Here is a 57,671-nt window from a genome sequence, read left to right as displayed (position 1 = left end):
CGGTGACCGGTGGCGTGTTGTACAAAGGCTTTTTACTGGAAGTGCCCGAAACCCCCGGTATTGGCGCAGATGCTGATGAAGCATTTTTGCAAAGCCTCGAAAAAGTCACTGTTTAAATGGCAATTAAACATTTCAACCATCTAACAATCGTTTGTATATCTTTGCGCAAAAAACAGCATGGACCAGTTTACGAAAACAGCCAAAGAATCATCGGTCACCATGACCGAATTGGTATTACCCAATGATACCAATATGTTTGGCAATTTGATGGGTGGACGGTTAATGTACTGGATGGATATTGCAGCCGCCCTGGCTGCCATGAAACATTGCGGCACGCCGGTAGTAACTGCATCAGTGGATAATATCTCTTTCGAAAATCCTATAAAGCTGGGCAATGCAGTACATATACATGCCAGGGTTTCCCGGGCGTTTACTACTTCCATGGAGATCCATATGAGTGTCTGGGGTGAAGACGCCCTGCACCAGTATAAATACAAAAGCAACGAAGCCTATTTTACTTTTGTTTCGCTTGACCCCAATGGTAAGCCGCGCAAAGTACCTGCGCTTGTACCCGAAACAGAAGAAGAAACAAAACTTTTTGAAGGCGCCTTGCGCAGAAGACAGGTCCGTCTGATCCTGGGTGGAAAAATGCAGCCGGATGATGCGAAAGAACTGAAAGCGTTATTTATGAAATAACTAACATTAATACGATCCCGCTTCATGCGGGATTTTTTTTTGCCCATTCGCAAACGGCAGACGGAAAACGGAAAACGGCAGACGGCAAACGTGAAACAACAAACCACAAACCACAAACAACAAACAACAAACGCTCATACTTAATAACAGGTTTCGACTTTAATGGGAATCATCACATTATCGAATCATCAAATTATCAAATTGAACTCTTCCTGTGATGCGGACCTTTTAACATGTAGGATTTGCTTTGTTCAATAGCATCCATAACCTGTTGCAGGATCTCTTCTGTAGGCGCCTCATAATTTATTTGCAGGGGCTCTTTAAAGGTTACTGAAAGCAATGTTCCTGTTTTTTTAAACTTCAGTCCCTTCTTATTGAACGCCCGCCAGAACCCATTGATCACAACCGGTACTACAATAGGTTTGGTGAGTTTTATAATATGCGCAGTTCCCTTACGTCCCGGAGCAAAAGGCGTTGTTGTTCCCTGTGGAAACGTGATCACCCAGTTGTTATCCAGCGCCCGGGTAATTTTGCGCGTATCTGAAGGATCGAGTCCTTTACGTACTTCGGTGCCGGCCGAACGCCAGGTTCTTTTAACTGTGAGCGCGCCGCCCAGGGTGAACAACCGGCTGATCCAACTGCCACGCATGGTTTCTTCAGCAGCTACATAATATACATTGGTAAACGGATTCAATAAATAATAAGGAATGCCCAGCTTGTTCTTTTTACCCCATTTCACAGCGCAGAAAATATGCAGGAAAGTAATGACATCAGCAAAATAGGTTTGATGATTACTGACGAACAACACATTTTTCCTTGGCAGTTTGGCAATATGCTCAGTGCCTCTGATCCGCAGTTTATTAATGATGACAAGCCCCGGCCAGGTAATAATTCCTATAATGGGGTAAAGTATTTTTCGAACCAGTTTAAAATGTCTTAACCGTTCACTAAACGAACTCATGCTCATTGTTTTGACAACCAATTAGTATCGAAATTAACCAAAAACCAGAAACTATAAACTAAATTTGCGGCCATGAAATTTTCCGCAGTAATTTTTGATATGGATGGTCTGCTCATAGATTCTGAACCCCTATGGCAGGAGGCAGGTGCAGAAATGTTACAACAATACGGTGTAACCCTCACTGACGAACAATATATTCTTACCACCGGTTTGCGTACGCCTGAGTGGGTTGATTTCTGGTTCTCGCATTTCACCATCGATAAACAGGAAGCTAAAGAAGCCGCCAAACGCATTGAACAGGCTGCATTGGATAAGATCAAACGACATGGTGTTGCCATGCCGGGTGTAGAATACATCATGGAGTTTTTCAAAGCCAATAATTTCCTGATCGGACTCGCATCTTCTTCGCCCATGCGGTTAATTGAAGCAGTCGTTGACAAATTGAAGATTCAACCTTACCTGAATGCCATCACTTCTGCCGAACATCTCCCTCATGGCAAACCACATCCCCAGGTGTTTTTGAATTGTGCAGAGTTACTGAACGTGCCGCCTACCTCCTGTATCTGCTTCGAAGATTCATTCAACGGAATGATCGCCGCTAAAGCTGCCCGCATGAAATGTGTAGTGATCCCTGCGCCTCATGTTCATCATGAAGGGCGATGGGATGCTGCTGACCGGAAGTTATCTTCGTTGTTGAAATTCAATAAAACGGTATTGGAAACTTTATAAATACTTCTTGAAGTGAGTCGAGTGGCTAGGGAAATGGCTAGTAGGAGCTTAAATTTAAATCATTACAATCACAGATTTTTTCAACATTACCTGCCTTTCCCTACTAGCTACTAGCTACTTACTACTCACTTTTTGGCCTAAACTCAAACGGGACATCCCGATGGCACCCGGAACATCCCGTTGAATGTTAACTACCCAAATGAACCTGTGTACTAAGTTGTATACATGACGGGTCAGTACTGCTTGCGGCCTTGCCTGTACGAAGCTGCAGTAACAGCCATCATTGTACGCATGTATGCTGACAATAGGTTAAATTGTAATAATGGATCTCTGCTAGGCACTACAATGAAGTGCGTAAAAGAACAGGAAAATGCAGATGAATACAAATGAAGTGTATGACTTCTTCATATATGGCACGAATTATTTGGTTAACTACGCTTTCTTTCTGGTTTCTTAATGCAGGAATCTCAAGCTCAATACATTACGATAGCTATAAGGTCGTTGCTGAATGTTGGTTGGTGTAATTCTTCGCAGATAGGATCAAGATTGTGTAACCATTGATTGCTTGCATAAATATATAACGTCATTTTTTTATATGCAAGCCTGCATACCTTTTTTTTATTAACTAATAATCCGCGTCAAGGAGCCGATAAACAATTGGCAATAGACCATTGGCAATCAACGTGAGACGTGAGACGTGAGACGTGAGACGTGAGACGTGAATCAGAAAACGGCAAACGCGAAACGGCAAACGTGAAACGGCAAACGCTTCTACCTCACAACCCGCTCTTTCCGCGTTCTTTCTGCTAGTAAACGAATACTGAATAACTGAATAACTGAATAACTGAATAACTGAATAACTGAATAACTGAATAACTGAATAACTGAATAACTGAATAACTAAAAACTTTGAACTTTGAACTTTAAACTTTGAACTGTGAACTGTGAACAGTGAACGGTGAAGTATGAACATAAAAAAAGCGCCCCGATCAAACCGGGACGCTTATATCATTCAGAAAGTGAGTTTTACTCTTTGGTTTCTGTAGAACCGCCTTGTTGTTCTTCCTGCTTTAATTTTTCTTTGATCTCAGCCAGTGCACCCAGATCACCTAAAGTAGCTTTTTCTACTTTACCCTGGATGTTCTTAACTGCTTTCTTGGTTTTGTCAGCTTCAGCACGGGCTTCTTTCTTCTGAGCTTCTTTCTCTTCGTGCTTAGATTGCTCCCAGATACGGGTATGCGATACTACGATGCGTTTTTCATTGCGATCGAATTCGATAACCATAAATTGGGTTGTTTCATCAGCGCCGATGCTTTTGCCATCTTCACGCATGAGGTGACGGTTAGGCGCAAATCCTTCCAGACCGTAAGGCAACTGAACGATACCGCCTTTGTCGTCTCTGCGGATAACTGTTCCCTCGTGCAAAGAACCAACAGCGAATGTTCCCTGCAATGCATTCCAGGGATCTTCTTCGAGTTGTTTGTGTCCGAGTTGCAGTTTGCGATTGTCTTTATCAATACCGAGGATCACTACGTCGATGTTCTCACCAACTTTAGTGTACTCAGAAGGATGGTTGAAGCGTTTCAGCCAGCTCAGATCGCTGATGTGGATCATACCACCAATTCCAGGAGCCAGTTCAACAAACACACCGTATGGAGTGATGTTCTTCACCAGGCCGGTATGACGGCTTCCCTCAGGGAATTTGGTTTCGATGGTGCTCCAGGGATCTTCGCTCATTTGCTTAATAGACAAGCTCATTTTGCGATTGTCCTTGTCAAGCGTTACGATCTTTGCTTCGTACTCATCACCCAGTTTGAAGAATTCTTTCGCATTGATCGGGGTGTTAGCCCAGGTAATTTCACTTACGTGTACCAGACCTTCAACACCTGGCATGATCTCCAGGAATGCGCCGTAATCTTCAATATTCACCACTTTACCTTTCACAACAGAACCTTCGTGAATGTTCTCTGGCAGAATATCCCATGGATGCGGAGTCAGTTGTTTCAGACCCAGGCTGATGCGTTTTTTCTCATCATCGAAGTCTAATACAACCACTTTCAGTTTCTGATCCAGCTTCAGCACTTCGCCGGGATGGCTGATACGGCCCCAGCTGATATCAGTGATATACAACAGACCGTCCAAGCCGCCCAGATCCATAAAGGCGCCGAAGTCGGTGATGTTCTTGATGGTTCCTTCCAGTACCTGACCTCTTTCGAGTTTGCTCATGATCTCTGCACGTTGTGCTTCGATATCGCTTTCGATCAGCGCTTTGTGAGAAACTACGGCGTTCTTGATAGCTTCGTTGATCTTCACTACTTTGAACTCCATGGTTTTTCCTACAAACTGATCGTAATCAGTTACAGGCTTAACGTCGATCTGTGAACCCGGTAAGAATGTTTCCATACCGAATACGTCTACGATCAAACCACCTTTGGTTTTTGAAGTAACAGTACCGGTAATAACCTCACCAGTTTTATGAACTTCAACAATTTTTTCCCAGGCGCGGGTAATGCGGGCTTGTTTACGGCTGAGGTTCAGATGACCTTCCCGGTCTTCTTTCTCTACAACCATTACTTCCACTTCATCACCGGTTTTCAGGTTGGGCAGATCACGGAATTCGTTTAACGAAACCAGACCATCGCTCTTAAAGCCGATGTTGATAACCACATCAGTTTTAGTGAGCGCCACTACCAGACCTTTCACCAGTTCTCCGTCGGTAACAGCTTTGAAAGTGCCTTCGTACACAGCATCGTACTTTGCTTTCTCTTCCTTGCTGTAAGTGGCCACATTACGTTTGTCAATACTCCAGTCGAAATCGTCGTGAGCACTATTGTCCACAACCTCAGGTGCTTTTGGTGTCGCTGTAGCTTCTTCACCCTGTGCGGCTGCAGAAGACTCCTGTGCATCAGCGTTTAATTGTTTAATAAATAATTGAAACATGATAAAAAACCCGATGATTTTAATTCGGGCTGCAAAGATAGGCCAAAATGCCGAATAGTAATGGCTTTGCGCGTTTTTTTTCAACCAGTAAATGGTTGATTTGCACCGGATTAAACAAGCGATTTCCCACGCGATCCACAATCCGCTGCAATCGTGCCATTTACCGTATTATTACAACTGTTCGCCGGAAAATAATAATTCTGTTAATAGTATGATTAACATTGCAAAAACGATTAGCCGATCCAACAGTATATACTGTACGAAAATGGCCGGCCCTTTCGGGAAAACGTGTATAAATAAGATTGTTTTTAATTAATGAAAATTATTTTTTTGTGCAGTTATTCTGATAGGCACTTTTTCTTTATACATTTATCGAAAATTTTTTCAACTGACTATTTGTTATGATTACACCAGTTTTGATCACATTATTTGAGCGGGACCTGAATAAACTGACTGAAGAGATCTCCCAATACCCTGATGACAGCAGCCTGTGGGTAGTGAAGGAAGGTATCAAGAACAGTGGTGGCAACCTGTGTCTGCACCTGACCGGCAGCCTGCAACATTTTATTGGCGCCGTATTGGGCGAATCGGGTTATATACGTAATCGCGAAGCAGAATTCAACTTAAAGAATATCAGCAAACACAAGCTGTTAAATGAAATAGAGAACGCTAAAGTAGCCGTTAAGGATGCACTGGAACAAACCAGCAAAAAAGAACTGGAAAAAAATTATCCGCTGCCTATTAATGGTGAAACAGTAACAACGGAGTATTTACTGCTGCATATGCTGACCCACCTGAATTACCATACCGGTCAGATCAATTACCACAGAAGGTTGTTGGGTTTCCCGCAAACCACTGAGTAATTCATGGTGCCTCGCTATATTTTAACTGCCTGTTTTATACAGTTGGCAGTTGGCAATCTGCAGTGTACGACTGCCAGCTGCCAACTGCTAACTTAAAATAATGACGGGTAGAATATTGTTAAAAATTACGTCATTTGAGCAATCGCCTTTGCCGCTATAAATCCGCTCGTCCAGGCATGCTGAAAGTTGAAACCGCCGGTAATGCCATCAACATCCAGTATTTCTCCAGCGAAATACAAATGGGGAATAATCTTGCTTTGCATCGTATTCACATCTATTTCCGATAACTGAATACCGCCCGCAGTTACAAACTCTTCCTTGAACGTTGTTTTTCCCTGCACTTTGAATTCCTGTGCACAACAATTTGTGATCAACTTATTCTGTTCCTTCGCAGGCAGGTCGGCCCAGCGTTTATCTTCATCAATGCCTGATTGCTGTAACAAATATTGCCATAACCGTTGCGGAAGATCAAACGGATTGCGATTGCCTATTTTCTGTGAAGCCAGCTCAAAGCGCAATTCCTGCAAATGCTCACGCAAGGTTTGTTCATTGAACTGCGGCAGCCAGTTGATCATAATTGCAAACTGCCAATTGATCTTTGCCAGTTCACGGGCTCCCCAGGCCGACAAGCGTAATATTGCCGGACCGCTCAAACCCCAATGCGTGATCAGCAAAGGCCCTTTAGCCGTTAAATTAGTACCGGTTACCTTAACAGCTGCTTCGCGCACAGCAACGCCCATTAACTGCGTAATAGCGTTTCCGGGCATATTAAAAGTGAATAAGGATGGAACCGGTTCTGCAATGGAATGACCTAGTTGTTGCAGCCAGCCGAACTGGGCTGGTTTCGCATAACCCCCACTGGCAACGCATACGAAGTCGGCAGTAAGAACCCGGTTTTCAGAGAGCTCAAGTGTAAATTGTCTTTGCTCATCTGATTTCTGAACTCCGGCATCCGGCTTCAGACCTCCGGCTTCCGGCTTCAGACTTCTGACCTCAGCCATCATCCGGATTTCTACGCCAAACTTGTTCGCCTCCCGCATCAAACAGTCAATGATCGACTGTGACGAATTGGACTGGGGGAACATCCGGCCATCTTCTTCGGTCTTCAGTGGCACACCCCGTTCAGTAAACCATTGAATGGTATCAGTAGTAAAAAAATGGTGAAATGCTTTTTTAAGGAAATTGGCGCCGCGTGGGTAATGCCGGATCATGTCTGGAATGGAAAAACACGAATGCGTAACATTGCAGCGGCCGCCACCGGATACTTTTACTTTCGAAAGTAATTTGCCTGTTTTTTCAAGGATGATAACCTCCAGCGAAGGATGCAGGCGGGCAGCATTCACAGCACAAAAAAATCCGGCCGCGCCGCCTCCTATAACAATCAGCCTTTTTTTTGTTTCGCTCACTTATCAGGAATAATACGTGGTATTCAGGTTGGGGTTGGCTTTCTCTACCGCTTCAATAATGCTGTAATCACTGAGCACATCAGGCCTTCCCTTACGCACACACACATCATGTTCAAAGTGAACAGAAGGTTTATGATCAATGGTGCGAACCGTCCAGCCATCGTCTTCGGTATAAACTTCTTTTTTACCCATATTGATCATGGGCTCAATGGCCAGTACCAGTCCTTCCCGTAATACCGGGCCGGTGCCCCGCCGGCCATAGTTGGGCACCTGCGGATCTTCATGCAGCATTTTTCCAAGCCCATGCCCTACCAGCTCACGAACCACTCCATAGCCGTGCTTTTTTTCGGTGTGCTCCTGTATGGCATAAGCGATATCGCCAATCCGGTTGCCGGCAATGGCCTTTTCTATGCCTTTATATAACGATTCTTTTGTAATGCGTATCAGTTTCATCACATCTTCACCGGGATCGCCTATTGCAAATGTATAGGCATGATCGCCATGAAACCCGTTCTTGTATACGCCGATGTCTACTGAAATAATATCGCCTTCCTTCAATTCATCCTTACCGGGAAAGCCGTGTACAACCACGTCGTTCACCGAAATACACGAATTGTAGGGATAACCTTTGTAGTTCAGGAATGTGGGGGATGCCTGGTGATCGCGAATGAACTCGCCAATAACTTTATCGAGTGAAAGTGTAGTGATGCCCGGCTTCAGGATGCCGGCGATATGGGCCAGCGTTTTACTTACCAGTAAAGCGCTTTCCCGCATCAATGCAATTTCTGCTTCTGTTTTGTAATAAATCATCTCAATGAATATATATTAAAACAAAACCTGACAACTATTACTACAGCTGTCAGGTTTTGTTTGCTGAAAATATTTTTTACATAGAAGAAGCCGGGGTTACCTGCTGGCGTCCCTGAATTCTTCCGCTCTTCATTAAGCCATCATATTGACGCATCAGCAACTGGGTCTCTATCTGTTGAAGGGTATCCAGGATTACACCTACCATGATCAGCAGGGAAGTACCTCCAAAGAAAGAAGAGAACGATTGCTGGATGCCCATTCTTTGAGCAAAACCTGGCAAGATACCTACCAGCGCAAGCAATACCGCACCCGGGAATGTGATCTTGTCCATTACAGCACCGATGTAATCGGCTGTAGGCTGACCGGGTTTTACGCCGGGGATAAATCCGTTATTCCTTTTCAGGTCGTCGGCAATTTGCTTGGGGTTAAAGATCAAAGCAGTATACAGGAAGGTAAAACCGATCACCATTACTGCATAAATGATCATGTACCAGTAGTTACTATGATTACCAAACACGGCGGCAAGGCCTTTTGTTGAGTCGAAGTTGCTCAACAGGGTCGGTAAGAACATGATTGCCTGGGCGAAGATGATAGGCATTACACCGGCGCTGTTCACCTTTAAGGGTAAGAACTGACGGGCGCCGCCGAACTGGCGGTTACCTACGATCTGCTTGGCATATTGTACAGGCACTTTGCGAACACCCTGGATCAGGATGATCAGACCCATGATGATAGCAACCAGGATAGCAATTTCAATTACAAAGATCAGCAATCCGCCACCGCCTCTGTTTGAGCGGGCTGCCCACTCCTGCCACAGTGATTGAGGCAAACGGGCAAGGATACCAACCATGATGATCACGGAGCTGCCGTTACCCAAACCTTTGTCTGTGATCTTTTCACCGAGCCACATTACGAACAGGGTACCTGCCGTAAGGATGATGGTGGTAGAAAGCCAGAAGAATGGTTTGTATGATTCGATCATGGCCTGGCCGTTAGTAGTATTCAGGAATGCTACATAGGCGCTGGCCTGTAAGATGGTAACCAGTACGGTGAGGTAACGGGTATATTGATTGATCTTTTTACGACCGCTGTCGCCTTCCTTTTGCAATTTCTGGAATGGCGGATACAGGATGGTCATTAACTGAATAAAGATAGAGGCAGAAATGTACGGCATGATACCAAGGGCCAGGATAGAAGCCTGTGAAAAGGCTCCACCGGCAAAGGCATCGATCAGTCCAAGTATGCCGCCAGAAGATGCACCTGTTGTGATTTTATCGGGGTCAATACCGGGCAACACAATGTGGGTGCCTAAACGGTAAACGGCTATCAGGGTAATGGTCACCAGAATTTTACTCCTCAGCTCCTCAATACTCCAGATATTTTTGAGTGTTTGTATAAACTTTTTCACGGATTTGCCAAGATTTTTAAATTTCCCTCTAACAAAAAAGACGCATGGTTTATGCGTCTATGCAAGTTAGGAAAAATTACTTTACCAATTCTACTGAACCACCAGCAGCTTCAACAGCCTGCTTTGCTTTTTCACTGATAGCATTTACCTTGAAAGTAACTTTAGCTTTCAGTTCACCGTTACCTAATATTTTAATTTTCTCTGTTTGACCAACCAGTCCCCACTCTCTCAGTGTTTCATGGTTAAAGTCTGACAGTTCGTATTTTTCTACCAGGTGATCTATCTGACCCAGATTAAACACTTTATACTCAACACGGAACGGATTTTTGAAACCGCGTTTGGGCAAACGACGTTGAATTGGCATCTGACCGCCTTCATGTGCGTTCTTCCGTTGATAACCGGCACGGCTCTGACTACCTTTGTTACCTTTTGTAGAAGTTCCACCTTTACCGGAAGCTTCACCACGACCTAAACGTTTTTCTCTGTGCGTTGCGCCTTTCGCAGGCTTCAATTCATGTAATTTCATCTTTCTTGATTTTTACTTACGGGGAATCGCCCCTCGCTTTAATTAATTTGATAATGTGCTAATTTGCTAATGTGCTAATAAAAGCCGGCAAAAATAATGATTTGCCAATAAAAACAATCAATTCCTCAGAATGAAAGTTTTCATTAGCAAATCAGCTAATTAGCTAATTGGTTATGCTTCCTCAACTTTTACCAGGTGGGTTACTTTGCGAACCATACCCAGGATCTGTGGAGTTGCTTCAACTTCTTTCGACGCGTTGGTCTTGTTCAAGCCCAGGGCCTGCAACGTCAGTTTCTGGCGCTCAGGACGATCAATAGGACTTTTTACTAAAGTGATTTTAATCTTTTTCATACCCTCTATCTCCACTATTCAGCAGAGAAATTTAAAGTTTTGAAATTATTTCAATTAACGGTTTTCCTAATTGTTCCCCCTTTAGGGGGTTAGGGGGTGCTTACCCGTTAAATACTTTCTTCAGGTTCAGTTTGCGCTGACGGGCAACGGTAACCGGTTCACGCAGTAAAGCCAGTGCTTTGAAAGTAGCTTTTACCACGTTATGAGGGTTAGCAGAACCCAGTGACTTTGCGAGAACGTCGGTGATACCGGCGCTTTCCAGCACAGCACGCATGCTACCTCCGGCGATCACACCGGTACCATGAGCAGCAGGCTTAACCAGCACCTTGGCAGCACCTTCTTTAGCCCATTGGTCGTGGGGGATGGTTCCGTGCATGATAGGCACTTTAATCAGGTTCTTTTTGGCGTCTTCGATACCTTTGGTAATTGCTTCCTGTACTTCTTTAGCTTTTCCCAGACCATGACCTACCACACCGTTTCCGTTACCTACTACTACCAGGGCAGAAAAACTGAAAGCGCGACCACCTTTGGTTGTTTTAACAACGCGGTTAATAGCCACAACTTTCTCTTTCAGCTCGATATCGCCGGCTTTAACCCTGTTTAAATTAACTTTTGCCATTATTTCTATTTGAAATTATCGGAATTGTAAAATGTGAATTGTCTTAAAATTCAAGGCCTCCTTCACGGGCACCTTCGGCAACAGCCTGTACACGGCCATGATACAGGTTACCACCACGGTCGAAAACGATCTTGGCAATACCCAGGTCTTTTGCTTTGCGGGCAATAGCCTGACCTACCAGTTTGCTTTTTTCAATTTTGGTACCTTTCTGAGCGCTGATATCCTTATCACGGGAAGAAGCGGCAGCCAGTGTAAAGCCTTTATTATCGTCGATCAGCTGTACATAAATATCGCTGTTGCTGCGAAATACAGCCAGCCGGGGCTTTTCAGCGGTGCCAGCTACCTTCTTACGGATGCGGTAGCGGATCTTCTGCCTTTGTTCTAATTTGGTATTCATTGCTTTTATTTTATGCCCTCCGATACTGCCGGAGAACCAATTTGATAATTTGATAATTCGATAATTTGATAATGAACCTTTTGATTTTTGAGGTTCCCGATAAAATTTAAGCAATCTTATCGGGAACTCATTATCAAATTATCACATTAGCTAATTAGCTAATTATTTACCAGCTGCTTTACCAGCTTTACGACGAATATGCTCGCCAATATATTTAACACCTTTTCCTTTGTAAGGCTCAGGTTTACGTAAGCTGCGTAATTTAGCGGCAACCTGTCCCAGTAATTGTTTGTCGATACCTTCCAGGGTGATCTTCGGGTTCTCCCCTTTTTCCTGGGCGGTGGTTACTTTCAATTCCTTGGGAATTTCAAACAATATATTGTGAGAATAACCCAGTGACAGATCCAGCAGGTTACCCTGGTTGCTTGCTTTATAACCTACCCCAACCAACTCCAGTCTTTTTGTAAAACCTTCAGTAACACCTTTCACCATGTTGGCTACCAGCGCACGGTACAAACCATGCAATGCACGGTGACGGATCTGGTCGGTAGGACGGGTGAATACAACTTCACCATTCTCTACAGTTACTTTGATATCCCGGTCAATGGCCTGTTTCAATTCGCCTTTAGGACCTTTAACAGTGATCACATTATCAGGGCTCACTGTGATGTTTACGCCACCTGTAACAGGCACCGGTTTTTTACCTATACGAGACATAACTAATGTTTTGAGTTTTAAAGATTTTCTTCATTATACTAAGTTCGTCGGACCGGTCAGCCCCTATAGGTAAGGGCTTAATGTATCCGGGAACATCGGAAATGTGATAATTTGATAATGTGATAATTTGATAATTAAAATTCATCATCACATCAGCTAATTATCACATTAGCATATTATTAATAGATGTAGCAAAGAACTTCGCCGCCAACGTTCTGGCTTTTCGCTTGCTTGTCGGTCATAACACCTTGTGATGTGCTCACAATGGCAACGCCCAAACCATTTTTTACTCTTTTGAACTCAGCAGGGCTGGCGTACTGACGTAAACCAGGACGGCTGATCCTTTCCAGAGATTTGATAGCAGGCTCTTTACTTTGAGGATCATATTTCAACGCTATTTTGATAACGCCCTGTTTGTTATCATCCTCAAATTTGTATTTCAGAATGTATCCCTGATCGTACAATATTTCAGTAATACGTTTTTTCAGATTAGAAGCCGGGATCTCAACAATCCGGTGTCCCGCCATCTGCGCATTACGAATTCTGGTCAGGAAGTCTGCTATGGGATCAGTAACCATGTTTATATTTAATTAAAACAGTTTTAATAATTTTATTCAAGAGTAGTCCCTGCTTACAGGCTTGCTCTTCTAGTTTGAAAGGCTTGCACGTGGTGCCTTGCCTTACCAGGAAGCTTTTCTTACTCCTGGAATTTTACCCGCTAAGGCCATATCACGGAACGTAACACGGCTCATGCCGAAGTAACGGATATATCCTTTCGGACGACCAGTTAACTGGCAACGGTTTTTCAGACGAACTTTCGAAGAGTTCTTCGGCATTTCATCTAAAGCTTTCCAATCGCCGGCAGCTTTCAGTGCAGCACGTTTTTCGGCATGCTGAGCTACCATACGTTCTCTTTTTCTTTGTCTGGCTTTAACTGACTCTTTAGCCATAATTATTGTAAATTTTGAGATTTTGAGATTTAGAGATTCCGGGATCACGCAATTCCTGTCTTTTAATTCCTGCTTCCTGTTTCCCGCGTCTCCTAAACTTTATATTTTATAACTTAATCTTTCTTTGCTCCTTTGAACGGCATACCCAGTTCTTTCAACAGCTCATAAGCCTCTTCATTGGTTTGGGCAGTAGTCACAAAAGTGATATCCATACCAGTGATCTTGTTCACCTTGTCGATGTCGATCTCGGGGAAGATGATCTGCTCGGTTACACCCAGGGTGTAGTTACCACGGCCGTCGAAAGCTTTATCATTGATCCCTTTGAAGTCACGTACACGAGGTAAAGAAGTAGCGATCAGCCTGTCGAGGAACTCGTACATTTTAGTACCACGCAAAGTAACGCGGGCGCCGATCGGCATGTTCTTACGCAACTTAAAGTTAGAGATGTCTTTTTTAGACATGGTTGGAGTTGCCTTCTGACCAGAGATCATTGTCAGCTCATCAATGGCCACATCCACGAGCTTTTTGTCAGAAACGGCACCGTTCACACCACGGTTGATGCAGATCTTTTCCAAACGGGGACACTGCATCACTGTGCTATAGCTGAAACGTTTCATTAAAGCAGGTACAACTTCTTTTTTGTACTTGTCTGCCAGCCTTGGAGTGTATTTTGTTGTAGACATTTTTATTTAGCTTAGCGCGTTATGTTTAATGCCTGAGGCAAACAGCATAACGCAATTGATAATCGATAGTTATTTAATGGCTTCACCGGATTTTTTAGAAACACGCACCAGTTTTCCTTCTTCACGGGTACGTTTTACTTTCACACCAGCTCCGGCTTTAGCATCCCACAACATCACATTAGAGATGTGAATGGCAGCTTCTTTTTTTACAATACCGCCACGGGTATTACGTGCAGAAGGCTTGGTATGGCGGGTAACAATGTTTACGCCTTCCACCAGCACACGGGATTTCTCCGGAAATACTTCCAGTACCTTGCGGGGCTTCTTAGCGTCTTTGTCGTCACCGGCAATAACTACTACGGTGTCGCCTTTTTTAATATTAAACTTTGGTTTGAATCTGTTGCTCATTTTATTTAAGCTTTTAGCTAAAAGCTGCAAGCTGCAGGCTTAAAGCCGTTTTCAATTATATTTCATGCAAGCGTGAAGCGCGGAGCTTACAGCTTGCAGCTTGTTTTTTATAAAACTTCCGGAGCCAAAGAAATAATCTTCATGTAACCTTTATCACGCAGCTCTCTGGCAACGGGTCCGAAAATACGGGTACCGCGTGGCTCATCTGACTGATTCAACAGCACTACGGCATTGTCATCAAACCGGATATAAGATCCGTCTTTGCGGCGTAACTTATTCTTGGTACGAACAATTACCGCTTTGGTAACAGTGCCTTTTTTAATACCACCGGCCGGAATAGCATCCTTAACGGTCACTACAATTTTATCGCCTATCTTGGCGTAATCCTGGCCGCTGTTTCCCAGTACACGGATACACAGTACTTCTTTGGCGCCACTGTTATCAGCTACATTTAATCTGGACTCTTGCTGAATCATTTTATTAGCTTTTTAGCTCTCAGCCTTTAGCCCCGAAGGGTATCGGGACCAATAGCGAATGATTAATAATTTATTTGAAATCGTCGCTGGCGGCAGGCTTGCATTCCTGCGCCAACAGCTATATTACTTCGCCTTTTCAACTACTTCTACCAGTCTCCAGCGTTTAGTTTTGCTCAGGGGACGGGTTTCCATAATGCGAACAGTATCGCCTATGGTGCACTCATTTTTTTCATCATGAGCGTGGAATTTGGTAGTCTTCTTTACGAACTTACCGTAGATGGGGTGTTTTACTCTTCTTTCTACAGAAACAGTAATGGTTTTTTCCATTCTGTTGCTGGTAACAACCCCAATTCTTGTTTTACGCAAATTTCTGTCAGACATTATAATAAATTTGATCTTTGATAATTAGCTAATGTGATAACTCTAACCATTAGCATATTAGCACATTGGCTAATTAGCATATTATTTTGCCAATTCCTTTTTTCTTAATTCTGTTTTCAAACGAGCCACATCCCTGCGCAGGTCGCGAATGCTCATCGGATTTTCCAGGGGAGAAATTGCATGAGCAAACTCCAGCTTTTTTAGCCGCAGTTCATCTTCCTGGATCCGGGCTTTCAGATCTGCATCACTCATATCCTTCAGGCTTTTTACGAAATCGATTCTCTTTGCCATATAATTAATTTGATAATTCGATAATTAGTTAATGTGATAATTAAAACCCCATTAGCAAATTATGCACTATAGTCGCGTCTTACAACGAACTTGGTTTTGATAGGCAGTTTTTGAGCCGCCAGTTCCATGGCTTCTTTTGCTACTGCTTCTGATACACCATCGCACTCGAACAAAATGCGACCTGGTTCAACTACTGCAGCCCAGAATTCAGGGTTACCTTTACCTTTACCCATTCTCACTTCAAGTGGCTTGCGGGTAATAGGTTTGTCAGGAAATATGCGGATCCAAACATTACCTTCACGCTTCATAGCGCGGGTCATTGCCTGGCGGGCAGCTTCGATCTGACGGTTTGTTAACCAGATAGCTTCCTGAGCTTTCAAACCGAAAGAACCAAAAGAGATGGTAGTACCACGTTTAGCTACCTCGCGGATACGGCCCTTCTGCGCCTTCCTGTGTTTCGTCCTTTTTGGCTGTAACATTTATCTAAAATTTGAAAAATTTAAAAAATTAGCAAATGTGAAAATTAGGATTTGCACATTTCCGAATTTGCACATTGGAACATTAGTCTTGTCTGTTTCTGTCGCCGCCTCTGCGATCGCCGCCGCCTCTTCTGTCGCCACCACCTCTTCTGTCACCGCGATGACCGCCATGGCCACCTTCACCTTCCCTTCTGTCTCTTCTGTCGCTTACATCGCTCTTACCACCTACGAAGTTGGGGTTCAGATCTCTCTTACCCAGTATTTCACCTTTACAGATCCATACTTTGATACCGATCTTACCGTAAACAGTCAACGCAAATACGTTGGCGTAGTCGATATCCATACGCAGGGTATGCAATGGTGTACGACCTTGTTTGATCTCTTCGGTACGGGCGATCTCAGCACCACCCAAACGACCGCTGATCTTTATTTTGATCCCTTCAGCACCCATACGAAGTGCAGAAGCGATAGCCATTTTGATGGCGCGTTTGTAGTTAATACGGTTTTCGATCTGACGGGCGATGGTATCACCTACGATCATCGCATCCAGCTCGGGACGACGAATTTCAAGGATGTTGATCTGCACATCTTCTTTACCTGTCAGTTTCTTCAGCTCTTCTTTAATGCGATCAACTTCATTCCCACCTTTACCTATGATAATACCAGGCTTAGATGTGTGAATGGTAACAATCAGTTTATTCAGCGTACGCTCAATAACTATTTTAGAGATACCACCTTTGTTGATACGGGCGTTCAGATAAGTTCTGATCTTGTTGTCCTCGATCAACTTGGTAGAAAAATCTTTTTTGTTACCATACCAGTTAGATTCCCAACCACGGATAATCCCTAACCTGGCACCAATAGGATTCGTTTTCTGACCCATTTATTATAATTTGAAAATTTGCTAATTATTTAACATCAACGATTATGGTTACGTGGTTACTGCGCTTGCGAAGGCGATAAGCCCTACCTTGCGGAGCGGGTAACATTCTTTTCAAAGTACGTGCGCCGTCAACATAGATCGTTTTCACAATTAAACCGGCATCAGCAGCGCTTTGTCCTTCGTTCTTTTGCTCCCAGTTACTAATGGCGCTCTTTAATAATTTAAACAGCGGAGTGGCAGAGTGTTGAGGATGAAATTCCAGCAACGCTAATGCTTTTTCCACTTCAACACCACGTATTTCATCAGCCAGCAAACGCATTCTGCGGGGTGATGTGGGATAGTTTCTAAGTTTTGCTACAGCTTCCATTTTTATTATTTCTGATTTCTGATCCCGGGTCCTTCAACCTGGAATATTGAAATTTTATTAACCAACTTTTTTACTAGAGTGTCCTTTGAACTGGCGTGTGGGAGCAAACTCACCCAGCTTATGGCCAACCATGAATTCGGTTACATATACTGGTATGAACTTGTTGCCATTGTGCACAGCAAATGTGTGGCCTACAAAATCCGGAGTAATGGTAGAACGACGGCTCCAGGTTTTGATCACACCTTTCTTTGCTTTGCCATCGTTGATGCCAAGTACTTTTTTCTCCAGTTTGGCGGCTACATAAGGACCTTTTTTTATTGAACGAGCCATATCTTTAATTTGATAATTCGATAATTTGATAATGTGATAATGGTTTATACACCATATATCATTGACCACTCACCTACTTAGCCAGTTTTTTGCCGTTCTTACGTTGAATGATCAGTTTATCGCTTCCTTTACCTGTCTTACGTGTTTTCAGACCTTTGGCGTATTTACCGGTTCTTGAACGCGGATGACCACCTGAAGCCTTACCTTCACCACCACCCATTGGGTGATCTACAGGGTTCATGGCTACACCACGGTTACGTGGGCGGATGCCTCTCCAACGGTTACGACCAGCTTTACCCATCATTTCAAGGTTGTGATCGCCGTTGCTTACCACACCTACAGTAGCATAGCAATTGATGAGGATCTTTCTCAACTCGCCAGAAGGCATTTTCAATACAGCGTATTTCTCTTCCTTGTTGGTGAGCTGGGCAGAAGTACCGGCACTGCGTACCAGTTTGCCGCCCTGACCAGGTTGCAATTCAATATTATGGATGTTGGTACCCAGTGGCATGTTCTTCATTTGAAGCGCATTACCAACTTCAGGAGCTACAGCGTCGCCAGCCAGGATGGTAGCGCCAACTTGTAAGCCCTGGGGTGCCAGGATATATCTTTTTTCACCGTCTGCATAGTTGATCAATGCGATAAATGCAGTACGGTTTGGATCGTACTCGATAGAGGCTACAGTACCGGGAATATCTTTTTTGTTACGTTTGAAATCGATGATACGGTACATCTTCTTGTGTCCGCCACCGATATAACGCATCGATCTTCTACCCTGAGCATTACGGCCGCCGGTTGCTTTTACTTTTTCCAGCAGGCTTCTTTCTGGTGTATCGGTAGTGATTTCAGCATACGCATTTCCGATTCTCCAACGCGTACCTGCTGTGATCGGTTTGTATTTTTTCAGTGCCATGTTTTCTTCTTATACTGTTATAAAATCTTTAGTCAATACTTTGCGGCGATTGACTCGCCATTCCTGCCTTTAGTCTTCCCCCACCGGGGAACGGGAAGGGGCTTAAATGTTAGCGTACAGATCGATGCTCTCACCCTCTGCTACCTTTACATACGCTTTTTTGTAAGCCGGCTTCACACCGGAAATAAAGCCGGATTTAGTGAACCGGTTCTTTGCTTTACCGGGCACCACTACCGTATTTACTTCTGTAACCGTTACACCGTAAAAGCTTTCAATGGCCTTTTTAATTTCCAGTTTGTTGGCTTTACGGTTTACACGAAAAGCAAAAGTTCTTTTTGCATCAGAAAGCTTATTGCTTTTTTCGGTAACGATCGGTTTTATTAATACTTCTGCGAGTTTCATAATACTTGGTTTGAAAATTTGAGAATTACGCTTCTACTCCTTCTTCACTGAACAACTTGGCAGCACTTTCAGTCAGCAACAGTACATCGGCATTCACGATATCGTATGTATTGATATCAGCGAACTGAATGCTCAGTGCATTCGGAATGTTACGAACACTCAACTGCAGGTTCTCGTTATACTCAGGTAAAATAACCAGTGCTTTTTTGTTGTCGATCTTCAGGCTGCTCATGATATCAACGAATTGCTTTGTTTTAGGAGCAGCCAGGTTGATATCCTCAACAACCACGATCGCATTCTCTTTTGCTTTATAAGACAGCGCGCTGATCTTGGCGAGGTCTTTCACTTTACGGTTCAGCTTGAAATCGTAATCGCGGGGTTTGGGACCGAAGATGGTACCACCACCTTTGAACAGCGGGTTACGGATATTACCTTTACGGGAACCACCAGTACCCTTCTGACGGTGCAGTTTTTTGCTGGAACCTTTTACTTCCAAACGGGTTTTCACTTTGTGTGTACCCTGACGTTGTGCAGCCAGATATTGCTTTACAGCCAGGTAAACAACGTGGTTGTTTGGCTCTACGGCAAAAATATCATCGGCTAAATCTACAGAACGACCGGTTTTAGCACCCTTTATACTTAAAACGTCTACTTGCATCGTACTTTATATTTAAGATCACCTCCCGGCTGCGCCGGGATAAATCTGCAATAACAAAATTATTTTTGAATGTAAACTATCGCGCCATTGTGGCCGGGAACAGAACCGTTCACCAGGATGTAATTCTTGTCAGGGAATACTTTCAGGATCTTCAGGCTTTTTACTTTCACGCGATCGTTACCCATGCGGCCGGCCATACGCATACCTTTGAATACGCGGGAGGCATCTGACGAGTTACCAATTGAACCCGGAGCGCGCTGACGGTCGTGCTGGCCGTGGCTTTGTTCACCCACACCACTAAATCCGTGACGTTTAACAACACCCTGAAAACCTTTACCTTTTGTAGTGCCGACAACGTCAACTTTTTCGCCTTCAGCGAAAATGTCAACAGTGATAGCATCACCTAAATTCTTTTCAGTAAAATAATTGCGGAATTCCTTAACAAATTTCTTAGCGGCTGTATTGGCCTTTGCGAAGTGATTTTTTTCTGCAGCGATAGTGTGCTTTTCGTTCTTATCACCGTAAGCTAACTGGATGGCGTTGTAACCATCTGTTTCGGTAGTTTTTACCTGGGTCACAATACAGGGACCTGCTTCAATGATGGTGCAGGCTGTTTGCTTGCCATCCTGACTGAAGATGCTGGTCATCCCGATCTTTTTACCAATGATTCCTTTCATCGTTGTTCGGTTTGTGCCCTCGTGGTTGAAGAGACATTTGCGATAATGATTGCAGAACCAGGGGGTTCTGAAGCGGCGCATCCACCAGGCGGCGGACGGGCACACAACCATGAGCAACTTCAATCTCCGTTTGCTGTTGACCTTTTCTGTTAGCCACCGAAGCTTTAGCGAAGGTGGCCTCGTGCCACCGCTGTTAAGCTTCGTCATCCTTTCCGGATGCCCGCCTTCGCTAAAGCTACGGCGAGTGATAGAAGTACCAACAGTAAACTAACCTCGAAGGGCTAGTTCATATTTTAAAATTTTTATAATCTCTTTTAAGCGTGAAACGCAAACACCTCAATGCTCACTTTCCTGTTCACGGCTTTTTACACCCAGCGCTGTTTTATCTGCCCGCCTTCTTCAGCGGAAACAAAGTTTACAGATGGGATGGAAAGAACTTTATGAAAAAACCCTGTCAGGATTTTTAGAACCCTGACAGGGTTCATACAATGCTTATCAAGCTTTGATCTCTACTTCAACACCACTGGGTAAGTCAAGCTTACTCAGCGCATCTACCGTACGGCTGCTAGATGTATAAATATCTAATAACCGCTTATGCGTGCACAACTGGAACTGCTCACGGCTTTTCTTATTCACGTGGGGTGAACGCAATACGGTAAATATCTTTTTACGTGTAGGTAAAGGAATTGGACCTGTTACCACAGCGCCAGTGCTGCGAACGGTTTTTACGATCTTTTCGGCAGATTTGTCTACCAGATTGTGATCGTAAGACTGTAATTTTATTCTGATTCGCTGAGACATATTGCAAAACCCAATTTTTCCAATGGGGATGCAAAGGTAGGGGTTGTTATTTACTGTGCAAAAGAATTATCGAAAAATTTTGCTCAAAAAGGGGAAAAAGTTCACTAAAAAGGACTTTTTTCTGCTTTTTGCCTCAGCCCCGAAGTAAAATTTCTGATTTCTGATTTATTGATTTCTGATTTTCCTGCCTCAGACTTCCGACCTCAGACCTCCGTCTTCCGACTTCCGACTTCCGACATCCGACCTCAGACCTCCGCCTTCAGCCTTCCGCCTTCAGCCTTTCGCCCTATTTATCACTCACCTGGGTGGCAACCACCGCCACTGCCGCCGCACCAGCAATGACCCCCAAAGCGGTACCCGCCCCGGTAGACTTACTCACATAAAACTGGTTCCCCAGGCGGTCTTTGTTGATCAGCATGGTACCGGGTCCGGTGAAGGTATTCATCATCTCGGAGACATAAAAAGAGTGTTCAATAGACTGCGGTCTGGCCGTGGGCTCCCCCACCATATAGGTTAAAAAGCTCCTGAACCGCAGTGGCGACGTTTCTTTGGTGAACGCGGCCCTGTTTACCGTCACGCTCAATCCTTCCACAGGAGCGTATTTGGTACGTTTAAAGGCTGTTTCAGGTATAGAATCGATATACCTGTTGGTGATGACCAGTGGATTCTTCGTTAAAAAGGCCGTTGGCGGAATAAAATCAACCGTTGGCGGCAGGCTGGCACTGGCCTGGATATGCCCACTATTAACGCCATAACCGCTCCTGCCGAAGTTATAGGAACCACCTCGGTAGCTGCCGTCGATCTTCAGCTCGTTTGGTGCATAAGTGACCGTCTTGTCATTCAGGACCAGGGCCGACCGCTGCCAGTCGATATATACAGGTACCTGCAATTTGTTTTGAATGGTGATGTTCACCGGAGCGTTCCTGCCACAGAAATTATATACCAGGCGCAGCGTGTCGTTCTCGAGCACAAATTCGTTTTTATCGTTTTTGGTTAAGCGATCACTGCTGACGGTGGAATACTGATAATAAGAACATGAAATACAAAACGGGAATAAGGCAAGCAGAGGTAGAGTTCTGATCATGGCGCTTTTTCTCACAAGTTAACTGAAACGGTCAGCCGCAACTGTTAATGATCCCTCAAATTGCAAAGATTTAATACCTGGTATTAATCTTATTTCATATAAAAAATTAGCAGCATAATCATGAACCAGTTTCACAAACACCCTTCTCCTAACACTATCTTCCACCCGGTTCACAATGTTGCTTCAGGTAATTCGTGAACAAAGTGCTCAGGTGTTCAAATGTTCCCTCTCCTTCTGAAATGCTGTGCGTGCGGTTGGGATAACTCATAAACCGGAACTGTTTATTGTATTTGATCAGTTCATTCAATAACAATTCTGCGTTCTGGTAATGCACATTGTCGTCGCCGCTGCCATGGATATACAACAGGTTACCTTTTAAATTTTTGGCGTGGGTGATAGGTGAACCCTGGATATAATCTTCCGCATTTTCCTGGGGCAGTCCCATGTAGCGTTCCTGGTAAATGTTGTCATACGTAAAGATGCTGCCTACAGCAGCCACGGAGATACCGGTTTTATAGATCTCCGGATACTGGAACAACAGGTTCAGCGTAGCCGATCCGCCCCCGCTCCAGCCCCATACGGCAATACGTGACGTATCAACAAACGGCCATTTGCAAACTTCTTTGGCGGCCATTGCCTGGTCGCGGATGTTCACCCTGCCAATATTGCGATAGATCACTTTGCGCCAGTTACGTCCTTTGGGCACAGGCGTTCCGCGGTTATCAATAGAAATATAGATATACCCGTCAGCCGCCATGTCGCCTTTGTACAGGAAATTATCTGTTATTCCAAACTGGTCTTTCACGTTCTGCCCCCAGGGTTCGGTATAAACATAAAATACGACGGGATACTTTTTAGTGCTGTCGAAGTTTTTGGGTTTTACCAACCAGCCGTCCATTTCTACACCATCTGTTGTTTTTATTTTGAAGAATTCAATGCCGGTGCTTTTATCGGCCTTTGCAATGGCTTCATTGATCTTACTGGCGCCATTCAAACTTTTATGGTCCGGGAGCGAGACCCATTCGTCGGTATAGCTGGTAAAGTAGTTGGAAAACACATGCCGGGCATAGGTAGCGGCCGGTGACAGGGAATACTCATGCGTGCCTTCCTGGCCGGCCGGTGATACGCGTTCGGGTGTTCCTTTGCCGGTGAGTTTGGTGCGGTACAGGTATTTCTGGGTAGCGTTATTGGGCGATGCCATAAAATACACATAGCCATTCTTTTCATCGATACCCGATATCTCCATCACATCGTAATTGCCGTTAGTGATGCGTACTTCTTTTTTTCCATCGCGGGTAATGCGGTATAAATGCCGCCAGCCATCTTTTTCCGAAGGCCAGATAAACTCTTTGCCGCCATTGATCCAGTCCCATCCGCCCATGGTATAATCGTTGTCCCAGGTAGGCAGGATGTCGATCCACGCTGAATCCTTCTCTGTATAAATCACCTGCGAAGCACCCGTTTGCGCATTACACAACCTCAGGTCGCTCTGGTTCTGGTGGCGATTCATATGTTGTACTATCAGTTCGTTGCTGTTGGCAGCCCATTCCATGCGGGGCGCATAACTTTGCAATACCGGGTCGGTTGGAATATCCATCCATTGGGTTTTGGCAGTAGCAATATTCACCACACCGATCTTAAAGGGGGAAGGCGGTTCACCGGCAACCGGGTATTCAACCGGAACGGCGAAGGGATAAATAGAATCGGTGTTATTCACCATCAGGTAGTCCCTGGTTTTGCGGGCATCGATCTGCCAGTAAGCGATGTGTTTGCTGTCTGGACTCCACCGAAAACCATCCCGGCAAAAGAACTCTTCTTCATAGACCCAGTCGAAGGTACCATTGATGAATTTGCGGTTGCCGTCCTGCGTAAGTTGTGTTTGCTCACCACTGGCAAGGTCTTCAACATACAGATTGTATTCGCTTACATAGGCTGCTTTAGTGCCATCGGGTGAGAATTTGGCAAACATCAGGGAAGCGGCGGGCCGGTTCTTACCCAGCTGTTTTAATGTACCGGTATTCATATCAAAGACCCAGTAATCGCCCCGGGTATTCAGTCGCCACACTTTTTTGGTATTGGTGAAGAGCAGTACTTTTTTTTCGTCGGCTGAAAAACCAAAACCCTTTACATTCAGCGGTGTAGTTTTTCCTTCGGGGGTCAGCTGTTTTTTTGAAAGCACTATGGCTTTTGATTGTTGAGGCAGTGTGTACATACCCAGTTCACCCTCTTCAAAACGATAATAGGCATTACCGTTTTTTGTCCATTTGATAGCCCCCTGGGCAAACAGTACAGCAGGTACAAATACAATGAGTATCGTAATTAACCATTTAATGGCTGGTATAGATTTACATGACATGCGGATTCTATTTGGGGCAGGAAATTAAGACATAACAGGCAAACAATTGATACCGCAAATAAAATCGTTTTGTGTCGGAAAGGCGGTAAGGGAAAGGCGCGGCGCTGCTGTAAGGCCATAAAAAAAAGCCCCTCCGCTCTTCGCGGAAGGGCTCTATATTAAGAGATATGAGAACTCAATTAGTCAACCTTCACTTTACCTTTCACCTTGGCGATCACTTCTTCAGCGATGTTGTTAGGCGCAGGTGAATAGTGGCTGAACTCCATGGTGCTGGTAGCGCGGCCGGATGACAAGCTACGCAACTGCGTTACGTAACCGAACATTTCGCTCAGCGGCACTTTCGCTTTGATCACCTGTGCACCACCGCGGCTGTCCATGCCTTCCAGCATACCACGACGACGGTTAAGGTCACCGGTAACATCACCCATGTATTGTTCAGGTGTAATTACTTCCACTTTCATGATAGGTTCCAGTAATACGGGTTGTGCTTTACGGCCAGCCTCACGGAAACCGCTCTTGGCGCACAACTCGAACGACATAGCATCAGAGTCAACCTGGTGGAAGCTACCGTCGAATATCCGGACCTTCATGTTCTCGACAGGATAGCTGGCGAGAACACCGGTACCCATAGCTGCTTCAAAACCTTTCTGAATAGGCTGAATGAACTCGCGGGGGATAGATCCACCAAAGATATCATTCACGAACTGGAAGCCCTTATCAGGATTTTCTTTCAGCCACTCTTCATCAGCGGGTCCGATCTCAAATACGATGTCGGCGAATTTACCGCGACCACCGGTTTGTTTTTTCAGGATCTCGCGATGCTCAACAGTTTTTCTGAAAGCTTCTTTATACGCAACCTGGGGAGCGCCCTGGTTAACTTCTACTTTGAATTCGCGTCTCATACGATCGATGATGATCTCCAGGTGCAGCTCACCCATACCACGCAGGATGGTTTGACCGGTATCTTCATCGGTATTTACACGTAAGGTAGGATCTTCTTCTACCAGTTTGGCGATAGCCATACCCATTTTATCAACGTCGGCCTGTGTTTTAGGCTCAACGGCGATCGCGATCACCGGCTCCGGGATGAACATGTTCTCCAGAACGATCGGATGATTCTCATCGCAAAGGGTATCACCGGTCTTGATCTCCTTGAAACCTACTGCCGCACCGATATCACCGGCTTCGATGAAATCGATGGGGTTTTGTTTGTTGGCGAACATCTTCATGATACGGCTGATACGCTCGTTCTTGCCACTGCGCATGTTCTTCACATACGAACCGGCATCGAGGTGGCCGCTGTAACAGCGGAAGAAGGCCAGACGACCTACGAACGGGTCGGTCATGATCTTGAAAGCCAGGGCTGCGAAAGGCGCTTTAGGATCGGCCTTACGAACTTCAGGCTCGCCTGTTTCAGGGTTGGTACCTACTGTATCTTCGATATCAACCGGTGAAGGCAGGTAACGGCAAACGGCATCCAGGGCAGTTTGTACGCCTTTATTCTTGAATGAAGAACCGCACATCATCGGAACGATGCTCAGATCGATCGTTGCTTTGCGGATAGCTTCGTGTACTTCGTCTTCCGTGATCGAATTAGGATCTTCGAAGAATTTCTCCATCAGCTTGTCGTCGTATTCGGCAACCGCTTCGATGAGGTTTTGTCTCCATTCGTTCACTTCTTCAATCATATTGTCTGGTACAGGGATCTCATCGAAGGTCATACCTTCTGTTTCCATGTGCCAGATGATACCTTTCATTTTGATGAGGTCAACCACGCCTTTGAAATCATCTTCAGCGCCGATGGGTAACTGCAGGGGAACTGCTTTTGCACCCAGCATTTCCTTAACCTGTTTAACCACCATCAGGAAGTCAGCGCCGGAACGGTCCATTTTATTTACGAAACCGATACGGGGAACTTTATAGCGGTTAGCCTGGCGCCAAACGGTCTCAGACTGTGGCTCAACACCGTCAACGGCAGAGAACAGGGCGATCAGACCATCCAGTACACGCATAGAACGCTCCACCTCTACGGTGAAGTCAACGTGTCCAGGAGTATCGATGATGTTGAAATAGTATTTTTTAGTATTGGCATCTGCCTTACCTTTTACGGTAGGGAAATTCCATTGACAGCTCACCGCAGCAGATGTGATGGTGATACCTCTTTCTTTTTCCTGTTCCATCCAGTCGGTGGTAGCCGCTCCATCATGCACCTCTCCTATTTTATGGATCATACCGGTATAGCGCAAAATACGCTCCGTAGTAGTTGTTTTACCGGCATCAATATGTGCCGCAATTCCAAAGTTTCTTTGTAATCGTAAGTCTGCCATGACTTTGTTAAATTTTCTTTTTAATGTTCCAGGGAAAAATGCCCTGAAAATGAGCGGGCAAAGGTATGAAAAATTCTAACGAATTTCTTATAGGCAAGGGTAAAAATAAAATGTCCTCTGGTGGGTAAAAAGAAAGCCCTGCGTGATTTACAGGGCTTTCCGCTGCAGTAACCAAACTGGTAATAGTAAATTAATATAAATAATTCAAAGCTGTGATATCGTTGGCGTTAAAGGGCCGGTTCTGGCCTGAACCAATACACGACAGCATCCAGCTGTTAGGGTCAGGACCGCTTGGCGTACCCGGAATAAGCACTGCGCCGACGCCGGCAGAACCTTCATTTACGGGCGAACCACCGCAGCTGTACGAACGGTTCATATAATCGGTATGGCGGAAGCCGATGCAATGGCCTATTTCATGCGCCAAAATAGTGGCCACCGTGTTCTGGGGCTGACCCGAAACAGCGCTGTTATTGAGGATCACGCGGTTATACGGATTGCCACCGGAGGGGAAACCGGCAGAAGCCAGGAAACCGCCGGATCCGTTCACGATCTGGATATTGCCACCGGAAGAAACCCGGGTAAAAGTGATCCGGAGGCCCAGCGCATTGTACCGGGAAAGGGCTGTATTTAAAGCGGTAGACCAGGTATTCAAAGCTGAAGACATGCTTACGGTAATGTTACGCGGCAGGCCGGTAACCAGATTATTCGTACGGTACTGTTCCTCTTCCCCGACCCGTAAAAATTGCATTTCGGGTTTGGCATCCAGTTCCTTCTGACTGATCAAAATGTCGCCCTCGACAATATAATTGCCGTTTCCATCGGCTATTACATTTTTGTTGCTGAAACCCAGGTCGTAAATTTTTGCCAGTACATCTGCGGGAACATCGGAGGAAGGAGGTGGCGTATCGCTTTCGGTCTTTACATTTTTACGGCAGGCAAATAACGTGAGCATGCAGGCTGCCACGACTGCAGTTAGTGCGAAAATAGTCTTTCTCATGTGACTGTAGATTTAAGTTTAATGGTTGGTTACTGCATCTGTGAACGTCTATCAATTTAAACAAATTTATCTTGAACAGAATGCTGCAAAATGGCAACTGCGTTGCAGAAGCACAACCATTTTACCCAATTACCAGTATGTATAACCGTTATTGTGGAAAAGTTTTTATCGAAAGCTTAAGGCTCAAGGCTGAAGGCTAAAGGCTGAAGGCTTAAGGCTAAAGGCGGAAATATCGTTTAACCACGCTCCGCCTCCACACTTTGCGGTTCAAGCCTTCAGCCCTCAGCCTTCAGCTTTAGTAGAGATAGCCGAGCGCAATCTTATCATTGGCATTGAATGGCCGGTTCTGCCCGGAACCTATACACGATAACATCCAGGAATTGGGATCAGGATCGGGATTTGTGCCCGGAATAAATACCGCACCCACCGTACTCGCCCCTTCATTCACCGGCTGACCGCCACAGCTATACGACCGGTCCATATAATCGGTATGTCTAAATCCTACACAATGGCCCAGCTCATGCGCCAGCACCGATGCCACCGTACCCTGGGGTTGACCACTTAACGCATTTGAATTTACTTTAACCTGGCTGTAGGGATCACCGCTACTGGTTGGGAAACCGGCAGAAGCCAGGAAGTTCCCATTGCCCTTCACAATGGTAATATCAGCCCCCGAACTTACCCGCTGAAAGCTGATGCGTAAATTTTCCGCATTGTACCTCGCCAGGGCTACATCCAGTGCGGCTACGTATGACGATGGCAGCCTGGAAGAAATACTTACTGTAATTACCCGTGGCAACCGGGTAACCAGGTTATACGTACGATACTGTTCTTCAGCGCCTACCCGCAAAAACTGCATATCGGGCACAGCATCCAGCTCGGCCTGGCTTAACAAAATATCCCCTTCCACGACATAATTCCCTTCATCGTCCATGCTTACATTCTTATTACTAAAACCGAGCGCATTTATTTTACTGAGCGCTTCATCGGAAGGAGCAGCAATGGGTTCAGTAGCACCATTTTTACGGCAGGCAAACAACATAACAACACAGGCAGCCACGGCAACTGCCATCTTCAGGTGAGTCATTCTCATAAGTGTTTCGTTTTAATAGTTTACAAATTAATGGTACTTTCAATTTAAGAAAATAAATCAGATATCCACCCGATAATTAAGCAACCGGGTTGCAGAAGAAGCGCATTTATAGTATAACCAAATGGATTCTATTGGAATATATTAAAAATTAATTGTGTAGTTTTAGGATGCCCCCGATAGTTAGTTGAGATGTCCCTATTGTTCCGTTATTATAGGTCTGCTTTGTGCCATCATTAGTTGTGATTTACTTTCATTTATTCAGTAGATTGTATTATGAAACAAACCGGGCTTTGGCTGCTTATTTTTACGTTAACCACACAACTGGTAGTGGCGCAGAAAAGGGTTATCCCGGCGAACCGCAAGCTGTCGCCAGTGCTGCAAAACAACACAAAGTTGTTGACCAGCAAACAGGAACAGGTATTCTGGATCGTTACTTCCAACATCGATTCTGCCAGAAACTATTTCAACACCAAACAAGCTTCCGTACGGATCATTCAGGAATATGCGGGCGGACTGCTGGTCGTTACTGCCCGGGGAACGCAGATCGACTCACTTGTATTATCGCAGCCTTTTGTCCGTTTCGTTGATGTGCCCCGCCAGCCGCATGAAGAACTGGCCATCTCTACTTATGATAACAGCCTGAACACCATCAACATGGTGCATAAACAGTTCCCCGGCTTAAAGGGTAATGACCTGGTGGTTTCTGTCAAGGAAAACAAACCCGATACGGGAGATATCGATCTCAAAGGCCGGTATATTTCTACCCCGCTTAGCTCAGCCCTCATTTCCTCGCACGCTTCGTATATGTGCACCATCATTGCAGGCGGTGAGAATTCCTATTATACCGGCGGCGGCGTTGTACCTGCCGCGTCGGTCATTTCTTCAAATTTCGCCAGCCTTTTACCCGATGCCGATAATGACTACAAACAGCACCGGGTTTCAGTACAAAACCATTCGTATGGAACCGGCATCGAGAACTATTATGGGGCCGATGCGGCTGCCTACGATGCCAGCCTGATCAATAATCCCGGATTGCTGCATGTCTTTTCTTCGGGCAATTCGGGCAACCTGGTAAGCACCGGACCTTATGCCGGCATAAACAATATGGCCAATCTTACCGGCAGCTTTAAAATGGCCAAGAACATCCTAACTGTTGGCGCAACCGATTCATTCGGAACAGTGGCCTACCTCAGTTCGCGCGGACCTGCATACGACGGCCGCATAAAACCTGAACTGGTGGCTTTTGGCGAAGATGGCAGCTCCGGTGCAGCCGCCCACACTTCCGGAACGGTGCTTTTACTTCAACAATTCTATAAAGAAAAACATAACAACAACCTGCCGCCGGCATCATTGTTAAAGGCGGTGCTGCTGAACAGTGCCGATGACCGCGGAACCGCCGGACCGGATTATCTCTCCGGTTATGGCAGCCTGAATGCCTGGAAGGCCATGCAGGGCATGGTGAATGAACAATATTTGACCGGTTCAGTAACACAGGGTGGCGTTCAAACATTTTCCTTACCGGTTCCGGCCAATACCCGGCAATTGAAAATAACCCTTTGCTGGCTCGATCCTCCCGCCATCGCCAATGCGCAGAAAGCATTGATCAATGACCTTGACATCGAACTGGTATATAACGGCAACGGACAGGTTTGGCTGCCCTGGGTATTGAGCCCCGCGCCAATCCTCGACTCGCTGCTGTTGCCGGCCGTCCGAAAAAAAGATACGCTGAACCCCGTTGAACAGATCACGCTCCTCAACCCGGTTGCAGGTACTTATACCATCCGGGTGAAAGGATCTGCCATACCCGGCGGCAGCCAGGCATTTCATATTGCCTGGCAAACCGATGCTGCCGATCAGTTCCAATGGCAGTTCCCGCTTGGGATCGACCATGTAAGAAGTGGTGAAAACAACCTGGTGCGCTGGTCGTCCACGTTCAATACCGCCGCCGGCCTGCTGGAATACAGTCTGAACCAGGGCGCCACCTGGTTACCTGTCAACGATGCAGCCCCGCTGGCCGCGGGCAGTACTTACTGGCTGGCGCCTGACACCTGCGGCACCGCTTTGCTGCGCATGAGCATTAACGGACAGTCTTTTATTTCAGACACCTTCGCCATTGCCCCTACCCCGCTGGTACAGGTCGGGTTCAATTGCCCCGATTCAGCCATGTTGTTCTGGGACCGTATTCCTGGCGCGACCTCGTACAGGGTGTACCGGTTGGGCGAAAAATACCTGGAACCTGTTGTTACATCGGCCGACACCAGCATCATTGTTCGGCAGTCAGGCAACTCCGTATATTATACCATAGCGCCCATGATCGGTGACCGCGAAGGATTGAAAGCCTATACCATCAATTACCAGTTACAGGGTGTCGACTGCTATCTGAAGACATTCTTTGCCGACCTGGTGAACGGGAACACCGGATCATTGTACGCCGAGATCGGCACCACTTTCAACGTAAAAAGTATCACATTCGAAAAACTGACCGGCACTGGTTACCAGGCTTTGCACACCATACAACCGGTTACAGATATCATATTCGAGTATTCCGATACCAAACTGGTGGATGGCGTAAACACCTACCGCGTAAAGGTTGAGCTCAATAACGGCCATTTCGCGTACAGCAATCCGCAGAGCATATATTATTTCCTCACTACACGATATATCATTTTCCCGAACCCGGTTAGCTCAACCGGTTCGTTATGGGTGCTTACCAAAGAAGAGCCGCAAAACACCCAACTGCTGCTGTTCAACACCGTTGGACAAAAAGTATTGCAATACCGGCTCACACAAACGGCAGAAGCGATACCCTTGCCGGGCCTTAAAAACGGGGTCTATTTTATAAGTATTCAGAAGAATGGAAAGCGGGAATTTTCGGGGAAGGTAATGGTGAGGTAATTAAAGCAAAGAGGCATAAACGCAAACAGAAAAACCCCGACGGGAGCGTCGGGGTCGTATATGGTAAGATGTACTTAACGAGTGTTATACACGGAAGTGAGCAAAAGCCTTGTTAGCTTCAGCCATACGGTGCGTATCTTCTTTCTTTTTGAAAGCACCACCTTCACCTTTGCTGGCTGCGATGATCTCATTAGCTAACTTTTCAGACATGCTGCGACCGTTTCTTTCACGGCTGTAGCGGATCAGCCATTTCATGCTCAGGGATACTTTCCTTTCAGCACGAACTTCGGCAGGGATCTGGAAAGTAGCACCACCAATTCTACGGCTGCGTACTTCTACAGCAGGCGTAACATTGTTCAGGGCTTTTTTCCATACTTCGTATCCGTTTTCACCGGTTGTTTTTGCAACGCGGTCCAATGCAGTATAGAATAGGTTGAAAGCTGTATTCTTTTTTCCTTCCCACATCAGGTTGTTGATAAACCTTGTTACCATCACATCATTATACCTGGCATCAGGTGCTAAGGGAATTTTTTTGGCTTTTGTCTTCCTCATTTATAAAAATTTGTAGAACGTCTTACTAATTATTTTTTAGCCTTTTCCTTTTTGGTTCCGTATTTAGAACGGCTTTGTTTACGGTCTTTAACACCTGCAGTATCCAGGCTACCGCGAACAATGTGGTAACGTACACCAGGTAAATCTTTCACACGACCACCGCGAACCAGCACGATTGAGTGCTCCTGCAGGTTGTGACCTTCACCGGGAATGTAGGCAATTACCTCCACTTTGTTTGTTAAACGTACTTTAGCCACTTTACGCAAAGCCGAGTTAGGCTTTTTAGGAGTGGTTGTATAAACACGGGTGCACACACCACGACGGAAAGGACAGGAGTCTAAAGCCCTGGATTTACTTTTAGCCTTAATGATTTCTCTTCCTTTTCTTACCAATTGTTGTATAGTAGGCATTCTGAACCTTTTGATTTTGGGACGGCAAAGTTAAGCGGATAAATTTTATAACCAAAAAAATTGACTCCATTTTTCATGGATAATGTGCCTAACAGCCAATAATGTGCAAAATAAGTTGAAAAACAGGTGATTTCCGCCAGAAAATATCCCGAAAAACATAAAAAACCGGCTTTTCCTGTTTTTTCACTCCTACACCTTAAACATCCAGCCAAACTTATCGGCGTCCCTGCCTTCCCGGATGGCGTCCAGGCGGCTTTTGATCTCGGGAGTAACCGTCCACTTATCGGTATCAAATGTCATCACAAAATCTTTGTATTTCAATTCCCGGATCAGCGAAACCGTGGCAGCCGTACCGGTCCCGAACACTTCCCGCAGCTGGCCTGCTTTGTAGGCATCGATCAGGGAATCAACAGACACCGGCCTTTCTTCCACGTGTAAGCCCATTTCCTCAAGGATGGTCATCACGCTGTCGCGGGTAACCCCGGCCAGGATGGTGCCTGCGCTCAGATCGGGCGTCACAGCGGTATCACCGATCACAAAAAATACATTCATAGTGCCGATCTCCTGCACATATTTGTGCTCATACACGTCTGTCCATAAAACCTGGTCGTACCCCTGCTTTTTGGCCTGGGCAGTAACATACATGGCGGCCCCGTAATTACCGGCGGCTTTCGCATACCCTACCCCACCCGGTGCGGCGCGCGTATATTTCTCTTCTACATAAATGCGCATGGGCGCACTGTAGTACGGTCCGGTCGGGCTCAGGATGATCATGAACTTGTACTTTTCCGATGCCCGCACGCCGATCATTTCATCGGAAGAGAACATGAACGGACGGATATATAATGAATGATTTTCTTTGGCAGGGATCCAGTTCTTATCTAACGCGATCAACTGGCGCATGCCTTCAATAAATATGTCTTCAGGCACTTCTGGCATTTCCATGCGGGCGGCCGACAAATTAAATCGTTTGTAATTATCATAAGGCCTGAAAATATACGCTTCGCCGGCCTCGTTCTTATAGGCTTTGATTCCTTCAAAGATGGCCTGGCCATAATGCAGGGCAGCCAGGGACGGACTGATCTCCAGCGGCTGGTACGGCTTGATCTCCACATTCTTCCATTCGCCGTTTTCATAATCTGCCTCCAGCATGTGATCTGTAAAGGTTCTTCCGAAAGGAATATTTTCGAGCGTAATTCCCGGTAACCTGCTATGTTCAATTTTTGTAACAGGGATACTATAAGCTTCAACCATAATCAAGTATTTTTGAGCCGCAAATAAACAAATAAAGTTTGTGGCTGTCAAATTAATTACTAACAAGTGTTCGTAAAACTCCGAGTGGTTCCAGCCTGTTATTTGTTTGATTAAGAATGCTTTTGAACAATGAGCTTAACTAATATAAAATTACCCGGGTTTGTTATTGCCGATCTTTACCGGAACTCGCTGATAGCGCCTGCGCCGGGTGAATTGGGTGAACTACCGCAGTCGACGCAGGAAAGCTTTACACCCGTGCAGGAAACAGTTTCAGCCTCCGTAGCCAGACGGGAACCGATGGCCGTTCAGGCAGAACCTGTTATCAAAACAGCCCAACCGGAACCTGTTTTGGTGATTGAAAAAACACCCCTAAAACCGGCTGACTTACCGCCTTATAAGATATTGGGAAATAATAAGAAACAGATCGCGATCGTAGTCAACTACCCCGACGATGTGTTTGTGCCGGAAAGCGATCTGCAGTTCCTGACAAAAATGCTGGGTGCCTGTAAACTCAATATGGCCGATGTGGCCATCGTGAATCATGCCACGGCAGCGGTTGCCATTGACAGGCTGAAAACCCAGTTACAACCGGTATACCTGTTACTATTTGGGGTAGAACCGGATGAAATTCAACTGCCTATCAACTTTCCGTCATTCAAGGAACAACCTTATGCCGGCACTACTTACCTGTTCATCCCTGCGCTTCAGCAGCTGAACCAGGAAACAGACCAGGCCAAATCGTTAAAAAGGAAGCTGTGGGATTGTTTAAAGAGAATGTTTCTTTAGGCGAGTGGTGAGTGGCAAGTGGCAAGGGGGGAATACAGGAAAGCTGCGGAAAGCAGCAAGTTTCGAATAGAAACCCCACTGGCTACTACTGAGCGAAGCGAAGGACCCACTTACCACTAGCTATCTGACAAAGCGTATAAACAATGAAACTGATATTCGCCACCAACAATCAACATAAAGTAGAAGAGATCCAGGCGGCTATTGGCAGCCAGCTGGAAGTGATCAGTTTGAAGCAGGCCGGCATTGATATCGACATTCCGGAACCGCACGACACCCTGGAGGCCAATGCCAGTGAAAAATCGCGCACCATTCACCGGTTGACCGGCCTGTCGTGCTTTAGTGAAGATACCGGCCTGGAAGTGGAAGCCCTGAATGGTGAACCTGGCGTTAAAAGTGCCCGGTATGCCGGCGAGGACAAGGCCTTTGACAGGAATATTGATAAATTACTGGCCAATTTGGGTAAGACCGACAACCGGCGCGCCCGGTTCCGTACCGTGATCTCGCTTATCTGGGAAGGTAAGGAATGGCTTTTTGAGGGAATTTGTGAGGGAACCATTACCCATGAGCGCAGTGGTACGGGTGGTTTTGGTTACGACCCGGTATTTAAACCCACCGGCAGTAACCGCAGTTTCGCCGAAATGACCATGGCCGAAAAGAATGAACTAAGCCATCGCAAAAAAGCGGCTGATAAACTTATATTATTTTTGCAAAAAGAGGTATTAAAGACACAATAGGCATAATTTTAATACATAGATCGATTTTTTGGAGCAGAAAAGCAACTATACCATTTCAGAATCCGACTTAATAAGAGGATGCATTGCAGGGGACAGGCGTATGCAGGAAGAGCTGTATCACCGGTTTTCTCCCAAAATGTATGCGGTTTGTTTGCGATATGCCAGCAATGTTGAGGATGCACAGGATCTGCTGCAGGAAGGGTTTATAAAGGTTTACCGGAATTTACACCATTTCAGGGCAGAAGGCTCCTTTGAAGGCTGGATAAGACGGGTGTTTGTCAATACGTCCATTGAACATTTTCGGAAAAAATCGACCAAACTGTCGATGGTTACCGAAAAAGAGGAAGGAACGATTGAAAACTCCGATATCTCGGCCCTGGAAAATCTGGCAGAAAAAGATATTATCAGAATTGTACAGGAATTGTCCCCCGGCTACAGAGCGGTTTTTAACCTCTATGTGGTAGAGGGATATTCCCATAAAGAGATAGGTGATATGCTGGGCATAAGTGAAGGCACCAGCAAATCACAACTGGCGAGAGCCAAATCAGTTTTACAAAAAAAGATAGCCCAATATTTGAGCGACACGCAAAAATCCTACACCCGTTAAATATGGCAACGAACATTAAACATACGCTGAAAAATCTGGAGGTAACGCCCCCGCCGGGCGTTTGGCCCGATATTGCGGCGCGTTTAAATGCGGAATTTGATGCAGATGAGATCTCCGTTGCTAAAAAATTGACTGATCTCGCTGTTACCCCTCCGCAGGACCTTTGGTCCGGTATTGCGGCGCAATTAAATACTCCATTGGAAGCAGACGAAGTATCGGTGGCTAAAAAGATGCAGGACATTTCCATAGCGCCTCCATTTGATACCTGGGAGAAAATAGCAGCACATTTACCTCAACAGCCTGCGAAAAAAGAAGGCCGGGTCATTGCCCTGCATTCGCGCAAAGCCATAGTGGCTGCGGCCGCACTGGTCTTACTTACCGTTGGCGCCTGGTACTTTTTAGACCGCACCAATACGGTAGACACACCGCCTGCTGTGGCGAAATCAACCCGTTCATCCACTACCGCTAAAGGTTCCGCCGCTCAAAACAGAACACCGGCTGCAGACACCGAGATCGGTGAAATACCGGTGCCCCGCGTACAACGGTTGAATGAAAAACAACTGGCGGCCCTAAGCGATGCCAATGCCAGCATAATCTCAAAACGGTATCGCAACCGCCATGGCGCCCGTCGTACTGCTTTTTACGACTATCAGCCCATCGCTACCAGTTACGCCGGGATGGACGATGTGCAGGCCGTAGAATTTACCGAGATCAATCCGCCTGACGTGGAGGCACCGCTCATCCGCGATGCGAACGGACAGGTGATCCTGGATAAGAAACTGATCACATCGCCCGACAATTGCTATATCACTGTTACCAGTCCGAACGGAGAGCAAACCCGCATTTCTTCGAAGTTCCTCCATATCATCAACACCATCAACCAGGATGTGGAACAGCAGGATTATTTTGATTTCATGATGCAGGAGAACAGCCTGTGGAAGATCAGGTTCAACGAATGGAAAGAAAAGTTCCTGAACCAGACCTCCTTCGTTCCTACGCCCACCAGCTTCACAGATATCCTGGAGCTGAAAGACCTGCTGATGGCGGAGGAGTAGTTGACTGGTTGATATAAGTTCATAAGTTATTGAGTTATTAGGTGAGTGAATTACTGAATTGAAAAAGGTAGCAGGTAACGGAAAATAGTGCATTGTAAGGTAGGTGTTTCACGTCTGCCGTTTGCCGATTGCCGTCTGCCGTTTCACGGATTAATTACATAAGCATGGCCCGAATTAAAGTTGAATTGCCTGAACAGTTTGTCTTCTCCACTACCATTCCTGTACGTATTACCGACCTCAATTATGGTAATCATGTAGGTAACGATACCATCCTTTCCATGATCCATGAAGCGCGGGTGCAGTTCCTGAAACAACTGGGCTATGGCGAATTGAACCTGGCCGGCGTTGGCCTTATTATGAGCGATGTAGCCATTGAATTCAAAAGCGAATTGTTTTACGGCGATGAAGTGATGGTATCAGTGGCCGCCGGCGATCTTGGCAAGATCTCCTTTGATCTTTATTACAAGCTGGAAAAACGTTCCGGCGATACCACCCAATCGGTAGCCGTTGCCAAAACCGGTATGGTTTGTTATGATTATGCGAAGAAAAAAGTGGCAGCGATTCCTAGTGAGGTTGTTGAAAAGCTGAAATCTTAATTTGTTGCCGGGGAAGACAGGTTGCCGGTTACCAGGTACCGGTTGCCGGGGAATGCAAGTTACGGGTTACAAGTTACAGGTTACAGGGAATACAGGTTGCCGGTTACCAGGTACCGGTTGCCGGGGAATACAAGTTACAGGTTACAGGGAATGCAGGTTGCCGGTTACCAGTTACCAGATGCCAGGGAATACAGCTTTACTAACAGTGCTTTGCGTTTTGCATTCAGCGTTCGGCGTTTTGCCTTCAGCCTTTTGCCTTCAGCCTTTTGCCTTCAGCCTTTTGCGTTCAGCGTTCAGCGTTCGGCGTTTAGCGTTTTGCGTTCAGCGTTTATCTGTATTTCATCAGCACATTAGCACATTAGCTAATTAGCTAATTATTCATTGTATTCCATTATCAAACTATCGAATTATCACATTATCACATTGTCCAGATCCGCCAGCTCTCCTCCGCCTGAATGATCAGCATATCGTGACCGTTCTTGATAGCAGCGCCCCGCTCCTCCCCTCTTTGCAGGAACAAAGTTCTCTCCGGATTATATATCAGGTCGAACAGGTAATGGGTTTCCGTAAGCGCCTCATACGGCAATGGCGGACATTCATTGATGTTGGGGTACATACCTAGCGGACTGGTATTAATGATCACCTGGTGCTCTTTAATAACCGTTGCATCGATCTGATGGTAAGCTATCTGCCGGCTGGTGACCGGGTTACGGGAAACTTCGAGAAAGGCAATGTCGAGTTTGTTCAGCACATATTGCACTGCTTTGGCGGCGCCGCCAGTACCCAGCACCAGGGCTTTTTTATGAAAGGGCTGCAGCAGCGGGCGTAACGACATTTCAAAACCCACTACATCGGTATTATGACCAGTAAGCTGTCCGTTCTCTATTTTGATACAGTTACAGGCGCCGATGGTTTTTACCACTTCACTCCGGGCCGTGAGAAATGGGATCACCTTCTCCTTGTATGGGATGGTTACATTCAATCCGTGCAGATCGGACTGCTGTTGTATAAGCGCGGGAAATTCATCAATGGAAGCCAGCGGAAAATTCTCGTACCTACAGCCGTCGATCTTTTCCCGCTGGAACTTCTCTGTAAAATATTTCTGAGAAAATGAATGGCTCAATGGAAAGCCAATCAAGCCATATTTTTTCATTGCAACTTTCATTTATTATTTAATTCACTAACGTCCTCGTGAATCGTCAATCGTGAAACGGCAAACGTGAAAGAGCTCGCGAATGTATTCATCAGCACATTAGCTAATCAGCACATTGCCTTTGTGTATTTCATCAGCACATTAGCACATTAGCTAATTAGCACATTGCCTTTGTGTATTTCATTAGCACATTAGCTAATCAGCACATTAGCTAATTATTTAATCGCCGATCCATTGCCGTTCAAAAACAAATTGAACGTATCGCCGCGTAAGCCGATGCGCATTGTTTCTAACGGAATAACTTCAGTAGGTGCAATATTACCCAGGTTCACATTACAACCCAGCAGTTCAATAAAGTACAACTGCTGTGCTTTCTGGGGTGCTTCCCATAAGATCTTTTCACCGGGGATTTGCGTGAGGATCTCCTGAACCAGGCCTTCTCGTACTTCACCGGAACCGCGGTAAATACCTACGTTACCAGCTTCACGAGCTTCGGCGATCACGTATGACGAACCGGCATTCAGTTCGGCTCGCATCAGTTCAATCCATTTATAAGGCGGGATAATATGTGCAGCATCTTTACTTCCCACTTCACTCAACACAGTCCCATGTTTAGCAAGCTTTTCAATGTACCCGCATTTTTCCGCATGCGGTATATTGATAGAGCCATCGCTCACTTCCATATAGGAAATGCCATATTCTTTACAAACGCTGATATAATCATTAAACTGGTTACGGATCAGGAATGCCTCAAACAAAGTGCCTCCAAAATAAACGGGAATGTCGTACGATTTATAAACTTCGATCTTTTCGCGCAGGTTCGGTGTTACAAAGGAAGTTCCAAAGCCGAGCTTGACAATATCTATGTGGGGATGTCCAACGCTCATCATGTTCTGCGCTTCCGGAATGCTCAGGCCTTTGTCCATTACCATGGTAATACCGCTGTTGCGTGGTTTCTTTATCCTTTCGGGGATCTGTGTGAGGTTAAAATTCATTCCTTGTTTTTTTGTGCAACAATTTTTAAAGCCGCCGCAAAAATAATGGAATCAATTGATAATTGCCAATAACCAATTGGCATCGGAACAATTGCCAATACACAATTTACAACCATCAGGGTGATACACAAACAGGCAGTTAAAAGGGCGTTAAAAACGCTAAAACATACAATAAAAGACAATAAGCAATCAACATGGTTTTACCTGCCAATTGCTTATTGTCTATTGCTTATTGTGTATTGTCTATTGTTTCTTTTTGGAATGAGCTATAACATCAATCACCAAAGGATGGCGCAGCATGGCCGGATTGAGGTGGATCAGCTTCTTCAACAATTTGGGTGAAGCATTCAATGCGGTTTCCAGTTGCAGCAAGGCTTCCTTGGTTTTGCCCAGGGCCAGCAGGATGGCACTGAGGTAATAGATGAATATGGGTTTCGATTCGGTGATCTTCAAAGCAGCTTTCACCTGCTCCAGGGCTTCTTCATAAAATTCTCCCTGGTATAAACAGCGGATAAGCGCTTCCCAGCTGGAAATATTCCGTGGCCTTTGCCTTACGACATTAGAAAAATATTGAATAGCTTCCTTGTAATCGCCCAGCTGCATTTTACATTCTCCCATAGCCAGGTTATACTCAGGCTGCAGGCGATGGATCTGCATGGCGCTTTCCAGTTGCTTTACGGCCATCGACCACTGCTCTTCATTGATGTAAGTGCAGGCTATCTTGTAGTACAATTTACTATCGCCCTGGTTCAGGTGCGATGCCTTGCGGTAATAGAAGCGGGCCTGTGCATAGTTCTTCATGCGATCGTAGCAATGCCCTATGGCTTCATAGATCACATCTTCGGGACGTGACAATTCAAGCACTTTTTCCAGCACTTCGATCGCATCTTTATATTTACGCAAACGGATGTACGCATCGCCCATATTCCGGTAGGCATAATCGAATTTTTCATCGATGGTGACAGCATACTTGTAAGCGTCAATGGCTTTTTCGTACAATTTCAAACCCTGGTAGGCGGCAGCCAGGTTGAACCAGGCCAGCTCACTGTAAGGGTTCTCTTCGATAATATGCTGATGCAGGGTAATGCTTTCTTCGTTACGGCCGGTAAAGTCGGTCCAGAAGCAGATCTTGTACAATGCTTCTTCATTCGTAGGCTCCTGCTCCAGGATGAGCTTCAGGCAATCGAAGATCTTATCGAACTCCTCGTAATCGTCGTATACGTCAGCCAGCTCAAACAGCAGTTCAATACGTTCCTGGCCTTCAAACAGTTGCAGGGCATTTTCAAGCAGTTCCACTGCTTTTTCCTGCTGGTCAAGCGCCAGGTAAACGTCTGTTTTCAATATATACAGGTTGATATCGTTGCCATCGAGCAGTTCAGCATGGTTCAGTATTTCCAGGGCTTCGTTATAATGACGGGTAGCAATTAACAGATCGGCTTTTTTAATAAGCAATGCGGAAGAATAAGGATACTGCTCAATGCCCATTTCAGCAGCTTCCAACGCCTGCGGCAGGTCCTCTACATCGTCGAAATAATCGATGATCTTTTCAAAGGCCTCTTCCTCAAGAAAGGAGTTTCCCCGCCCTGCTTTGAGATTCTGAAACTGCTTTACTAACTCACGAATTTCTTCATTATCCTGACGAAACGGATTTTCTCTCATTTATTTAAATAGTAGGTTAATGTAAAATAGGATTTTCAGCGAAGCGTACCAATTTTAATTTTATACCGCATGTGAATAATTATTATTTCTAATAAAAATTACTTATCCGATACTAACGACCGGCCGTTCATTGCTTCTTCTTATCCTGTAAGGAATGGGCTAAAAAACACTTATTTATGAATAACAGGCGATTATGAATAGTGATCAAAAAATTGTAAAAAAACCAACGGTTTTGTTATGAAATCCGTAACATTTATGTATCTCATTCGTTAAGGATAGTATAAACTTTAATCCGCAGGGTTAAAAAAAACCAAATTTTTTTCTATATTTTTGTAATCAATATGCAAGTGAACTCTACGCTAAAACTTAACCACATGCTTAAGAAAACCATCATCAGTTGTGCGATGATCGGGGCATTTGCGCTTGCGCTGGCCAGCAGCGGAGGTGGTGACAAAAAGAAGGCGGAGGCGCTTCGCAAACCCGATTTCACACCCATTAGAACTACCAACGGCTTTACGCTGAAAGCAGGCCCTACTTATACCGGCAGCCACATCCTGAGCAGCGTACGCACCAATAACTACATCACCCACAATACAGTGGTGACTTATCAACAAGGCAATAAGGTATTCATTCTACCTTATAAAAGCCGGGTGAATGTTTCGCCTGATCATTCATCTTATCGCAACAATCTGAACGCTTTCGATCTGAAGATCCGGTTACGTAAATAACCCGGATTGCTCCAGATCAATTACTTACGTTCATTTTTTTACTTTCCTCATAAGTCATTTCGCGGTAGCCTGATTTAGGTATGTCGAACTTTGAAGCCGGCACGGGGTTCATGTTGATTTTTGATACCGTGTACCTGATGGTCAGTTTACCCTGCACGAGCTCGTATTCAAGAGGTAATCCGTTCAGGTTCTTGAACTGGTAATCGTATTCCTTATTCTCGGGAACTATATCGGGGGTGTAAAATACGGTGAAAGTCGTTCCATCGGGCAATGTAGCCACCGCCTTTATACAGTTATAACCGGCAATTGTCTTGCTCTCGCTGGTATTCGCAAAAGTTATCCCATCGTAGCGTTTATTATTTTCTACCCAGTTATCATTGGTCATTCTGATCAAGAGCTTCTGTCCGCTCACTTCCTTTAACACGACCGACGTGCCTGCCTTGGAGTCATGGATGGTGGCTGAAGAAAACAGGGCGCTGGCCAACTCCGCCCGGCTCATATTTCCTTTAATGTACATGGTCTTGGTATGTCCGTCAAGGGCATCAGCCATTTTAGGCTCCTTACTGCCGCTTGAAATACTGGCGTCGTACACGAGGGTAAGCTCGCTTACCTTACGCTGCGCACTGGCTGACACCAGCAGGCCCATACAACTAACTAACAGTAACACAAATCTTTTTTTCATGATCTACGGTTGTAATAATAGCAAGATGCGGACAAGGTGATAATAGTTGCTGCGTAAAATACAAAGACCAGCCAAATTTCAAAAGTTAAAGGCTCTTTTTATAGTCAGAATTGTTAAAAATCAACGACTTAAGAAATTTCTGATTTCGAGATTGCGAGATTTCGAGATTTCGAGATTTGTTTATTTCCCGGAACTCCTATTAAACTTCAAATACCTCCAATTTCGTAGATCCCAAAATCTCAAAATCGCAAAATCCCAAAATCTCAAAATCCCAAAATCCCAAAATTTCAAAATCAGAAATCCATTTCTGATTTCTGATTGCGGGATTGCGGGATTTCGAGATTTGTTACTTCCTCAGCCGCCCAATAAACCGCTAACACCCCGAATCCCGCAAATCGAAAAATCCCAAGATCTCAAAATCCCAAAATCAGGAAATCTCGAAATCTCAAAATCAGAAATCTGGAGACCAGAAATAAAAAAAGTGAGCTCTGATCAAGAACTCACCTTTTTATATAACGTTAACTTACAATTTTATTTCTTTTGTTGGCTTCTCGCCTTCTGCGCCTGCTGCTGGGCCTCCTGCATCTGCTCCAATCGCTCCTGCCATTTAGATTTGGTCTTTGGCTTTTTCCGGTTCTCTTCAATTTTCGCCAGGATCTTGTCGTGGTCGATGATGTAATTCTGAATTACGAACTGTAATATCAGCGTGATCACGTTCGACACGGTATAATACCAGGTAAGGGCCGCCGGTAATCCGTTGAACACAAACAATAAGATGAACGGGAAGATATAGGGCATGTACTTGAGCGCCGGATTGTTCTGATCGGGCGTCATGTTCATATTATAGATCGAGATCAGGAAACTGGTCAACACCGCTGTAATGGTAAACAGGCTCAGGTGATTGCCCAATCCAATAATGTTGAAGTTCCAGCGCACAATGGCATCGTATGCAGCCAGGTTATCGGCCCATAAGAAGTCAACCCCGCGCAGATCGATATTTGAGTTAAAGAAACTGTACAACGCAAAGAAGATCGGGATCTGCAGAAGCGCCGGAATACAACCTCCCAACGGATTCACCCCCGCTTCGCGGAATAGCTTCATCTGTTCTACCCCTACCTGCTGCTGGTCGTTGTTATATTTCTCTTTCAGCTTTTCAATTTCAGGTCTTAAGGCCTTCATTTTGGCGCCGCTCAGGTAACTGGTATACACCAGCGGTGACGTGAGCAAACGGATGAATAAGGTAAGCAGCGCAATGGCAATTCCAAGGCTTACCCCAAATCCTTTAAAGAAGTCAAACACCGGCATCACAATGTACTTGTTGATCGGACGCACGAAAGCATACATATCACGGCCCAGGTTCACGATCTTATCCATTTCGGGGATCTCGTTCTTGTGCTTACGGAGAATACCGTAGTCGTTCGGACCGAAATATAATTGCATCGGCAACGTTGCGTTTGGCCCCAGCGGTAACCGGGTTTGCAGCGTGGTGGTCACTTCGGCAATCTTCGCGGTAGTATCTTCCAGGTTCTTGACGAATTTCACTTCGCCTGAAGTGAATTTGTTCTTCGCAATGATTGATGTATTAAAGAACTGCTGCGCAACGCTTACCCATTGTACCGGCTTCTCGAAGGTTTTGGCAGATTTTGTCTGGATATAATCAAAATCATTGTCCTCATAAAAGCCCACGGTGGTTTGCGTGCGTTCATACTTTACATCGGTTTCCTGCTGGCTGGGCTGTTGCTGCCAGATCAGGTTAAATGCACCCTGGGTAAGCATTTGATCGGCGCCGGTTAACTGAACGTCCCAGTCGATCAGATAATCGTTAGGGCGGATGGTGAACTGGTGGGTAATATTACCCCGGCCCGGAACAGGCGCCTGGTAGATCACCGTCTGGCTGTTATCGGCATTACGTACCACTTTGGGCGCCATGAAATAGATGTCAGCTACCTGGGCGGTCGTGTTGTTGCCGGCATTGATGCTGTATGACCATTTATCGAAGGAGGCGTGGTTCAACAGAACCGGCCTGCCATTGATGAGCGATTTATAGTTCTTGAGCTCTACCTGCTTGGGTTGACCACCTTTATTGCTGAAGCTAACTTTAACTACTTCATTTTCAACAACTGTTAACTGCTCAGCACCACGGGTGGCCAGTTGACCGGCGACAGCAGCGGTATCTACGGCTACTGTATCATATTTGGCCAGCGAATCCTGGATGTGTTTTTGTACCCTGGCGACTGAATCTGTGTAGTGTTGCTTTTTAGCCTCTAACTCACGACTGTTCTTGGTGGAAATAAACAGATATACAAACAGTAAAAGCGCTAACAATACAAAGCCAATCACCGTATTGCGGTCCATATTCATTATACTACTAGTTTAGAAGAGGTGCAAAGATAGGGATATACGGGTTTGTGGTTTATGGTTTGTTGTTTGTAGTTGCTCCGCGCTTTGGGCAGTCTCTATTGAATACCAGCCAAATACATTTATAACCTGCCAGAATTATATTTAAATAAATGCTGCCCCATCAGGCTGCTGCGGAAAAAAGGTGGTTTGTGATCCCGAAAACCACAAACCACAAACTATAAAGCATAAACCATTTATATTATCTCAAGGTTTATGGTTTGTTGTTTGTAGTTGCTCCGCGCTTTGGGCAGTCTCTATTGAATACCAGCCAAATACATTTACAACCTGCCGGAATTATTTTTAAATAAATGCTGCCCCATCAGGCTGCTGCGGAAAAAAGGTGGTTTGTGATCCCGGAAACCATAAACCACAAACTATAAAGCATAAACCATTTATATTATCTCAAGGTTTATGGTTTGTTGTTTGTAGTTGCTCCGCGCTTTGGGCAGTCTCTATTGAATACCAGCCAAATACATTTACAACCTGCCGGAATTATTTTTAAATAAATGCTGCCCCATCAGGCTGCTGCGGAAAAAAGGTGGTTTGTGATCCCGGAAACCATAAACCACAAACTATAAACCATAAACCATTATATCATCTCCCCTTGAAGTAATGGATTTTTTACGGTCGTTTTTTTCTCTGAATACTCTTTGGCAGCTTTCACAAAATGCACAAAGATCGGATGCGGATTTTCCACCGTGCTTTTTAATTCAGGGTGGTACTGAACACCTATAAAGAATGGGTGAGCAGGCAGTTCAACGATCTCAACCAGCTGGTTCTCATTGTTCTTGCCACTGGCTACCATACCCGCCTCCTGGAACTGGTTCAGGTAGCGGTTATTGAACTCCCAGCGGTGACGGTGCCGTTCGCTGATAACCCCGTTGGCATAGATCTGGCGGGCCAGGCTGCCCTCGGCAGTTTCGCAGGAATAAGCGCCCAAACGCATGGTTCCCCCTTTGGAGGTAATGGCTTTCTGTTCTTCCATCAGGTCAATGACCGGGTCAGGCGTATTCGCATTCATTTCTGTTGAATGCGCTTCTTTTAAACCGAGTACGTTGCGCGCAAACTCGATCACGGCCATTTGCATACCCAGACAAATTCCAAAGAAAGGCAGTTTATTCTCCCGGGCATATTTAACCGCGAGGATCTTACCTTCCACACCGCGGTGACCGAAGCCCGGAGCTACCAGCAACCCATCGAGGTTGGCCAGCTTCTCCCCTACGTTCTCGGGGGTGATGAATTCACTATGCACGTTCTGGATCTGCACCTTGCACTCATTGAGGGCGCCGGCATGTACAAACGCTTCGAGGATGGATTTGTAAGCATCCTGCAGCTCAATGTATTTACCGATCAGTCCGATGGTTACCTGGTTCTTGGGATATTTCAGCTTATCCAGGAACTCTTTCCACTTGTGCAGGTCTGGTTCGTGGAAATTATTGATGTTGAGTTTCTTTAAACAGATAAGATCGAGCTTCTCACGCATCATGGCCAATGGCACTTCATAAATGGTAGGCGCATCCGCAGCCTCAATAACGGCCTCCTGTTTAACATTACAGAAGAGAGCGATCTTACGGCGCAGGTCAGGCGTCATCGTCTTTTCCGTACGGCATACGATGATATCGGGGTGCACCCCTTCCTGGCTCAGCATTTTAACGCTGTGCTGGGTGGGTTTTGTTTTTAATTCCTTGGCAGCTTTCAAATAGGGGATCAGCGTCAGGTGAACCACGACTGTATCTTCTTCTGGCAATTCCCATTGCAATTGACGCAGTGCTTCAATGAAGGGAAGGCTCTCAATGTCACCCACTGTGCCACCCAGCTCGGTAATAATAATATCGTATTCGTTGGTAGTGCCCAGCAGCAGCATCCGGCGTTTGATCTCATCGGTGATATGCGGAACAACCTGTACGGTCTTACCGAGGTAAGCGCCTTCGCGTTCTTTATTGATTACGGTTTGATAAATGCGGCCTGTAGTTACGTTGTTGGCCTGGGAAGTGAAAATATTCAGGAACCGCTCGTAGTGGCCAAGGTCCAGATCGGTCTCGGCGCCATCTTCCGTAACATAACACTCGCCATGTTCATACGGGTTAAGTGTACCCGGATCGACGTTGATATACGGATCGAACTTTTGAATTGTTACCCTCAATCCCCTCGCCTGCAACAGCTTTGCCAGCGAGGCTGCAATAATCCCTTTTCCTAATGATGAAGTTACCCCACCGGTAACAAAAATATGCTTGGCCATAATAAATGGTTATTTTTTATAACGTCTCTATCTTTTTTAATTGATTATCTTAACCCCACTTCAATTTGACCAGCGGAAACTTATAACTCGTACTAGAAATTTAATTCCGGGAGGTCGTGCAAAGTTACGGCAAATTACCGCGTGACAAAAACCGATTTTGAGGTGTGGAAAACCGGGCCATTAACTGTGAAATTGCATTAAAACGAGGTTAAAATCAATGAGTTAAGAAAAAAGGACGCAATAAAAAACCGAATACTGCATTAAAATTAAAAACCCCGCAGGGCGGGGTTATAATTTGAAAGTCATTTAGACTTTAAAATAATTGATAGCAAACCACCATACGGCAGATCAGATGCTATTTAATTTTAGTAAGTGTCAGCGTGTTTGTAGTGGCTGCTTTTTTTGCGCCATACAAGGCCTTTTCGCTAGCTGACTGCCTGTTTTTAGCAGAATGCAAAAAAACAATAGCTGCTATTTCAACGAAAAGAATCAAAAAACTGAGTCGCTCTTTCTTCATAAGTGCTTTTGGGTTACTTGGGTGCGAAACGATGCGCCGAATTTCGCGCAACAAAAGAACAAAAAATTTAGTTCACCTGCAAGCAAACACATGTGAATTTAATATATCCGTAATACTGCGTATATGTTACCCACCGTTAGTCAATGCGATAGCCGGCAGACAATCACCGCTTTCATCATCATTAAGTTTGACGTTTAAACACATAGTTTTATCAGCACCGGTTATTCCGGTTAACTATCCTTTGCGATCTTATCGTAGCTGGCCACAATGCCTTTAATGAGGGAAGAACTGAAACCCTGGTGCTCCATTTCGTTTAATCCCGCAATGGTGCAACCTTTAGGTGTCGTTACTTTGTCGATCTCCTGTTCGGGATGGGCGCCTTTTTTCAACAACAGTTCAGCGGCGCCTTTTACAGTTTGCGCAGCAATTAAACTGGCGGTTGCTGCATCGAAGCCGATCTCAATACCACCCTGGATATTAGCGCGGATATACCGCATCGCATACGCCGTACCGCAGGCGCCCAGCACCGTAGCGGCATCCATCAGTTTTTCATCGATCCAAACGGCTTTACCCAGCTGATTGAACAGGTCTTCGATATACGCTATCTGGTCACTGTTCACATCATGCGATCCGGCGAGGCAGGTCATGCTTTCCTGGATGGCGATCGCCGTATTGGGCATCGCCCTGATCACAGGTATTTTCTGCCCTACTGCTTTCTGCATGTGGCCTACCGTGATACCGGTGATCACCGATACCAGTACATGCTTTTCAGGGTTGAGCAATGTTTTCAGCTTTGCCAGGATATCATCTACCTGGAAAGGCTTTACGGCCAGTATGATCATATCGGCAAAACGAACGGCTTCTTCGTTGTTATCGCTCACCAGTACACCCCGTTTTTCGAGGGAAGCCAGCGTTTTGATATTCCGTTTGGTGATGAGAATATGTTCGGGCAATGTAAATCCGCTATTGATCAGGCCTTCTGCTATCGCAGTTCCTAAGTTGCCCCCTCCTATAATTGCTATTTTCTTGTTCATTGATAGTTCTAGGTTCGTTGTTAATACGGCTAGTGGTAAGTGGGTCATTCGCTTCGCTCATTAGTAGCTAGTGGGGTTTAATTTCCTAATTAACTATTTTCCGTAGCTCCCTGTATTTCCTACTAGCTACTAGTCACTCGCCACTCGCCTTTAGCGTTCCGCGTTAAGCGTTTAGCGTTAAGCGTCTAATAATAATTCCCTTTAGCAAGGTAATTCCGCACATAATCATTCACGCCTTCTTCCAAAGAATAGAAGGCGTCGGTATAACCGGCGTCTTTCAGCTTCTGCATATTGGCTTCGGTAAAATACTGGTATTTGTCGCGAATATCTTCGGGCATGGGAATAAACTCGATCACCGGTTCCTTATCCAGTCCGCGGAAAGTGGCTTTTGCCAGATCCTCAAAACTCCTTGCTTTACCGGTGCCCAGGTTGTACAGGCCACTGCTTACCTGGTCGTTCCCTTTTTCATACTGTTCCATAAGCCAGTAACAGATCTTCAGCACATCTTTCACATACACAAAGTCGCGCAACTGCTGGCCGTCTTTATACCCTTCCTTATGCGACTTGAACAATTTCACCTTACCCGCCTGGTTGATCTGTTTGAATGAATGCCAGATCACACTGGCCATACGGCCTTTATGGTATTCGTTGGGACCATACACATTGAAGAACTTCAACCCGGCCCAGAAAGGCGGCTGGGTCGTTTGCTGCAGGGCCCATTTATCAAATTCATTTTTTGACACGCCGTAGGGGTTCAATGGCTTCAATGCATACACAATGGCGTGATCGTCATTGTATCCTTCATCGCCCGAACCATAGGTAGCCGCAGAAGAAGCATATACCACCGGTACTTTATATTCCGTACAGTAATTCCAGATCTTTTGCGAGTACTCCACGTTCAGGTGCTGGTGCACTGAATAATCAAACTCGGTAGTATCGGTACGGGCGCCAATATGGAAGATAAAACCGATAGACGGTCTTTTTTCCTGCAGCCACTCGAAGAACTGCTCGCGTTCCACACGCTCCAGGTACTGCTTTCCCTCGAGGTTCTGCATTTTTTCGGGCTCACTGAAATCGTCTACCAGGATAAGGTGGTTGTATCCTTTTGCGTTCAGGAATCCGGTCAAACAACTTCCGATGAAACCGGCTGCTCCGGTCACCACTATAATAGCATCTTTGTTCATTAGTCAATAACAGGTTTACTTCGGTTTGTTGTTTACCGTTTGTCGTTTGTAGTTGCTGCCGTTCAGAAGCGTTTACAGTGGCCTGCCAGCAATTAATTTTACTGGTTAAACCGAGAGAAAACCACAAACCATAAACTATTACAATGCACTTAAAGCATGTTCGCTCTCATGGCCGGCCAGTAAATTTTCAATGGCCGTATCATATTTCTCTTTCCAGGATTGAATAGTGCCCCAGTCGCTGCCATCAATTTTTATGGCGCCGCTGGTAACCTGTCCCAGTTGTTCGTAAGGATGATTGCCAATTACTTTTTTGAAGGCATCTACTTTATCTGGTTTCACGCTCACCACCACACGGCTTTGCGCCTCACCAAACCAATAAGCATCCTTACGGATCTCGCCTTTGGCAGCTTTTACGTCAACCCCCAGGTTGCGGTTAAAGCCCGACTCCAGCAGAGTTACAAACAAGCCGCCTTCGCTGGTATCATGCGCAGACGCGATCACCCCGGCTTTGATGAGCTCAGCGATCTTGTTTTGCAGGGTAGCTTCTTCTTCCAGGTCGAAATGCGGGGCCGGACTGAACTCCACATTTCTGATCTTATGTAAATATTCTGAAGAATTGATATCGTTGCGGCTGGTGCCTACCAGGAATAACAGGTCGCCTTCCGCTTTGTAATCCATCGTCATTTTAGCGTTCACATTATCCAGCAAACCTACCATACCAATGGTTGGGGTTGGGTATACCGCACCATCCGGATTCTGGTTATAGAAACTTACGTTACCACCGGTTACCGGGGTATCGAATTTCTTACAGGCTTCACTCATTCCCTTTATCGCATGTACGAACTGGTAGTACACCTGCGGATCGTAGGGATTACCGAAGTTCAAACAGTTGGTGATGCCCAATGGTTGACCGCCACTGCAAACGATGTTGCGGGCAGCTTCTGCCACCGCGATCATACCTCCGGTGAACGGTTCGGCATATACGTAACGGCTGTTGCAATCTGTAGTAAGGGCCAGTCCCTTGTTGGTTGGTTTGGCTATTACTACCGCAGCATCAGACGGTGTATTGGTAGTTGCCGTACCTGCACCCACCATGCTGTCGTACTGCACATACACCCAACGTTTGTTGGCAATGTTGGGGATGGTGATCAACTGTTCAGCAACGGCTTTCAGATCGGCCGGTACATCAATGCTGTCGGCGTTGAAAGCTTTTATTTTTTCGAAATAGGCAGGTTCTTTATACTCGCGGGTATATTGCGGCGCGCCGCCCCCCAATACCAGGTCATTGGCAGGGATTTCAGCTTCCAGCTCGCCATGCATGTAAAAACGCAGGATGCCATCATTGGTCACTTCCCCGATCTCTGAGCAGGGCAGGTCCCATTTATCGAACACACGTTGTACTTCCGCTTCACGGCCTTTTTCCACTACCATCAACATCCGCTCCTGGCTTTCGCTCAGCAGCAGTTCCCAGGCTTTCATATTCTTCTGGCGGGTAGGCACTTTTTCGAGGTCGATGCGCATGCCTACTTCGCCCTTGGCGCTCATTTCCGCGGTAGAACAGATAATACCGGCAGCACCCATATCCTGCATACCTACAACAGCGCCGGTCCTGATCACTTCCAGGCAGGCTTCGAGCAGTTTCTTTTCCTGGAAGGGGTCGCCCACCTGTACGGCAGGTAATTCTTCGGCACTTTCTGCAGTGATATCGGCAGAAGCAAAAGAAGCACCGCCGATACCGTCTTTACCGGTGGCAGAACCCACAAAGAAGACCGGGTTGCCAATGCCTTTGGCAGTAGCAGAAATGGTCTCCCCGTTCTTTACAATACCAACGCTCATGGCGTTCACGAGGGGGTTGGTATGATAACATTGTTCAAAATAGATTTCGCCGCCTACGGTTGGAACGCCGAAGCAGTTGCCGTAGTGGCCGATCCCATGTACCACCCCCGCCAGGAGGTGCTGCGTTTTAGCTTCTTTCAGGTTGCCGAAACGAAGGGAATTGAGCGAGGCAATAGGCCGGGCGCCCATGGTAAATATATCGCGGTGAATACCCCCTACCCCGGTAGCGGCCCCCTGGAAGGGTTCGATAGCGGAGGGGTGATTATGAGATTCTATTTTAAATACTACGCCGAAGCCGTCGCCAATATCCATCAGACCCGCATTTTCCTCACCTGCCTTTACCAGCATTTTTTTGCCTTCGCGGGGCAGGGTTTTCAACCATTTGATCGAGTTCTTGTAACTGCAATGTTCACTCCACATACCGCTGAAGGCACACAATTCGGTAAAATTGGGCGTACGGCCAAGTTTTTGTTTTATCAATTCGAATTCTTCTTCGGTAAGTCGTAATTGTTTAGCCGTTTTTACTGTTACTTCCATAATATGATGTAAGTAGCGAGCGGCAAATGCAGGTAGGCTGGAGGCGTTTTAAATGCCTGTTAGCCACCAGCCCCGCCCGAACGACGTTCAGTCGGGCGGGCATTTACCACTAGCCTATTTAAAGAAAGCGCAAAAGTACAAACAGTATGTCATCTAATTGATAAATTTATCCCGATTTACCAGCTCATGATCATCGCTTTTGTTCATAATGGAAAAGCATTTTTGCCCGAAATGGACGCCTATACCCGTTTCTTTTCGGCCTGCCAGATAACCTGTGAGGTCGTGAACAGGAACGAGCTGGGGCTGCTGCACCGGCATGTGGAGTGGTGGATGATGGGCGTTGACCTCACCAAACCCAAAGAAGGCATCTATAAGATCCATGAATATGGCTCCTCTTCCCTGCCGCCCTGGCGCTGGTGGAAGAACTGGTGGAAAAGTTTTTTCAATGCCCAGCCCGATTTCCGGCTGTTTTTGAATGAATATGTACAAAAAGCCTTCAATTTCCACGATCACATCCCCTTCGGTTACCGCGATATGGGGGTGCCTGAACACTGGCTGCAGACGGATCCTTTTTTACATGAACGCGACTATGATTTTGTGTATACCGGCGACCTGTCGCCCATACGCCGGCCCGAAGCCCTGCTGAAATGCTTCAGTACCGGGGCCATGAAAGGCAAAACCCTGTTGATCATCGGGAGAGACTATGAACACCTGCAGGAAGCCTACGCTTCTTACCGCAATATCATATTTATGGGCCCGCTGCCTCATCACCTGCTGGATTTTTATATATTAAGAGCCCGCTTCGGCATCAATTATACCGTCGATATGGAACCTTTCAGCCATCAAACCTCTGTGAAATTGCTGGAGTACGCAGCCCTGGGACTGCCCATTATTTCCACCCGCTATGCCTGGGTAGAACAGTTTCAGCGACAATATGGCGGCGAATTCTTTTACCTGGAACCCGACCTGTCGAATTTCACCTGGGAAGCGGTCAGTAATTTTCCCTATGCCAGACCAGCGATGGAAACCCTGACCTGGGATCAGCAGATACGAAAGTCAGGCGTTTTGACCTTTCTTGAAAGCAAGTTCCCGGAATTACAGTTTACCCCCCGCCCCTGAAGGGGGAGCTGTTACCGGTTACCAGCCGCCGGCTTCCGGTAAACTTGTTAAGATGTCAAACCACAATCTGAATAACTTAGGAACTTAGAACTGTGAACTTTGAACTATGAACTATGAACTTTGAACTGTGAACTGTGAACTTTGAACTATGAACTTTGAACTGTGAACTTTGAACTTTGAACTTTAAACTTTGAACTTTGAACTCAATAATTAATGATGACGATCCGTTTCATTCACCCCCACAAGGCATTTCTACCCGAGATAATAGCGTACGTTGATTTTTTTACAGCCCATGGGATCAACACAGAGGTGGTTAGTCGGGCGGAAGTACACAACAGCGCCTGCGAGGTGGAATGGCATTTTTTGGGGCAGCATAGCCGGCGGAATAAAGCGGTGATCACCATACATGAATATGCATCGGCATCGGTGCCGCCGCTCAGTACCTTAAAAGACCGGATCAAGAAACTGATCAATACAAGACCGGATTACCGCATATTCAATAACGATTATGTACAGCATCAGTTTCAATGGAACGATGCCATTCCTTTTGGCATTCGCAATTATGGCATTCCTCCGGGTACTGATCACCTGTTACCGGGCATACAGAAACAATATGATTTTGTATATGTGGGTACTGTTGACAAGGGTAGAAATCTGGAATTACTGTTCAATTGTTTTACTAAGGGCGCATTAAAGGAGCGCAGCCTGCTGGTGCTGTCGCGCGCTTATAACGCATTGAGCGCTGCTTATGCTGGAACTGCCAATATTACGTTTAAAGGACCTGTTCCATACCATGAAGTATATACCCATATACAGCAGGCGAAGTATGGTATCAATTATATGCCTGATATCGTTCCCTACAATCAACAGACATCGGCCAAATTCCTCGACTATGCAGCCTGCCGGATGCCTGTTGTAACTACCGATTATGCCTGGGTGCGCCAGTTTCAAAACAACTATGGCGGCAGCTATTTCTACCTGCAGCCCGACCTGAAAAATTTCACCTGGGAGAAGATCAACAACTTCAGTTATGCGCAACCTGATCTCAGCAGCTGGACATGGGAGAAGCAGATCCGCAGTTGCGGAGTACTAACATTCCTGGAATCGAAGTTTCCCGGTTTAAAGTTTTCAGTTTAAAGTTCACAGTTCACAGTTTATAGTTTAAAGTTTAAAGTTGGCGGGCGAGTAGCAAGTGGCTAGTGGCGAGTAGGACGACTAGGAAAGGCAGCAATGTACGGCGAAATGCTACAGTAGGAATGACTGGGTAAAAGCCCACTAGCCATTTACCACCAGCCACTAACGATTGCAAAGGGCAGCCAGCGCCTGGGTACTCCCCCTTCAGAGGGGCTGGGGGGCCAGTTGGGGCGCAGCTGGGACGCAGTTGAGGCGCAGCTGGGGGTATTAGTCCGCCCAATCCGCATTTAAGGTTGAAACATACTCATCAATAACATGCCTGATATCAAACTTTTTAATGACGAGGGCGCGGCCATTGCGGCCAAGGCGCTGCCGGTCTTCAGCAGGCAGGTTGATGATTTTTTCCATTTTATCGGCCAGGTCGAACGGGTCGTGCACATGACACAGGAAGCCGGTGCTGTTGTTGATCACCACTTCCTTACAGCCCCGGTTATTGCTGGTGATCACCGGTAATTCCATACTGGCCGCCTCCATCAGGCAGCGCGGTACACCTTCATTATAAAAAGAGGGAAATACAAAACAATCGGCCCGCTGCAGGAAAGGCCGCACATCCTTGGCAAAGCCGCCGTAGTGGATCAGTCCTTCCTTTTGCCAGCGTTCAAGGTCTTCGCGCAGGATAGAATCAGGATGATGTTGTTCAAAAAAGCCGATCAGTTCAAACCGTACGTCGTAATGTTTCTTTTTTAATATGCGGGCGGCATCGGCGTACAGACTGATACCCTTGCTCTTGAGCAGGCGGGTGCTCATTAAAAAAATAAAAGGTCCGTTTTTCTTTTTTGCGCTCCGTTGCGGAAAGGAGAAATAATCGGTATCAACGCCTTCGCCCGGCAGCACCTTCACCTTTTCAATATTTACGATATGTTCGTTGATGAATATCTTGGCGTCTTCATTATTCAGGAACCATACCTCACGGGTTTTACGCAGCGCTCTTTTATACAATAATTTTACAACATGATACAGCCAGTTGCGTTTGGCAAACGGGTAGCCGAGTCCGGTAATGACGGCCACGGACGGTATACCGACCGCAGCAGCGGCCAGTGACCCGTAAATATTCGGTTTGGCTACGTAATGAAAAATAAAATCGGGGCGATGTTCGCGGTAGAGTGCATTCAGCTGCCGGTAAAAGGCAAGATCAGCCACCGGGCTTTCGGTCTTGTTGTTGAAATGGAGCGGAATGAACTGGCAACCAGCCTTCAACAGGTATTCAGCATACTCATCTTCGGGGGCCAGTACCAACACGGCAAACCCCTGGTCAATTAGATAACGGATCACATCTAACCGGAAATTGTAGACAGACCACGCGCTGTTTGACACAAAGGCGATCAACTTATGGGCTCCGACCTTGCTAAACATCAGCAGATATTAGGTTCAAATTTATACATTTGACTGTTATATTCAACAGGCAATGAACAATAGAGAATAACCGATGGACAATACACAAACGCTCGGCAGCGTTGATTTCTTATATATAATTACTTAGCGGTTGTTTTTTTACCAATTGCCTATGGCCAAATTGGTTTTCTTTGCCAACTGGTTTCAATGCCAAGTATAAGCAACATGCAAATTTTCATCTTTCTATTATATTGTACCATATTCATATACTTGCTGTACCGACTTACGCGTAAGAAAATACCTTTATCAGTGCCCGAACTGGCAGCCGCCTTTCTGTTCAAAGTAGCCATGGGCTGTTTATATGGATATATCTTTCTGAAGTTTTATGATGGCGACGATACCTGGATGTACCACGGCTATGGTTTGGAGAACCTGGAAAAACTGAAACATAATACGCTGCAGTATTTTACTGAATTCCTTCCCGCCGGATCATTTGCGTGGGCCGGTGGCGGCTTCTGGGATGGCATCAGCGCCTATCTCCATACGCTTGAAAACGATGGTATCGGCAAGATCCTGAGTATTGCCAACCTGTTCAGCGGTGGTAATTATTATATAAACGTCATTTTCTTCAACTTCATACTGTTCTGGGGACACTACTGGTTGTTCAGCCTGTTTGTGCAGGAATTTCCCGACAAGAGAAAACCCTTGCTGTTGCTGTTCTTTTTCTTTCCACCCCTGGTTTTCTGGCTCAGCGGCATCCGCGGCGATGGACTGATCTTATTCTTCCTGGCCCTAACCCTGGTACATTTTCGAAGGTGGTTGTATGAACACAAAGCCGGGTCATTGGTGTGGGGTTGCCTGGCAGCCCTTGGCATTCTTATTTTCCGGAGCCAGGTATTATTATTATTGGTTCCCGCCCTGACCGCCTGGTATATATCGGTAAAATTTAACCGAAGCAGTGTTCTCACTTTTTTATTCGTATTGGGTATAGGTTGTCTGTTATTTTTTGTTTCCGCCTGGATCTCGCCTTCGAAGAACCTGCCTTTGGTGGTGGTGCAGAAACAGCAGTCCTATATGGCCTTACAGGGTACGCGGTTCCAGCTGGACAGCCTGCAGCCATCGGTAAGCAGTTTTGCCAAAGTACTGCCAGAGGCGGTGAGCCATACATTTCTGCGGCCCTATCTGTGGGAAGCC

Annotated in this window: 59 protein-coding genes (2 of these 59 cut by a window edge); 14 read left to right on the top strand and 45 right to left on the bottom strand. The window is 45.8% G+C overall.

The genetic code is table 11. The features are described from left to right. Together JUB15_RS14545 and JUB15_RS14540 are read left to right on the top strand one after the other, a co-directional pair. On the top strand, positions 1-116 hold the 3' end of the coding sequence (locus JUB15_RS14545) for a mandelate racemase/muconate lactonizing enzyme family protein (protein WP_207513222.1). The gene continues 985 nt to the left of window position 1, outside the view; only the last 116 of its 1,101 coding nucleotides appear in the window; its start codon lies beyond the left edge, outside the window; the stop codon is at positions 114-116. Positions 117-177: 61 nt separating this feature from the next. Continuing rightward, positions 178-696, top strand: coding sequence for an acyl-CoA thioesterase (locus JUB15_RS14540; RefSeq protein ID WP_207513221.1), 519 nt, complete (start codon positions 178-180; stop codon positions 694-696). A gap of 196 nt (positions 697-892) precedes the next feature. Here JUB15_RS14540 and JUB15_RS14535 read toward each other — a convergent pair whose 3' ends face one another. Next, positions 893-1,657, bottom strand: coding sequence for a lysophospholipid acyltransferase family protein (locus tag JUB15_RS14535; RefSeq protein ID WP_207513220.1), 765 nt, complete (start codon positions 1,655-1,657; stop codon positions 893-895). Between the two features lie 72 nt (positions 1,658-1,729). Between JUB15_RS14535 and hxpB the strand changes: the two genes are divergently transcribed. Further along, a complete protein-coding gene (hxpB, locus tag JUB15_RS14530) occupies positions 1,730-2,386 on the top strand; it encodes a hexitol phosphatase HxpB (RefSeq protein ID WP_207513219.1) in 657 nt (218 codons plus the stop codon). A gap of 1,026 nt (positions 2,387-3,412) precedes the next feature. On the opposite strand, the gene rpsA is transcribed toward hxpB, so the two are convergent. After that, the gene (gene rpsA / locus JUB15_RS14525) at positions 3,413-5,326 is read right to left on the bottom strand and encodes a 30S ribosomal protein S1 (RefSeq protein WP_207513218.1); all 1,914 of its coding nucleotides are present in this window, start codon (positions 5,324-5,326) and stop codon (positions 3,413-3,415) included. Positions 5,327-5,727: 401 nt separating this feature from the next. On the opposite strand from rpsA, the gene JUB15_RS14520 reads away from it, so the two are divergent. Continuing rightward, a complete protein-coding gene (locus tag JUB15_RS14520) occupies positions 5,728-6,189 on the top strand; it encodes a DinB family protein (RefSeq protein ID WP_207513217.1) in 462 nt (153 codons plus the stop codon). A gap of 125 nt (positions 6,190-6,314) precedes the next feature. Here JUB15_RS14520 and JUB15_RS14515 read toward each other — a convergent pair whose 3' ends face one another. From JUB15_RS14515 to JUB15_RS14375, 29 genes are all read right to left on the bottom strand, one after another. Next, positions 6,315-7,595 carry a BaiN/RdsA family NAD(P)/FAD-dependent oxidoreductase gene (locus tag JUB15_RS14515; RefSeq protein WP_207513216.1) on the bottom strand — a complete coding sequence of 427 codons (1,281 nt, stop codon included), beginning with the start codon at positions 7,593-7,595 and terminating at the stop codon, positions 6,315-6,317. A 3-nt stretch (positions 7,596-7,598) separates the two neighbouring features. After that, positions 7,599-8,405: a type I methionyl aminopeptidase gene (map, locus tag JUB15_RS14510; RefSeq protein WP_207513215.1), complete on the bottom strand. Its 807-nt coding sequence runs from the start codon at positions 8,403-8,405 to the stop codon at positions 7,599-7,601. A gap of 76 nt (positions 8,406-8,481) precedes the next feature. After that, positions 8,482-9,813, bottom strand: a complete 1,332-nt coding sequence (gene secY, locus JUB15_RS14505) for a preprotein translocase subunit SecY (RefSeq protein ID WP_207513214.1) — start codon at positions 9,811-9,813, stop codon at positions 8,482-8,484. A gap of 76 nt (positions 9,814-9,889) precedes the next feature. Then, positions 9,890-10,339, bottom strand: coding sequence for a 50S ribosomal protein L15 (rplO, locus tag JUB15_RS14500; protein ID WP_207513213.1), 450 nt, complete (start codon positions 10,337-10,339; stop codon positions 9,890-9,892). Positions 10,340-10,510: 171 nt separating this feature from the next. Then, entirely contained in the window at positions 10,511-10,690 is a 180-nt protein-coding gene (gene rpmD / locus JUB15_RS14495) for a 50S ribosomal protein L30 (RefSeq protein WP_207513212.1), read from the bottom strand. A gap of 100 nt (positions 10,691-10,790) precedes the next feature. Further along, complete coding sequence (rpsE, locus tag JUB15_RS14490) at positions 10,791-11,309, bottom strand: 30S ribosomal protein S5 (protein WP_136576585.1); 519 nt, start codon at positions 11,307-11,309, stop codon at positions 10,791-10,793. 43 nt (positions 11,310-11,352) lie between these two features. Then, the gene (rplR, locus tag JUB15_RS14485) at positions 11,353-11,706 is read right to left on the bottom strand and encodes a 50S ribosomal protein L18 (protein WP_207513211.1); all 354 of its coding nucleotides are present in this window, start codon (positions 11,704-11,706) and stop codon (positions 11,353-11,355) included. Positions 11,707-11,868: 162 nt separating this feature from the next. Further along, a complete protein-coding gene (rplF, locus tag JUB15_RS14480) occupies positions 11,869-12,423 on the bottom strand; it encodes a 50S ribosomal protein L6 (protein WP_207513210.1) in 555 nt (184 codons plus the stop codon). A 179-nt stretch (positions 12,424-12,602) separates the two neighbouring features. After that, positions 12,603-13,001 (bottom strand): 30S ribosomal protein S8, encoded by a 399-nt coding sequence (gene rpsH, locus JUB15_RS14475; protein WP_205513110.1) that lies wholly within the window; start codon positions 12,999-13,001, stop codon positions 12,603-12,605. Between the two features lie 102 nt (positions 13,002-13,103). Continuing rightward, entirely contained in the window at positions 13,104-13,373 is a 270-nt protein-coding gene (gene rpsN / locus JUB15_RS14470) for a 30S ribosomal protein S14 (RefSeq protein ID WP_207513209.1), read from the bottom strand. 113 nt (positions 13,374-13,486) lie between these two features. Further along, positions 13,487-14,056, bottom strand: a complete 570-nt coding sequence (gene rplE / locus JUB15_RS14465) for a 50S ribosomal protein L5 (RefSeq protein WP_205513112.1) — start codon at positions 14,054-14,056, stop codon at positions 13,487-13,489. 69 nt (positions 14,057-14,125) lie between these two features. Next, positions 14,126-14,464: a 50S ribosomal protein L24 gene (gene rplX / locus JUB15_RS14460; RefSeq protein WP_136576580.1), complete on the bottom strand. Its 339-nt coding sequence runs from the start codon at positions 14,462-14,464 to the stop codon at positions 14,126-14,128. 107 nt (positions 14,465-14,571) lie between these two features. Then, positions 14,572-14,940: a 50S ribosomal protein L14 gene (gene rplN / locus JUB15_RS14455; protein WP_014220841.1), complete on the bottom strand. Its 369-nt coding sequence runs from the start codon at positions 14,938-14,940 to the stop codon at positions 14,572-14,574. A gap of 123 nt (positions 14,941-15,063) precedes the next feature. After that, positions 15,064-15,321, bottom strand: coding sequence for a 30S ribosomal protein S17 (rpsQ, locus tag JUB15_RS14450; protein WP_207513208.1), 258 nt, complete (start codon positions 15,319-15,321; stop codon positions 15,064-15,066). A gap of 81 nt (positions 15,322-15,402) precedes the next feature. Further along, positions 15,403-15,612, bottom strand: a complete 210-nt coding sequence (gene rpmC, locus JUB15_RS14445; protein WP_207513207.1) for a 50S ribosomal protein L29 — start codon at positions 15,610-15,612, stop codon at positions 15,403-15,405. Positions 15,613-15,671: 59 nt separating this feature from the next. Beyond that, the gene (rplP, locus tag JUB15_RS14440; protein WP_207513206.1) at positions 15,672-16,091 is read right to left on the bottom strand and encodes a 50S ribosomal protein L16; all 420 of its coding nucleotides are present in this window, start codon (positions 16,089-16,091) and stop codon (positions 15,672-15,674) included. Between the two features lie 82 nt (positions 16,092-16,173). Beyond that, positions 16,174-16,974, bottom strand: a complete 801-nt coding sequence (gene rpsC / locus JUB15_RS14435) for a 30S ribosomal protein S3 (protein ID WP_207513205.1) — start codon at positions 16,972-16,974, stop codon at positions 16,174-16,176. A gap of 25 nt (positions 16,975-16,999) precedes the next feature. Continuing rightward, complete coding sequence (gene rplV, locus JUB15_RS14430; protein WP_207513204.1) at positions 17,000-17,341, bottom strand: 50S ribosomal protein L22; 342 nt, start codon at positions 17,339-17,341, stop codon at positions 17,000-17,002. 57 nt (positions 17,342-17,398) lie between these two features. Continuing rightward, positions 17,399-17,671, bottom strand: a complete 273-nt coding sequence (gene rpsS, locus JUB15_RS14425; RefSeq protein ID WP_081164564.1) for a 30S ribosomal protein S19 — start codon at positions 17,669-17,671, stop codon at positions 17,399-17,401. A 73-nt stretch (positions 17,672-17,744) separates the two neighbouring features. Continuing rightward, complete coding sequence (gene rplB, locus JUB15_RS14420) at positions 17,745-18,584, bottom strand: 50S ribosomal protein L2 (protein WP_207513203.1); 840 nt, start codon at positions 18,582-18,584, stop codon at positions 17,745-17,747. Between the two features lie 102 nt (positions 18,585-18,686). Continuing rightward, complete coding sequence (gene rplW / locus JUB15_RS14415) at positions 18,687-18,986, bottom strand: 50S ribosomal protein L23 (RefSeq protein WP_207513202.1); 300 nt, start codon at positions 18,984-18,986, stop codon at positions 18,687-18,689. 25 nt (positions 18,987-19,011) lie between these two features. Next, positions 19,012-19,644 carry a 50S ribosomal protein L4 gene (rplD, locus tag JUB15_RS14410; protein WP_207513201.1) on the bottom strand — a complete coding sequence of 211 codons (633 nt, stop codon included), beginning with the start codon at positions 19,642-19,644 and terminating at the stop codon, positions 19,012-19,014. A gap of 59 nt (positions 19,645-19,703) precedes the next feature. After that, entirely contained in the window at positions 19,704-20,321 is a 618-nt protein-coding gene (rplC, locus tag JUB15_RS14405) for a 50S ribosomal protein L3 (RefSeq protein ID WP_207513200.1), read from the bottom strand. A gap of 495 nt (positions 20,322-20,816) precedes the next feature. Beyond that, positions 20,817-21,122, bottom strand: coding sequence for a 30S ribosomal protein S10 (rpsJ, locus tag JUB15_RS14400; protein ID WP_014220852.1), 306 nt, complete (start codon positions 21,120-21,122; stop codon positions 20,817-20,819). Between the two features lie 286 nt (positions 21,123-21,408). Next, positions 21,409-22,206: a hypothetical protein gene (locus JUB15_RS14395; RefSeq protein ID WP_207513199.1), complete on the bottom strand. Its 798-nt coding sequence runs from the start codon at positions 22,204-22,206 to the stop codon at positions 21,409-21,411. A 154-nt stretch (positions 22,207-22,360) separates the two neighbouring features. Next, entirely contained in the window at positions 22,361-24,562 is a 2,202-nt protein-coding gene (locus tag JUB15_RS14390) for a S9 family peptidase (RefSeq protein ID WP_242696349.1), read from the bottom strand. Between the two features lie 179 nt (positions 24,563-24,741). Then, positions 24,742-26,889, bottom strand: a complete 2,148-nt coding sequence (gene fusA / locus JUB15_RS14385) for an elongation factor G (protein WP_207513198.1) — start codon at positions 26,887-26,889, stop codon at positions 24,742-24,744. Between the two features lie 190 nt (positions 26,890-27,079). Beyond that, on the bottom strand, positions 27,080-27,886 hold the full coding sequence (locus JUB15_RS14380; protein WP_207513197.1) for a M57 family metalloprotease: 807 nt from the start codon (positions 27,884-27,886) through the stop codon (positions 27,080-27,082). Between the two features lie 295 nt (positions 27,887-28,181). After that, entirely contained in the window at positions 28,182-28,979 is a 798-nt protein-coding gene (locus JUB15_RS14375) for a M57 family metalloprotease (RefSeq protein ID WP_207513196.1), read from the bottom strand. A gap of 273 nt (positions 28,980-29,252) precedes the next feature. Here JUB15_RS14375 and JUB15_RS14370 point away from each other — a divergent pair, with 273 nt between their 5' ends. Further along, complete coding sequence (locus tag JUB15_RS14370; protein ID WP_207513195.1) at positions 29,253-31,874, top strand: S8 family peptidase; 2,622 nt, start codon at positions 29,253-29,255, stop codon at positions 31,872-31,874. An 84-nt stretch (positions 31,875-31,958) separates the two neighbouring features. Here the strand turns inward: JUB15_RS14370 and rpsG are convergent, their stop codons facing one another. The 3 genes from rpsG to JUB15_RS14355 all read right to left on the bottom strand — a co-directional run bounded on the left by rpsG (position 31,959) and on the right by JUB15_RS14355 (position 34,090). Beyond that, positions 31,959-32,426 (bottom strand): 30S ribosomal protein S7, encoded by a 468-nt coding sequence (gene rpsG, locus JUB15_RS14365; RefSeq protein ID WP_205513132.1) that lies wholly within the window; start codon positions 32,424-32,426, stop codon positions 31,959-31,961. Positions 32,427-32,455: 29 nt separating this feature from the next. Next, entirely contained in the window at positions 32,456-32,836 is a 381-nt protein-coding gene (gene rpsL / locus JUB15_RS14360) for a 30S ribosomal protein S12 (protein WP_014220863.1), read from the bottom strand. 189 nt (positions 32,837-33,025) lie between these two features. Further along, on the bottom strand, positions 33,026-34,090 hold the full coding sequence (locus JUB15_RS14355; RefSeq protein ID WP_207513194.1) for a branched-chain amino acid aminotransferase: 1,065 nt from the start codon (positions 34,088-34,090) through the stop codon (positions 33,026-33,028). Positions 34,091-34,219: 129 nt separating this feature from the next. On the opposite strand from JUB15_RS14355, the gene JUB15_RS14350 reads away from it, so the two are divergent. From JUB15_RS14350 to JUB15_RS14330, 5 genes are all read left to right on the top strand, one after another. Continuing rightward, positions 34,220-34,876 carry a hypothetical protein gene (locus JUB15_RS14350; RefSeq protein ID WP_207513193.1) on the top strand — a complete coding sequence of 219 codons (657 nt, stop codon included), beginning with the start codon at positions 34,220-34,222 and terminating at the stop codon, positions 34,874-34,876. Positions 34,877-35,019: 143 nt separating this feature from the next. After that, the gene (gene rdgB, locus JUB15_RS14345; RefSeq protein ID WP_207513192.1) at positions 35,020-35,610 is read left to right on the top strand and encodes an RdgB/HAM1 family non-canonical purine NTP pyrophosphatase; all 591 of its coding nucleotides are present in this window, start codon (positions 35,020-35,022) and stop codon (positions 35,608-35,610) included. A gap of 28 nt (positions 35,611-35,638) precedes the next feature. After that, on the top strand, positions 35,639-36,217 hold the full coding sequence (locus JUB15_RS14340; RefSeq protein ID WP_207513191.1) for an RNA polymerase sigma factor: 579 nt from the start codon (positions 35,639-35,641) through the stop codon (positions 36,215-36,217). A gap of 2 nt (positions 36,218-36,219) precedes the next feature. After that, a complete protein-coding gene (locus JUB15_RS14335) occupies positions 36,220-37,272 on the top strand; it encodes a hypothetical protein (protein ID WP_207513190.1) in 1,053 nt (350 codons plus the stop codon). 164 nt (positions 37,273-37,436) lie between these two features. Next, the gene (locus JUB15_RS14330; protein ID WP_207513189.1) at positions 37,437-37,868 is read left to right on the top strand and encodes an acyl-CoA thioesterase; all 432 of its coding nucleotides are present in this window, start codon (positions 37,437-37,439) and stop codon (positions 37,866-37,868) included. A gap of 418 nt (positions 37,869-38,286) precedes the next feature. On the opposite strand, the gene JUB15_RS14325 is transcribed toward JUB15_RS14330, so the two are convergent. From JUB15_RS14325 to JUB15_RS14315, 3 genes are all read right to left on the bottom strand, one after another. Next, the gene (locus tag JUB15_RS14325) at positions 38,287-39,021 is read right to left on the bottom strand and encodes a shikimate dehydrogenase family protein (RefSeq protein ID WP_207513188.1); all 735 of its coding nucleotides are present in this window, start codon (positions 39,019-39,021) and stop codon (positions 38,287-38,289) included. A gap of 215 nt (positions 39,022-39,236) precedes the next feature. Further along, positions 39,237-40,016 (bottom strand): phosphosulfolactate synthase, encoded by a 780-nt coding sequence (locus JUB15_RS14320; protein WP_207513187.1) that lies wholly within the window; start codon positions 40,014-40,016, stop codon positions 39,237-39,239. A gap of 243 nt (positions 40,017-40,259) precedes the next feature. Next, positions 40,260-41,675 carry a tetratricopeptide repeat protein gene (locus JUB15_RS14315; RefSeq protein WP_207513186.1) on the bottom strand — a complete coding sequence of 472 codons (1,416 nt, stop codon included), beginning with the start codon at positions 41,673-41,675 and terminating at the stop codon, positions 40,260-40,262. A 374-nt stretch (positions 41,676-42,049) separates the two neighbouring features. Here JUB15_RS14315 and JUB15_RS14310 point away from each other — a divergent pair, with 374 nt between their 5' ends. After that, on the top strand, positions 42,050-42,403 hold the full coding sequence (locus tag JUB15_RS14310) for a hypothetical protein (protein ID WP_207513185.1): 354 nt from the start codon (positions 42,050-42,052) through the stop codon (positions 42,401-42,403). Positions 42,404-42,419: 16 nt separating this feature from the next. Here the strand turns inward: JUB15_RS14310 and JUB15_RS14305 are convergent, their stop codons facing one another. The 7 genes from JUB15_RS14305 to purL all read right to left on the bottom strand — a co-directional run bounded on the left by JUB15_RS14305 (position 42,420) and on the right by purL (position 52,832). Then, a complete protein-coding gene (locus tag JUB15_RS14305; protein ID WP_207513184.1) occupies positions 42,420-43,085 on the bottom strand; it encodes a hypothetical protein in 666 nt (221 codons plus the stop codon). A 531-nt stretch (positions 43,086-43,616) separates the two neighbouring features. Further along, on the bottom strand, positions 43,617-45,446 hold the full coding sequence (gene yidC / locus JUB15_RS14300; RefSeq protein ID WP_207513183.1) for a membrane protein insertase YidC: 1,830 nt from the start codon (positions 45,444-45,446) through the stop codon (positions 43,617-43,619). 628 nt (positions 45,447-46,074) lie between these two features. After that, positions 46,075-47,724 (bottom strand): CTP synthase, encoded by a 1,650-nt coding sequence (pyrG, locus tag JUB15_RS14295; protein WP_207513182.1) that lies wholly within the window; start codon positions 47,722-47,724, stop codon positions 46,075-46,077. A gap of 355 nt (positions 47,725-48,079) precedes the next feature. Continuing rightward, a complete protein-coding gene (locus JUB15_RS14290) occupies positions 48,080-48,241 on the bottom strand; it encodes a hypothetical protein (protein WP_207513181.1) in 162 nt (53 codons plus the stop codon). Positions 48,242-48,471: 230 nt separating this feature from the next. Beyond that, positions 48,472-49,275 (bottom strand): pyrroline-5-carboxylate reductase, encoded by an 804-nt coding sequence (gene proC / locus JUB15_RS14285; protein ID WP_207513180.1) that lies wholly within the window; start codon positions 49,273-49,275, stop codon positions 48,472-48,474. Positions 49,276-49,460: 185 nt separating this feature from the next. Then, positions 49,461-50,459 (bottom strand): ADP-glyceromanno-heptose 6-epimerase, encoded by a 999-nt coding sequence (rfaD, locus tag JUB15_RS14280; RefSeq protein WP_207513179.1) that lies wholly within the window; start codon positions 50,457-50,459, stop codon positions 49,461-49,463. 138 nt (positions 50,460-50,597) lie between these two features. Further along, positions 50,598-52,832 carry a phosphoribosylformylglycinamidine synthase subunit PurL gene (purL, locus tag JUB15_RS14275; RefSeq protein WP_207513178.1) on the bottom strand — a complete coding sequence of 745 codons (2,235 nt, stop codon included), beginning with the start codon at positions 52,830-52,832 and terminating at the stop codon, positions 50,598-50,600. Between the two features lie 186 nt (positions 52,833-53,018). Here purL and JUB15_RS14270 point away from each other — a divergent pair, with 186 nt between their 5' ends. Both JUB15_RS14270 and JUB15_RS14265 read left to right on the top strand, forming a co-directional pair. Further along, positions 53,019-53,951, top strand: coding sequence for a glycosyltransferase (locus JUB15_RS14270; protein WP_207513177.1), 933 nt, complete (start codon positions 53,019-53,021; stop codon positions 53,949-53,951). Between the two features lie 213 nt (positions 53,952-54,164). Beyond that, a complete protein-coding gene (locus JUB15_RS14265; RefSeq protein ID WP_207513176.1) occupies positions 54,165-55,088 on the top strand; it encodes a glycosyltransferase family protein in 924 nt (307 codons plus the stop codon). A gap of 264 nt (positions 55,089-55,352) precedes the next feature. On the opposite strand, the gene JUB15_RS14260 is transcribed toward JUB15_RS14265, so the two are convergent. Continuing rightward, the gene (locus tag JUB15_RS14260) at positions 55,353-56,498 is read right to left on the bottom strand and encodes a glycosyltransferase family 4 protein (RefSeq protein WP_207513175.1); all 1,146 of its coding nucleotides are present in this window, start codon (positions 56,496-56,498) and stop codon (positions 55,353-55,355) included. 249 nt (positions 56,499-56,747) lie between these two features. Between JUB15_RS14260 and JUB15_RS14255 the strand changes: the two genes are divergently transcribed. Next, positions 56,748-57,671, top strand: the 5' portion of a protein-coding gene (locus tag JUB15_RS14255) for a hypothetical protein (RefSeq protein ID WP_207513174.1). The gene runs 291 nt beyond the window's last position; 924 of the gene's 1,215 nt are visible here — the first part of the coding sequence; it begins with the start codon at positions 56,748-56,750; its stop codon lies beyond the right edge, outside the window.

It is taken from the genome of Longitalea luteola (assembly GCF_017356035.1).
GTDB classification, from domain to species: domain Bacteria; phylum Bacteroidota; class Bacteroidia; order Chitinophagales; family Chitinophagaceae; genus Niastella; species Niastella luteola.
The sequence above is the reverse complement of the archived record's forward strand: the minus strand, read 5'-3'. Positions and strand labels throughout refer to the sequence as shown.

What these genes read in the sequence shown, in the direction of transcription:
- JUB15_RS14540 (WP_207513221.1), top strand. Translation starts at nt 178, where the DNA reads ATGGACCAGTTTACGAAAACAGCCAAAGAATCATCGGTCACCATGACC.
- JUB15_RS14535 (WP_207513220.1), bottom strand. Translation starts at nt 1,657, where the DNA reads ATGAGTTCGTTTAGTGAACGGTTAAGACATTTTAAACTGGTTCGAAAA.
- hxpB (WP_207513219.1), top strand. Translation starts at nt 1,730, where the DNA reads ATGAAATTTTCCGCAGTAATTTTTGATATGGATGGTCTGCTCATAGAT.
- rpsA (WP_207513218.1), bottom strand. Translation starts at nt 5,326, where the DNA reads ATGTTTCAATTATTTATTAAACAATTAAACGCTGATGCACAGGAGTCT.
- JUB15_RS14520 (WP_207513217.1), top strand. Translation starts at nt 5,728, where the DNA reads ATGATTACACCAGTTTTGATCACATTATTTGAGCGGGACCTGAATAAA.
- map (WP_207513215.1), bottom strand. Translation starts at nt 8,405, where the DNA reads ATGATTTATTACAAAACAGAAGCAGAAATTGCATTGATGCGGGAAAGC.
- rplO (WP_207513213.1), bottom strand. Translation starts at nt 10,339, where the DNA reads ATGAAATTACATGAATTGAAGCCTGCGAAAGGCGCAACGCACAGAGAA.
- rpmD (WP_207513212.1), bottom strand. Translation starts at nt 10,690, where the DNA reads ATGAAAAAGATTAAAATCACTTTAGTAAAAAGTCCTATTGATCGTCCT.
- rpsE (WP_136576585.1), bottom strand. Translation starts at nt 11,309, where the DNA reads ATGGCAAAAGTTAATTTAAACAGGGTTAAAGCCGGCGATATCGAGCTG.
- rplR (WP_207513211.1), bottom strand. Translation starts at nt 11,706, where the DNA reads ATGAATACCAAATTAGAACAAAGGCAGAAGATCCGCTACCGCATCCGT.
- rplF (WP_207513210.1), bottom strand. Translation starts at nt 12,423, where the DNA reads ATGTCTCGTATAGGTAAAAAACCGGTGCCTGTTACAGGTGGCGTAAAC.
- rpsH (WP_205513110.1), bottom strand. Translation starts at nt 13,001, where the DNA reads ATGGTTACTGATCCCATAGCAGACTTCCTGACCAGAATTCGTAATGCG.
- rpsN (WP_207513209.1), bottom strand. Translation starts at nt 13,373, where the DNA reads ATGGCTAAAGAGTCAGTTAAAGCCAGACAAAGAAAAAGAGAACGTATG.
- rplE (WP_205513112.1), bottom strand. Translation starts at nt 14,056, where the DNA reads ATGTCTACAACAAAATACACTCCAAGGCTGGCAGACAAGTACAAAAAA.
- rplX (WP_136576580.1), bottom strand. Translation starts at nt 14,464, where the DNA reads ATGAGCAACAGATTCAAACCAAAGTTTAATATTAAAAAAGGCGACACC.
- rplN (WP_014220841.1), bottom strand. Translation starts at nt 14,940, where the DNA reads ATGATTCAGCAAGAGTCCAGATTAAATGTAGCTGATAACAGTGGCGCC.
- rpsQ (WP_207513208.1), bottom strand. Translation starts at nt 15,321, where the DNA reads ATGTCTGACAGAAATTTGCGTAAAACAAGAATTGGGGTTGTTACCAGC.
- rpmC (WP_207513207.1), bottom strand. Translation starts at nt 15,612, where the DNA reads ATGGCAAAGAGAATCGATTTCGTAAAAAGCCTGAAGGATATGAGTGAT.
- rplP (WP_207513206.1), bottom strand. Translation starts at nt 16,091, where the DNA reads ATGTTACAGCCAAAAAGGACGAAACACAGGAAGGCGCAGAAGGGCCGT.
- rpsC (WP_207513205.1), bottom strand. Translation starts at nt 16,974, where the DNA reads ATGGGTCAGAAAACGAATCCTATTGGTGCCAGGTTAGGGATTATCCGT.
- rplV (WP_207513204.1), bottom strand. Translation starts at nt 17,341, where the DNA reads ATGGAAGCTGTAGCAAAACTTAGAAACTATCCCACATCACCCCGCAGA.
- rpsS (WP_081164564.1), bottom strand. Translation starts at nt 17,671, where the DNA reads ATGGCTCGTTCAATAAAAAAAGGTCCTTATGTAGCCGCCAAACTGGAG.
- rplB (WP_207513203.1), bottom strand. Translation starts at nt 18,584, where the DNA reads ATGGCACTGAAAAAATACAAACCGATCACAGCAGGTACGCGTTGGAGA.
- rplW (WP_207513202.1), bottom strand. Translation starts at nt 18,986, where the DNA reads ATGAAACTCGCAGAAGTATTAATAAAACCGATCGTTACCGAAAAAAGC.
- rplD (WP_207513201.1), bottom strand. Translation starts at nt 19,644, where the DNA reads ATGCAAGTAGACGTTTTAAGTATAAAGGGTGCTAAAACCGGTCGTTCT.
- rplC (WP_207513200.1), bottom strand. Translation starts at nt 20,321, where the DNA reads ATGAAAGGAATCATTGGTAAAAAGATCGGGATGACCAGCATCTTCAGT.
- rpsJ (WP_014220852.1), bottom strand. Translation starts at nt 21,122, where the DNA reads ATGTCTCAGCGAATCAGAATAAAATTACAGTCTTACGATCACAATCTG.
- JUB15_RS14395 (WP_207513199.1), bottom strand. Translation starts at nt 22,206, where the DNA reads ATGATCAGAACTCTACCTCTGCTTGCCTTATTCCCGTTTTGTATTTCA.
- JUB15_RS14390 (WP_242696349.1), bottom strand. Translation starts at nt 24,562, where the DNA reads ATGTCATGTAAATCTATACCAGCCATTAAATGGTTAATTACGATACTC.
- fusA (WP_207513198.1), bottom strand. Translation starts at nt 26,889, where the DNA reads ATGGCAGACTTACGATTACAAAGAAACTTTGGAATTGCGGCACATATT.
- JUB15_RS14380 (WP_207513197.1), bottom strand. Translation starts at nt 27,886, where the DNA reads ATGAGAAAGACTATTTTCGCACTAACTGCAGTCGTGGCAGCCTGCATG.
- JUB15_RS14375 (WP_207513196.1), bottom strand. Translation starts at nt 28,979, where the DNA reads ATGAGAATGACTCACCTGAAGATGGCAGTTGCCGTGGCTGCCTGTGTT.
- JUB15_RS14370 (WP_207513195.1), top strand. Translation starts at nt 29,253, where the DNA reads ATGAAACAAACCGGGCTTTGGCTGCTTATTTTTACGTTAACCACACAA.
- rpsG (WP_205513132.1), bottom strand. Translation starts at nt 32,426, where the DNA reads ATGAGGAAGACAAAAGCCAAAAAAATTCCCTTAGCACCTGATGCCAGG.
- rpsL (WP_014220863.1), bottom strand. Translation starts at nt 32,836, where the DNA reads ATGCCTACTATACAACAATTGGTAAGAAAAGGAAGAGAAATCATTAAG.
- JUB15_RS14355 (WP_207513194.1), bottom strand. Translation starts at nt 34,090, where the DNA reads ATGGTTGAAGCTTATAGTATCCCTGTTACAAAAATTGAACATAGCAGG.
- JUB15_RS14350 (WP_207513193.1), top strand. Translation starts at nt 34,220, where the DNA reads ATGAGCTTAACTAATATAAAATTACCCGGGTTTGTTATTGCCGATCTT.
- rdgB (WP_207513192.1), top strand. Translation starts at nt 35,020, where the DNA reads ATGAAACTGATATTCGCCACCAACAATCAACATAAAGTAGAAGAGATC.
- JUB15_RS14335 (WP_207513190.1), top strand. Translation starts at nt 36,220, where the DNA reads ATGGCAACGAACATTAAACATACGCTGAAAAATCTGGAGGTAACGCCC.
- JUB15_RS14330 (WP_207513189.1), top strand. Translation starts at nt 37,437, where the DNA reads ATGGCCCGAATTAAAGTTGAATTGCCTGAACAGTTTGTCTTCTCCACT.
- JUB15_RS14325 (WP_207513188.1), bottom strand. Translation starts at nt 39,021, where the DNA reads ATGAAAAAATATGGCTTGATTGGCTTTCCATTGAGCCATTCATTTTCT.
- JUB15_RS14320 (WP_207513187.1), bottom strand. Translation starts at nt 40,016, where the DNA reads ATGAATTTTAACCTCACACAGATCCCCGAAAGGATAAAGAAACCACGC.
- JUB15_RS14315 (WP_207513186.1), bottom strand. Translation starts at nt 41,675, where the DNA reads ATGAGAGAAAATCCGTTTCGTCAGGATAATGAAGAAATTCGTGAGTTA.
- JUB15_RS14310 (WP_207513185.1), top strand. Translation starts at nt 42,050, where the DNA reads ATGCTTAAGAAAACCATCATCAGTTGTGCGATGATCGGGGCATTTGCG.
- JUB15_RS14305 (WP_207513184.1), bottom strand. Translation starts at nt 43,085, where the DNA reads ATGAAAAAAAGATTTGTGTTACTGTTAGTTAGTTGTATGGGCCTGCTG.
- yidC (WP_207513183.1), bottom strand. Translation starts at nt 45,446, where the DNA reads ATGAATATGGACCGCAATACGGTGATTGGCTTTGTATTGTTAGCGCTT.
- pyrG (WP_207513182.1), bottom strand. Translation starts at nt 47,724, where the DNA reads ATGGCCAAGCATATTTTTGTTACCGGTGGGGTAACTTCATCATTAGGA.
- JUB15_RS14290 (WP_207513181.1), bottom strand. Translation starts at nt 48,241, where the DNA reads ATGAAGAAAGAGCGACTCAGTTTTTTGATTCTTTTCGTTGAAATAGCA.
- proC (WP_207513180.1), bottom strand. Translation starts at nt 49,275, where the DNA reads ATGAACAAGAAAATAGCAATTATAGGAGGGGGCAACTTAGGAACTGCG.
- rfaD (WP_207513179.1), bottom strand. Translation starts at nt 50,459, where the DNA reads ATGAACAAAGATGCTATTATAGTGGTGACCGGAGCAGCCGGTTTCATC.
- purL (WP_207513178.1), bottom strand. Translation starts at nt 52,832, where the DNA reads ATGGAAGTAACAGTAAAAACGGCTAAACAATTACGACTTACCGAAGAA.
- JUB15_RS14270 (WP_207513177.1), top strand. Translation starts at nt 53,019, where the DNA reads ATGATCATCGCTTTTGTTCATAATGGAAAAGCATTTTTGCCCGAAATG.
- JUB15_RS14265 (WP_207513176.1), top strand. Translation starts at nt 54,165, where the DNA reads ATGATGACGATCCGTTTCATTCACCCCCACAAGGCATTTCTACCCGAG.
- JUB15_RS14260 (WP_207513175.1), bottom strand. Translation starts at nt 56,498, where the DNA reads ATGTTTAGCAAGGTCGGAGCCCATAAGTTGATCGCCTTTGTGTCAAAC.